This window comes from Pseudomonas sp. NFACC51 (assembly GCF_900103575.1).
Lineage (GTDB): Bacteria > Pseudomonadota > Gammaproteobacteria > Pseudomonadales > Pseudomonadaceae > Aquipseudomonas > Aquipseudomonas fluorescens_Q.
The window spans coordinates 57,511-115,181 of the sequence record NZ_FMXH01000009.1 but is presented as its reverse complement, the minus strand read 5'-3'; the positions used below and the strand labels follow the sequence as shown (position 1 = coordinate 115,181).

General features: G+C 59.9%; 51 protein-coding genes (1 of these 51 running past the window's edge). 41 read left to right on the top strand and 10 right to left on the bottom strand.

Going from position 1 to position 57,671, the window contains the following annotated elements; genetic code table 11:
- Positions 1–470: 470 nt before the first annotated feature.
- The 21 genes from rpmH (at position 471) to glmS (ending at position 20,761) form a co-directional block, all read left to right on the top strand.
- A complete protein-coding gene (gene rpmH / locus BLT00_RS18955) occupies positions 471–605 on the top strand; it encodes a 50S ribosomal protein L34 (protein ID WP_003213577.1) in 135 nt (44 codons plus the stop codon).
- A 16-nt stretch (positions 606–621) separates the two neighbouring features.
- Positions 622–1,023, top strand: a complete 402-nt coding sequence (rnpA, locus tag BLT00_RS18950; protein ID WP_003207107.1) for a ribonuclease P protein component — start codon at positions 622–624, stop codon at positions 1,021–1,023.
- Positions 1,016–1,261: a membrane protein insertion efficiency factor YidD gene (gene yidD, locus BLT00_RS18945; RefSeq protein ID WP_010465488.1), complete on the top strand. Its 246-nt coding sequence runs from the start codon at positions 1,016–1,018 to the stop codon at positions 1,259–1,261. The genes rnpA and yidD overlap by 8 nt, the downstream gene beginning before the upstream one ends.
- A gap of 2 nt (positions 1,262–1,263) precedes the next feature.
- A complete protein-coding gene (yidC, locus tag BLT00_RS18940) occupies positions 1,264–2,946 on the top strand; it encodes a membrane protein insertase YidC (protein WP_092147506.1) in 1,683 nt (560 codons plus the stop codon).
- A gap of 79 nt (positions 2,947–3,025) precedes the next feature.
- Positions 3,026–4,396 carry a tRNA uridine-5-carboxymethylaminomethyl(34) synthesis GTPase MnmE gene (gene mnmE / locus BLT00_RS18935; protein WP_092147509.1) on the top strand — a complete coding sequence of 457 codons (1,371 nt, stop codon included), beginning with the start codon at positions 3,026–3,028 and terminating at the stop codon, positions 4,394–4,396.
- 564 nt (positions 4,397–4,960) lie between these two features.
- Positions 4,961–6,859: a tRNA uridine-5-carboxymethylaminomethyl(34) synthesis enzyme MnmG gene (gene mnmG, locus BLT00_RS18925; RefSeq protein WP_092147512.1), complete on the top strand. Its 1,899-nt coding sequence runs from the start codon at positions 4,961–4,963 to the stop codon at positions 6,857–6,859.
- Positions 6,860–6,864: 5 nt separating this feature from the next.
- Complete coding sequence (gene rsmG / locus BLT00_RS18920) at positions 6,865–7,500, top strand: 16S rRNA (guanine(527)-N(7))-methyltransferase RsmG (RefSeq protein ID WP_170845928.1); 636 nt, start codon at positions 6,865–6,867, stop codon at positions 7,498–7,500.
- Positions 7,501–7,518: 18 nt separating this feature from the next.
- Positions 7,519–8,316 (top strand): ParA family protein, encoded by a 798-nt coding sequence (locus tag BLT00_RS18915; RefSeq protein WP_003207100.1) that lies wholly within the window; start codon positions 7,519–7,521, stop codon positions 8,314–8,316.
- A gap of 9 nt (positions 8,317–8,325) precedes the next feature.
- Complete coding sequence (locus tag BLT00_RS18910; protein ID WP_003207098.1) at positions 8,326–9,198, top strand: ParB/RepB/Spo0J family partition protein; 873 nt, start codon at positions 8,326–8,328, stop codon at positions 9,196–9,198.
- A 148-nt stretch (positions 9,199–9,346) separates the two neighbouring features.
- Complete coding sequence (locus tag BLT00_RS18905) at positions 9,347–9,754, top strand: F0F1 ATP synthase subunit I (protein WP_063323658.1); 408 nt, start codon at positions 9,347–9,349, stop codon at positions 9,752–9,754.
- A gap of 16 nt (positions 9,755–9,770) precedes the next feature.
- Positions 9,771–10,640 (top strand): F0F1 ATP synthase subunit A, encoded by an 870-nt coding sequence (gene atpB, locus BLT00_RS18900; protein ID WP_092147515.1) that lies wholly within the window; start codon positions 9,771–9,773, stop codon positions 10,638–10,640.
- Positions 10,641–10,771: 131 nt separating this feature from the next.
- On the top strand, positions 10,772–11,029 hold the full coding sequence (gene atpE, locus BLT00_RS18895) for a F0F1 ATP synthase subunit C (RefSeq protein ID WP_003097235.1): 258 nt from the start codon (positions 10,772–10,774) through the stop codon (positions 11,027–11,029).
- Positions 11,030–11,087: 58 nt separating this feature from the next.
- Complete coding sequence (locus BLT00_RS18890; RefSeq protein WP_003187193.1) at positions 11,088–11,558, top strand: F0F1 ATP synthase subunit B; 471 nt, start codon at positions 11,088–11,090, stop codon at positions 11,556–11,558.
- A gap of 12 nt (positions 11,559–11,570) precedes the next feature.
- Positions 11,571–12,107, top strand: a complete 537-nt coding sequence (locus BLT00_RS18885) for a F0F1 ATP synthase subunit delta (protein ID WP_003207094.1) — start codon at positions 11,571–11,573, stop codon at positions 12,105–12,107.
- A 21-nt stretch (positions 12,108–12,128) separates the two neighbouring features.
- Positions 12,129–13,673 carry a F0F1 ATP synthase subunit alpha gene (atpA, locus tag BLT00_RS18880; RefSeq protein WP_017129296.1) on the top strand — a complete coding sequence of 515 codons (1,545 nt, stop codon included), beginning with the start codon at positions 12,129–12,131 and terminating at the stop codon, positions 13,671–13,673.
- A 50-nt stretch (positions 13,674–13,723) separates the two neighbouring features.
- Positions 13,724–14,584 (top strand): F0F1 ATP synthase subunit gamma, encoded by an 861-nt coding sequence (gene atpG / locus BLT00_RS18875; RefSeq protein ID WP_063323660.1) that lies wholly within the window; start codon positions 13,724–13,726, stop codon positions 14,582–14,584.
- Positions 14,585–14,611: 27 nt separating this feature from the next.
- On the top strand, positions 14,612–15,988 hold the full coding sequence (atpD, locus tag BLT00_RS18870; RefSeq protein WP_014340987.1) for a F0F1 ATP synthase subunit beta: 1,377 nt from the start codon (positions 14,612–14,614) through the stop codon (positions 15,986–15,988).
- 45 nt (positions 15,989–16,033) lie between these two features.
- Complete coding sequence (locus tag BLT00_RS18865; protein WP_003207087.1) at positions 16,034–16,459, top strand: F0F1 ATP synthase subunit epsilon; 426 nt, start codon at positions 16,034–16,036, stop codon at positions 16,457–16,459.
- A gap of 115 nt (positions 16,460–16,574) precedes the next feature.
- Positions 16,575–17,942, top strand: a complete 1,368-nt coding sequence (gene glmU / locus BLT00_RS18860) for a bifunctional UDP-N-acetylglucosamine diphosphorylase/glucosamine-1-phosphate N-acetyltransferase GlmU (RefSeq protein WP_092147518.1) — start codon at positions 16,575–16,577, stop codon at positions 17,940–17,942.
- Between the two features lie 208 nt (positions 17,943–18,150).
- On the top strand, positions 18,151–18,927 hold the full coding sequence (locus tag BLT00_RS18855) for a DeoR/GlpR family DNA-binding transcription regulator (protein WP_060739917.1): 777 nt from the start codon (positions 18,151–18,153) through the stop codon (positions 18,925–18,927).
- 1 nt (position 18,928) lies between these two features.
- Complete coding sequence (gene glmS, locus BLT00_RS18850) at positions 18,929–20,761, top strand: glutamine--fructose-6-phosphate transaminase (isomerizing) (protein WP_063323662.1); 1,833 nt, start codon at positions 18,929–18,931, stop codon at positions 20,759–20,761.
- A gap of 386 nt (positions 20,762–21,147) precedes the next feature.
- On the opposite strand, the gene BLT00_RS18845 is transcribed toward glmS, so the two are convergent.
- The 4 genes from BLT00_RS18845 to BLT00_RS18830 form a co-directional block, all read right to left on the bottom strand.
- Positions 21,148–22,467: an outer membrane protein transport protein gene (locus tag BLT00_RS18845; protein WP_092147521.1), complete on the bottom strand. Its 1,320-nt coding sequence runs from the start codon at positions 22,465–22,467 to the stop codon at positions 21,148–21,150.
- Between the two features lie 299 nt (positions 22,468–22,766).
- Complete coding sequence (locus BLT00_RS18840; protein ID WP_057396519.1) at positions 22,767–23,603, bottom strand: SDR family NAD(P)-dependent oxidoreductase; 837 nt, start codon at positions 23,601–23,603, stop codon at positions 22,767–22,769.
- Between the two features lie 28 nt (positions 23,604–23,631).
- The gene (locus BLT00_RS18835) at positions 23,632–24,495 is read right to left on the bottom strand and encodes an SDR family NAD(P)-dependent oxidoreductase (protein WP_092147524.1); all 864 of its coding nucleotides are present in this window, start codon (positions 24,493–24,495) and stop codon (positions 23,632–23,634) included.
- Positions 24,496–24,499: 4 nt separating this feature from the next.
- Positions 24,500–25,420 (bottom strand): alpha/beta hydrolase, encoded by a 921-nt coding sequence (locus BLT00_RS18830; RefSeq protein ID WP_170862062.1) that lies wholly within the window; start codon positions 25,418–25,420, stop codon positions 24,500–24,502.
- Positions 25,421–25,553: 133 nt separating this feature from the next.
- Between BLT00_RS18830 and BLT00_RS18825 the strand changes: the two genes are divergently transcribed.
- From BLT00_RS18825 to BLT00_RS18800, 6 genes are all read left to right on the top strand, one after another.
- Positions 25,554–26,570 (top strand): AraC family transcriptional regulator, encoded by a 1,017-nt coding sequence (locus BLT00_RS18825; RefSeq protein ID WP_092147530.1) that lies wholly within the window; start codon positions 25,554–25,556, stop codon positions 26,568–26,570.
- Between the two features lie 945 nt (positions 26,571–27,515).
- Positions 27,516–28,487, top strand: a complete 972-nt coding sequence (locus tag BLT00_RS18820; RefSeq protein ID WP_092147533.1) for a tripartite tricarboxylate transporter substrate binding protein — start codon at positions 27,516–27,518, stop codon at positions 28,485–28,487.
- 103 nt (positions 28,488–28,590) lie between these two features.
- Positions 28,591–29,037, top strand: coding sequence for a tripartite tricarboxylate transporter TctB family protein (locus BLT00_RS18815; protein WP_371856965.1), 447 nt, complete (start codon positions 28,591–28,593; stop codon positions 29,035–29,037).
- 9 nt (positions 29,038–29,046) lie between these two features.
- On the top strand, positions 29,047–30,567 hold the full coding sequence (locus tag BLT00_RS18810; protein ID WP_092147539.1) for a tripartite tricarboxylate transporter permease: 1,521 nt from the start codon (positions 29,047–29,049) through the stop codon (positions 30,565–30,567).
- An 80-nt stretch (positions 30,568–30,647) separates the two neighbouring features.
- Positions 30,648–31,805 (top strand): L-talarate/galactarate dehydratase, encoded by a 1,158-nt coding sequence (locus BLT00_RS18805; RefSeq protein ID WP_092147542.1) that lies wholly within the window; start codon positions 30,648–30,650, stop codon positions 31,803–31,805.
- A 17-nt stretch (positions 31,806–31,822) separates the two neighbouring features.
- The gene (locus BLT00_RS18800; protein ID WP_092147545.1) at positions 31,823–33,256 is read left to right on the top strand and encodes an FAD-binding oxidoreductase; all 1,434 of its coding nucleotides are present in this window, start codon (positions 31,823–31,825) and stop codon (positions 33,254–33,256) included.
- A 47-nt stretch (positions 33,257–33,303) separates the two neighbouring features.
- Here BLT00_RS18800 and BLT00_RS18795 read toward each other — a convergent pair whose 3' ends face one another.
- Together BLT00_RS18795 and BLT00_RS18790 are read right to left on the bottom strand one after the other, a co-directional pair.
- Entirely contained in the window at positions 33,304–34,011 is a 708-nt protein-coding gene (locus tag BLT00_RS18795; RefSeq protein WP_092147548.1) for an NUDIX hydrolase, read from the bottom strand.
- The gene (locus BLT00_RS18790) at positions 34,001–34,558 is read right to left on the bottom strand and encodes an adenylyltransferase/cytidyltransferase family protein (protein WP_092147551.1); all 558 of its coding nucleotides are present in this window, start codon (positions 34,556–34,558) and stop codon (positions 34,001–34,003) included. Before BLT00_RS18790 ends, BLT00_RS18795 begins: the two co-directional genes overlap by 11 nt.
- Positions 34,559–34,739: 181 nt before the next feature.
- Here BLT00_RS18790 and BLT00_RS18785 point away from each other — a divergent pair, with 181 nt between their 5' ends.
- From BLT00_RS18785 to nadE, 3 genes are read left to right on the top strand one after another with little or no spacing between them, the layout of a single operon-like run.
- Positions 34,740–35,387, top strand: coding sequence for a nicotinamidase (locus tag BLT00_RS18785; protein WP_092147554.1), 648 nt, complete (start codon positions 34,740–34,742; stop codon positions 35,385–35,387).
- A 9-nt stretch (positions 35,388–35,396) separates the two neighbouring features.
- Positions 35,397–36,626, top strand: a complete 1,230-nt coding sequence (gene pncB, locus BLT00_RS18780) for a nicotinate phosphoribosyltransferase (RefSeq protein ID WP_092147557.1) — start codon at positions 35,397–35,399, stop codon at positions 36,624–36,626.
- Position 36,627: 1 nt separating this feature from the next.
- On the top strand, positions 36,628–37,464 hold the full coding sequence (gene nadE, locus BLT00_RS18775; RefSeq protein WP_092147560.1) for an ammonia-dependent NAD(+) synthetase: 837 nt from the start codon (positions 36,628–36,630) through the stop codon (positions 37,462–37,464).
- 7 nt (positions 37,465–37,471) lie between these two features.
- Here nadE and BLT00_RS18770 read toward each other — a convergent pair whose 3' ends face one another.
- Positions 37,472–39,361, bottom strand: coding sequence for a methyl-accepting chemotaxis protein (locus BLT00_RS18770; RefSeq protein ID WP_092147563.1), 1,890 nt, complete (start codon positions 39,359–39,361; stop codon positions 37,472–37,474).
- Positions 39,362–39,553: 192 nt separating this feature from the next.
- Between BLT00_RS18770 and nudK the strand changes: the two genes are divergently transcribed.
- Positions 39,554–40,150: a GDP-mannose pyrophosphatase NudK gene (gene nudK, locus BLT00_RS18765; RefSeq protein WP_092147565.1), complete on the top strand. Its 597-nt coding sequence runs from the start codon at positions 39,554–39,556 to the stop codon at positions 40,148–40,150.
- On the opposite strand, the gene ftrA is transcribed toward nudK, so the two are convergent.
- Positions 40,107–41,135, bottom strand: coding sequence for a transcriptional regulator FtrA (gene ftrA, locus BLT00_RS18760; RefSeq protein ID WP_092147568.1), 1,029 nt, complete (start codon positions 41,133–41,135; stop codon positions 40,107–40,109). The genes nudK and ftrA overlap by 44 nt on opposite strands.
- Positions 41,136–41,400: 265 nt before the next feature.
- Here ftrA and rarD point away from each other — a divergent pair, with 265 nt between their 5' ends.
- A complete protein-coding gene (rarD, locus tag BLT00_RS18755) occupies positions 41,401–42,330 on the top strand; it encodes an EamA family transporter RarD (protein ID WP_092147571.1) in 930 nt (309 codons plus the stop codon).
- A 61-nt stretch (positions 42,331–42,391) separates the two neighbouring features.
- Positions 42,392–43,381 (top strand): aspartate-semialdehyde dehydrogenase, encoded by a 990-nt coding sequence (locus BLT00_RS18750; protein ID WP_092147574.1) that lies wholly within the window; start codon positions 42,392–42,394, stop codon positions 43,379–43,381.
- 52 nt (positions 43,382–43,433) lie between these two features.
- Here the strand turns inward: BLT00_RS18750 and BLT00_RS18745 are convergent, their stop codons facing one another.
- Positions 43,434–45,647, bottom strand: coding sequence for an LTA synthase family protein (locus BLT00_RS18745; RefSeq protein WP_092147577.1), 2,214 nt, complete (start codon positions 45,645–45,647; stop codon positions 43,434–43,436).
- Between the two features lie 321 nt (positions 45,648–45,968).
- Here BLT00_RS18745 and BLT00_RS18740 point away from each other — a divergent pair, with 321 nt between their 5' ends.
- The 4 genes from BLT00_RS18740 to BLT00_RS18720 all read left to right on the top strand — a co-directional run bounded on the left by BLT00_RS18740 (position 45,969) and on the right by BLT00_RS18720 (position 51,157).
- Positions 45,969–46,871 (top strand): LysR family transcriptional regulator, encoded by a 903-nt coding sequence (locus tag BLT00_RS18740; protein ID WP_092147579.1) that lies wholly within the window; start codon positions 45,969–45,971, stop codon positions 46,869–46,871.
- Positions 46,872–46,996: 125 nt separating this feature from the next.
- Positions 46,997–47,623 carry a glutathione S-transferase family protein gene (locus tag BLT00_RS18735; RefSeq protein WP_092147582.1) on the top strand — a complete coding sequence of 209 codons (627 nt, stop codon included), beginning with the start codon at positions 46,997–46,999 and terminating at the stop codon, positions 47,621–47,623.
- A 203-nt stretch (positions 47,624–47,826) separates the two neighbouring features.
- A complete protein-coding gene (locus BLT00_RS18725; protein WP_092147587.1) occupies positions 47,827–49,020 on the top strand; it encodes a DUF3142 domain-containing protein in 1,194 nt (397 codons plus the stop codon).
- Positions 49,007–51,157, top strand: a complete 2,151-nt coding sequence (locus BLT00_RS18720; RefSeq protein ID WP_092147590.1) for a hypothetical protein — start codon at positions 49,007–49,009, stop codon at positions 51,155–51,157. The genes BLT00_RS18725 and BLT00_RS18720 overlap by 14 nt, the downstream gene beginning before the upstream one ends.
- A 173-nt stretch (positions 51,158–51,330) precedes the next feature.
- Here BLT00_RS18720 and lpdA read toward each other — a convergent pair whose 3' ends face one another.
- Complete coding sequence (gene lpdA, locus BLT00_RS18715; protein WP_092147593.1) at positions 51,331–52,731, bottom strand: dihydrolipoyl dehydrogenase; 1,401 nt, start codon at positions 52,729–52,731, stop codon at positions 51,331–51,333.
- 221 nt (positions 52,732–52,952) lie between these two features.
- Between lpdA and BLT00_RS18710 the strand changes: the two genes are divergently transcribed.
- The 4 genes in view from BLT00_RS18710 to BLT00_RS18695 are tightly spaced (each overlapping or abutting the next) and all read left to right on the top strand, a layout consistent with a single transcriptional unit that may run on beyond the window.
- Positions 52,953–54,914 (top strand): protease modulator HflK, encoded by a 1,962-nt coding sequence (locus BLT00_RS18710; protein WP_092147596.1) that lies wholly within the window; start codon positions 52,953–52,955, stop codon positions 54,912–54,914.
- Positions 54,911–55,951 (top strand): protease modulator HflC, encoded by a 1,041-nt coding sequence (gene hflC / locus BLT00_RS18705; RefSeq protein WP_092147599.1) that lies wholly within the window; start codon positions 54,911–54,913, stop codon positions 55,949–55,951. Before BLT00_RS18710 ends, hflC begins: the two co-directional genes overlap by 4 nt.
- On the top strand, positions 55,948–57,000 hold the full coding sequence (hflK, locus tag BLT00_RS18700; protein WP_092147602.1) for a protease modulator HflK: 1,053 nt from the start codon (positions 55,948–55,950) through the stop codon (positions 56,998–57,000). Before hflC ends, hflK begins: the two co-directional genes overlap by 4 nt.
- Positions 56,997–57,671 carry the 5' portion of a heavy metal translocating P-type ATPase gene (locus tag BLT00_RS18695; RefSeq protein ID WP_092147605.1) on the top strand. The gene runs 1,245 nt beyond the window's last position, so only the first 675 of its 1,920 coding nucleotides appear in the window; it begins with the start codon at positions 56,997–56,999; its stop codon lies beyond the right edge, outside the window. The genes hflK and BLT00_RS18695 overlap by 4 nt, the downstream gene beginning before the upstream one ends.

Below are 57,671 nucleotides of genomic sequence, written 5' to 3'. Positions count from 1 at the left end.
TGATTTATCAATGCGTTAACCGCGAGAAAGACGACGGGCGGTCAGTGGATAAGCTCTGTGGATAACCCGGCCTGAGGTCGTTGCACAAGTGGGGGCGAAAGTCGGTGGATAACCGGCCTGTGGATAACATGGCTTTCCACACACAGCTTATCCGACAGCGCAGCACAGGCTGGCCACTGCTTTCCCCTGTAGTTGTCATTCTCTGTACATGGCGTGCTACAAGGCCTGAGCATGGTTATCCACAGACAGGTGGCGGCCTTGCTTTTATAAGCTTTACAGAAAAGCTTTAAATAATTCCCTTCTTTATTTCTATATCTAGCGTCGTGTGATGAATCCGCCCAAGCGTCCGGATATCTATTTAAAGGAAACGCTGGTTGGAAATTGACCTAGAGGCTTGCTTTCTCTAGAATCCCCGGTCTCTTAAAACGGGGGCCATTCCGGCCCGTTGTGGACGAACCAGGTAACACGACATGAAACGTACTTTCCAACCAAGCACTATCAAACGCGCTCGTACCCACGGTTTCCGTGCTCGCATGGCTACCAAGAACGGTCGTGCCGTCCTGTCGCGTCGTCGCGCCAAAGGTCGTGCGCGTCTGGCAGTTTGATAATCCGGCACTGGAGGTGAGTCAGGACTTCAGTCGGGAAAAGCGTCTGCTTACACCCCGGCATTTCAAGGCAGTCTTTGACTCCCCTACCGGCAAGGTTCCGGGGAAAAATCTCCTGCTCCTTGCGCGCAGTAACGATCTCGATCACCCCCGACTAGGGCTGGTTATCGGGAAAAAGAGCGTCAAGCTCTCTGTTCAGCGCAATCGCCTCAAACGTCTGATGCGCGAATCGTTTCGCCTGAACCAGGATTCACTGGTTGGATGGGACATTGTTATCGTCGCGCGCAAAGGTTTGGGTGACGTAGAAAACCCCGAATTGATTCAGCATTTCGGCAAGCTCTGGAAACGTCTGGCCCGCAACAAGCCAGTACCAGCAGTCAACACCGAAACTGTAGGGGTAGACAGTCCCGATGCGTAAACTGGCACTCGTTCCGATCCAGTTTTACCGCTATGCCATTAGTCCTTTGATGGCCAGTCACTGTCGTTTCTACCCCAGTTGTTCCTGCTACGCGTACGAAGCCATAGAAAATCATGGCCTACTGCGCGGTGGCTGGCTGACCTTTCGTCGTTTAGGTCGCTGTCATCCGTGGAATCCCGGCGGTTATGACCCGGTTCCGCCTATCCCTACCTCCCGTTCTTCTTCGATGGCCGAGTAATCATGGATATCAAACGCACGATCCTGATCGTCGCCCTGGCAATCGTGTCCTACGTCATGGTCCTTAAATGGAACCAGGACTATGGCCAGGCTGCCCTGCCGACTCAGAATGTTGCAGCCAGCAATACCGCACCGAGCCTGCCGGATGTCCCAGTTGGCAACAATGCTGCCAGCAATGACGACATCCCGCGCGCGGCAAGCGATACCAGCGCTCCCGCCGAAGCCCCGGTGGCCGTAAGCAAAGATCTCATCCAGATCAAGACGGACGTGCTCGAGCTGGCAATCGATCCACAAGGTGGTGACGTCGCCCAGCTGAAGCTGCCGCTGTATCCACGTCGCCAGGATCATCCGGAAATCCCGTTCCAGTTGTTCGACAACGGTAACGAGCGCACCTATCTGGCCCAAAGTGGCCTGATCGGTACCAACGGCCCGGATTCGAGCCCGGCCGGTCGCCCGGTCTACTCCGCCGAGAAGAAGACTTATCAACTGGCTGACGGTCAGGACCAACTGGTTGTCGACCTGAAGTTCAGCAAGGATGGCGTCAACTACATCAAGCGTTTCACCTTGAAACGTGGCCTGTATGACGTAACCGTCTCTTACCTGATCGACAACCAGAGCGCCCAGCCTTGGTCCGGCGCGATGTTTGCGCAACTCAAGCGTGACGCCAGCGACGATCCTTCCTCCAGCACGGCCACCGGCACCGCGACTTACCTGGGCGCCGCCCTGTGGACAAGTTCGGAGCCTTACAAGAAAGTGTCCATGAAGGACATGGACAAGGGCCAGATCAAGGAAACCGTTCAAGGTGGCTGGGTTGCCTGGCTGCAGCACTATTTTGTAACTGCCTGGATCCCGCAGAAGGGCGAAAACAACGTCGTCCAGACGCGTAAAGACGGCAAAGGCAACTACATCGTCGGCTACACCGGCCCGGCATTGACCGCCGCGCCAGGTGCAAAAGTCGAAACCAGTGCCATTCTGTACGCCGGTCCTAAAAGCCAGGCGGTACTGAAAGAGTTGTCCCCAGGCCTGGAATTGACCGTGGACTACGGTTTCCTGTGGTTCATTGCCCAGCCGATCTTCTGGCTGCTGCAACATATCCACAGCATCGTCGGTAACTGGGGTTGGTCGATCATTTTCCTGACCATGCTGATCAAGGGGATTTTCTTCCCGTTGTCGGCCGCCAGCTACAAATCCATGGCTCGCATGCGCGCAGTGGCCCCGAAACTGGCGGCCCTGAAAGAACAACATGGCGATGACCGGCAGAAAATGTCCCAGGCCATGATGGAGCTGTACAAGAAAGAGAAGATCAACCCGTTGGGTGGTTGCTTGCCGATTCTTGTACAAATGCCTGTGTTCCTGGCGCTGTACTGGGTGCTGCTGGAAAGCGTGGAGATGCGCCAGGCACCGTTCATGCTGTGGATTACCGACCTGTCGATCAAGGATCCGTTCTTCATCCTGCCGATCATCATGGGCGCGACCATGTTCATCCAGCAGCAGTTGAACCCGACGCCTCCGGACCCGATGCAGGCGAAGGTGATGAAAATGATGCCAATCATCTTCACCTTCTTCTTCCTGTGGTTCCCGGCGGGTCTGGTGCTGTACTGGGTTGTGAACAACGTGTTGTCCATTACCCAGCAGTGGTACATCACGCGTAAGATCGAAGCGGCTGCGAAAAAAGCCGAGGCGTAACTTGCTCTGTGGATAACCACACAAAACGCCCCCTAGTGGGGCGTTTTGCTATCTGCCACTTTTGTCTGGATACCGGTTTATGAGCGCACCGCGTGAAACCATTGCCGCCGTTGCCACCGCCCAAGGTCGCGGCGGTGTCGGCATCGTCCGTATTTCGGGGCCCTTGGCCAGTGTCGCGGCCAGGGCAATCAGCGGTCGTGAACTCAAACCGCGGTTTGCTCATTACGGTCCGTTTTTCAGTGATGACCAGCAGGTCCTCGACGAGGGGCTGGCCTTGTATTTCCCGGGGCCGAATTCGTTCACCGGCGAAGACGTACTGGAACTGCAAGGGCACGGCGGCCCCATCGTGCTGGACATGCTGCTCAAGCGTTGCCTGGAGCTGGGCTGTCGCCTGGCCCGGCCGGGCGAGTTCAGTGAACGGGCATTCCTCAACGACAAGCTCGACCTGGCCCAGGCCGAGGCGATCGCCGATTTGATCGAAGCCAGTTCTGCACAGGCGGCCCGCAACGCATTGCGATCCTTGCAGGGTGCGTTTTCCCAGCGTGTGCATAACCTCACCGAACAATTGATCGGCCTGCGGATTTACGTCGAGGCCGCGATTGATTTCCCGGAAGAGGAAATCGACTTCTTAGCCGATGGCCACGTGCTGAGCATGCTGGATAAAGTGCGCGATGAGTTATCCACCGTACTGCGCGAAGCCGGGCAGGGTGCCTTGTTGCGCGATGGGATGACCGTGGTGATCGCTGGGCGGCCGAATGCCGGCAAGTCCAGCCTGTTGAATGCCCTGGCCGGGCGCGAGGCGGCGATTGTCACCGAGATCGCCGGCACCACTCGGGACATCCTGCGTGAACATATCCACATCGATGGCATGCCACTGCACGTCGTGGATACCGCAGGTTTGCGCGACACTGATGACCGGGTGGAAAAAATCGGCGTTGAGCGGGCGCTCAAGGCCATCGGTGAAGCCGACCGGGTCCTGCTGGTGGTGGATGCAACCGCACCGGAAGCGGACGATCCATTTGCCTTGTGGCCTGAATTCCTCGAAGTCCGCCCGGATCCCGCGAAAGTCACCTTGATCCGTAACAAGGCCGACCTGACCGGGGAAGCGATTGTCCTTGAGGTCAGCAACGACGGCCATGTGACGATCAGCCTGAGCGCAAAGGCGGCGGGTGAAGGCCTGGAACTGCTGCGTGAACACCTCAAGGCCTGCATGGGCTATGAGCAGACCTCGGAAAGCAGCTTCAGCGCCCGCCGGCGGCATCTTGAAGCCTTGCGCCATGCCAGCGCCGCCCTGGAACACGGTCGCGCGCAGTTGACCTTGGCGGGGGCGGGTGAGTTGTTGGCCGAAGACCTTCGCCAGGCCCAACATTCCCTTGGGGAAATTACCGGCGCCTTCAGCTCCGATGACCTGTTGGGGCGGATCTTTTCCAGCTTCTGCATCGGTAAATAACCCCGCTTTTCAAACCGGGTTTGTCCTCGAAGCCTCTCGAGTCCAACGCAAACCCGGTTCCTCCTCTCTATTTTTGAAACGATTGCCATTGATGGCGGCTTGCCTGTGGACGCTGCGGTGATCCATCGCGGCGGTTTTCTGTGGATTAAGCCCTGTGAATAACTGCCACTGGGGTCGGTTGATAAACCCCCCTCAAATCTGAAGATAACCGCCTCTGTGGATAAAAGGCCCATTCATCCACAGGCTTACACCGGTTATCCAACCCCCTCATTGCCACCTGACCACAGGGTTTTGAATCTCTGTACACATTGAAAATAAAGGCCTGTGTAATGTTATCCACAAATAGGAGGCTCAGTAAGAATAAACATAAAAACAAAGGTTTTATAAATTTCTTTCTTTTTAATTTCTTTAACCGCGAGTTTTCCACAGCTGGTTAAATTTTGTGCAAAGGGTTCTTTAGGAAAGGGGAAGTCCCTATACTTGCCGACCTGGCTCGAAAAACGCTCTGGCCAGGCTCAAGACCTATTTCCGAATTACCTGAATTAAGCAGGCACGAGGTGCGTGGTGGATTTCCCTTCCCGTTTTGAAGTGATCGTCATCGGCGGCGGTCATGCCGGTACCGAGGCAGCACTTGCATCAGCACGCATGGGGGCAAGAACCCTGTTGCTGACGCATAACGTGGAAACCCTCGGTGCCATGAGTTGCAACCCTGCCATTGGTGGGATTGGCAAGAGCCACCTGGTCAAGGAAATCGATGCCCTAGGCGGCGCGATGGCCATGGCCACCGATAAAGGTGGTATTCAGTTTCGCGTATTGAACAGCCGCAAAGGCCCAGCCGTGCGCGCTACTCGCGCCCAGGCCGACCGAATCCTGTACAAGGCCGCTGTCCGCGAAATCCTGGAAAACCAGCCGAACCTGTGGATATTTCAACAAGCAGCGGATGACCTGATTGTCGAGCAGGACCAGGTACGCGGTGTCGTCACGCAAATGGGCCTGCGTTTCCTCGCCGATTCCGTAGTGCTGACCACCGGGACATTCCTCGGTGGACTTATCCACATTGGTTTGCAGAACTTTTCCGGTGGTCGCGCGGGTGATCCGCCGTCGATCGCTCTGGCTCATCGTTTGCGTGAGCTGCCGTTGCGTGTCGGGCGCTTGAAAACCGGTACGCCACCGCGTATCGACGGTCGGTCTGTGGATTTCTCGGTGATGACCGAGCAGCCTGGCGATACGCCGGTCCCGGTCATGTCGTTCATGGGCAACAAGGAACAGCATCCACGGCAAGTCAGTTGCTGGATCACCCACACCAATGCCCGCACCCATGAAATTATTGCGGCGAACCTCGACCGTTCGCCGATGTATTCCGCTGCCGGTGAAATCGAAGGCATCGGCCCGCGTTATTGCCCGTCGATCGAAGACAAGATCCATCGCTTCGCCGACAAGGAAAGCCACCAGGTCTTCATCGAGCCGGAAGGCCTGACGACCCACGAGCTGTACCCGAACGGGATCTCAACCTCCCTGCCGTTCGATGTGCAATTGCAGATCGTGCAGTCGATTCGCGGTATGGAAAACGCCCACATCGTTCGCCCGGGCTACGCCATCGAGTACGACTACTTCGATCCGCGTGACCTGAAGTACAGCCTGGAAACCAAGGTCATTGGCGGCCTGTTCTTCGCCGGGCAGATCAACGGCACCACCGGTTACGAAGAGGCCGGCGCCCAAGGGTTGTTGGCCGGTGCCAACGCGGCACTGCGCGCCCAGGGCAAGGACAGCTGGTGCCCACGCCGCGATGAGGCATACATCGGCGTACTGGTGGATGACCTGATTACCTTGGGCACCCAGGAACCGTATCGGATGTTCACGTCCCGCGCCGAATATCGCCTGATCCTTCGCGAAGACAACGCCGACCTGCGCCTGACCGAGAAAGGTCGTGAGCTGGGGCTGGTGGATGATGTGCGTTGGGCCGCGTTCTGCAAGAAACGTGAGAGCATCGAACTGGAAGAGCAGCGCCTGAAAAGCACCTGGGTTCGCCCTGGTACCGAGCAGGGCGATGCCATTGCCGCGAAATTTGGCACGCCGCTGACCCACGAATACAACCTGCTCAACCTCTTGAGCCGCCCGGAAATCGATTATGCCGGGTTGGTGGAAGTGACCGGCCAAGGGGCGGAAGATCCACAAGTGGCCGAGCAGGTCGAAATCAAGACCAAGTACGCCGGTTACATCGACCGTCAGCAAGACGAAATCGCCCGTCTGCGCGCCAGTGAGGACACCAAGCTGCCTGTGGATATCGATTACACCGGCATTTCCGGGTTATCGAAGGAAATCCAGAGCAAGCTCGGTGCGACCCGTCCAGAGACCCTGGGCCAGGCCTCGCGCATTCCCGGCGTCACGCCAGCGGCGATTTCCCTGTTGATGATTCATTTGAAAAAACGCGGCGCGGGCCGCCAGTTGGAGCAAAGCGCTTGAGTTCGATGGTCACCTCGCAACACGCTGAAGAGTTATCCACAGGTGCCCGTCAGCTTGGTGTCAACTTGACCGAAGCCCAGCACGCGCAATTGCTGGGTTATCTGGCGTTGTTGATCAAATGGAACAAGGCCTACAACCTGACCGCCGTGCGCGATCCGGATGAAATGGTCTCGCGCCATTTGCTCGACAGCCTCAGCGTCATGTCCTTCATCGAAAACGGTCGCTGGCTGGATGTTGGCAGTGGCGGTGGCATGCCGGGCATCCCGCTGGCGATCCTGTTTCCCGACTCGCAAGTGACCTGCCTGGACAGCAACGGCAAGAAAACTCGTTTCCTGACCCAGGTCAAACTCGAACTCAAACTGGATAACCTGCAAGTTATCCACAGCCGTGTCGAAGCGTTCCAGCCTGCACAGCCTTTCAACGGGATCATCTCCCGGGCGTTCAGCAGCATGGAGAACTTCAGCAACTGGACGCGCCACCTGGGCGACGCCGATACGCGCTGGCTGGCAATGAAGGGCGTTCATCCGGCCGATGAGCTGGTAGCATTGCCGGCAGACTTCCACCTTGATAGCGAACACGCCTTGGCCGTACCCGGTTGCCAAGGCCAACGCCATCTGCTGATACTGCGCCGCACGGCATGATTGGGAACACAAGCAAGAATGGCTAAGGTATTCGCGATAGCGAACCAGAAGGGTGGTGTGGGCAAGACCACCACCTGTATCAACCTCGCAGCATCCCTGGTCGCGACCAAGCGCCGGGTGCTGTTGATCGATCTCGATCCACAGGGCAACGCCACCATGGGTAGCGGTGTGGATAAGCATGGCTTGGAAAACTCCATCTACGACGTCCTGATCGGCGAATGCGATCTGGGCCAGGCCATGCACTTCTCCGAACACGGCGGTTATCAACTGCTGCCGGCCAACCGTGACCTGACGGCGGCCGAAGTGGTGCTGCTGGAAATGCAGATGAAGGAAAGCCGCCTGCGCAGCGCCTTGGCGCCGATCCGGGAAAACTACGATTACATCCTGATCGACTGCCCGCCGTCGCTGTCGATGCTGACCCTCAACGCCCTGGTGGCGGCCGATGGGGTGATTATCCCCATGCAGTGCGAATATTTCGCATTGGAAGGCTTGAGCGACCTTGTGGATAACATCAAGCGCATCGCCGAACTGCTGAACCCGGACCTGAAGGTCGAAGGCCTGCTGCGGACCATGTACGACCCGCGCCTGAGCCTGATGAACGATGTGTCGGCCCAGCTCAAGGAACACTTCGGCGAGCAGCTCTACGACACGGTCATCCCGCGGAACATCCGCCTGGCCGAAGCGCCCAGCTACGGCATGCCGGCCCTGGCCTACGACAAACAATCCCGTGGTGCGCTGGCCTACCTGGCCCTGGCGGGCGAGATGGTTCGCCGTCAGCGCCGTAATCCACGCACCGCTGCAGCCCAGCCAACTTAAGGAAACCCCATGGCCGTCAAGAAACGAGGTCTCGGACGTGGACTGGATGCACTGCTCAGTGGTCCCACTGTCAGTTCGCTGGAAGAGCAGGCCGTACAGGTCGATCAACGCGAGTTGCAGCACTTGCCGCTGGACCTGATCCAGCGCGGCAAATACCAGCCGCGCCGGGACATGGATCCCCAGGCGCTGGAAGAACTGGCCCAGTCGATCAAGAGCCAGGGCGTGATGCAGCCGATCGTGGTCCGGCCGATCGCCAACGGGCGCTTCGAGATCATTGCCGGCGAACGTCGCTGGCGCGCCAGCCAGCAGGCCGGCCAGGAAACCATTCCGGCGATGGTCCGCGATGTGCCGGATGAAACCGCCATCGCCATGGCGCTGATCGAGAACATCCAGCGCGAAGACCTCAATCCGATTGAAGAAGCCGTGGCCCTGCAACGTTTGCAGCAGGAGTTCCAGCTGACCCAGCAACAAGTTGCCGAGGCGGTGGGCAAGTCCCGCGTGACCGTGGCCAATTTGTTGCGCCTGATTGCGTTGCCGGAAGTCATCAAGACCATGCTGTCCCATGGCGACCTGGAAATGGGTCATGCCCGTGCATTGCTCGGTTTGCCGGAAAATCAACAGGTTGAAGGGGCGCGACATGTTGTCGCACGCGGTCTGACTGTGCGCCAAACTGAAGCACTGGTTCGTCAGTGGCTGAGTGGCAAACCGGCCCCTGTCGAGGCACCCAAAACCGATCCTGATATCGCTCGCCTGGAACAGCGCCTGGCCGAGCGCCTGGGCTCTGCGGTGCAGATCCGCCACGGCAAGAAGGGCAAAGGGCAACTGGTGATTGGCTACAACTCCCTCGATGAGCTGCAAGGCGTCCTTGCACACATTCGCTGAAACAATTGCTCTTGTAGCGCGCAGTCGGAAATCACTACCTGGCAGTTGAATAGGGGCAGAACCGCCCCTATACTCTGCGCGCATTTTGTCGGCACAAATTATGCCAAGTTATTGAATTATGGCGGCCGACTATTGGAGAGCAAAAGCGATGGAAACCCGCACGCCAAACCGCTTGCCGTTCCATCGTCTGGCAGTTTTCCCGGTTTTGATGGCCCAATTCGCCGTTGTATTGATCGCCGCACTGGCGCTCTGGCAATGGAAAGGAGTCGTCGCCGGATACTCAGGGCTTTGCGGAGGCCTGATAGCCTTGCTTCCCAATATTTACTTCGCTCACAGGGCCTTTCGGTTTTCCGGCGCCCGAGCAGCCCAGGCTATCGTCCGGTCTTTTTATGCCGGCGAGGCGGGGAAACTGATTTTGACGGCAGTGCTGTTTGCATTGACGTTCGCAGGTGTGAAGCCACTGGCGCCGCTGGCTGTATTCAGCGTCTTCGTGCTGACCCAACTGGTTAGCTGGTTCGCTCCCCTGCTAATGAGAACAAGACTTTCGAGACCTTAGGGCGTTTGAGGCAACCATGGCAGAGACAACCGCTTCGGGCTATATCCAGCACCACTTGCAGAACCTGACCTTCGGTCAGCTACCCAACGGCGGCTGGGGCTTTGCCCACACCGCAGCAGAAGCCAAGGAAATGGGTTTCTGGGCTTTCCACGTCGATACCCTCGGCTGGTCGGTCGCATTGGGTCTGATCTTCGTTTTTCTTTTCCGCATGGCGGCAAAGAAGGCGACTTCCGGTCAGCCTGGTGCACTGCAGAACTTCGTTGAAGTACTGGTCGAATTCGTCGATGGCAGCGTGAAGGACAGCTTCCATGGCCGTAGCCCGGTGATCGCACCGTTGGCACTGACCATCTTCGTCTGGGTGTTCCTGATGAACGCCGTCGACCTGGTACCGGTCGACTGGATTCCTCAGTTGGCCATCCTGATCTCCGGTGACCACCACATCCCATTCCGCGCTGTGTCGACCACCGACCCGAACGCGACCCTGGGCATGGCCTTCTCGGTCTTCGCACTGATCATTTTCTATAGCATCAAGGTCAAGGGCATCGGCGGCTTCATCGGCGAACTGACCCTGCACCCGTTCGGCAGCAAGAACATCCTGGTCCAAGCCCTGCTGATCCCGGTGAACTTCCTGCTCGAATTCGTGACCCTGATCGCCAAACCGATTTCTCTGGCACTGCGTCTGTTCGGCAACATGTATGCCGGCGAACTGGTGTTCATCCTGATCGCTGTGATGTTCGGCAGCGGCCTGCTGTGGCTCAGCGGCCTGGGTGTGGTCCTGCAATGGGCGTGGGCTGTGTTCCACATCCTGATCATCACCCTGCAGGCGTTCATCTTCATGATGTTGACCATCGTCTACCTGTCGATGGCGCACGAAGAAAACCATTAAGGCCAGTCTCGACTAGTCTGATGTCCTTCCCGGTCAAACGGGAAGGAGCCCGAACCGGGCTGAGAAACGATTTGTTTTACCGCTTTAATCTAAAAAACCTAAACCATACGACGTAAAAGTCGGGAGGAAAGATGGAAACTGTAGTTGGTCTAACCGCTATCGCTGTTGCACTGTTGATCGGCCTGGGCGCACTGGGTACCGCAATTGGTTTCGGCCTGTTGGGCGGCAAGTTCCTGGAAGGCGCAGCGCGTCAGCCAGAAATGGTTCCAATGCTGCAAGTCAAAATGTTCATCGTGGCCGGTCTGCTCGACGCCGTGACCATGATCGGTGTTGGTATCGCTCTGTTCTTCACCTTTGCGAACCCGTTCGTTGGTCAAATCGCTGGCTAATTACTCGGATGTCTCGAGTAGATTGGTGTGATGGACAACGTAACTGCGAGGTGTTGGCGTGAACATTAATGCGACCCTGATTGGCCAGTCCGTTGCGTTCCTGATTTTTGTACTGTTCTGCATGAAGTTCGTATGGCCTCCGGTCATTGCGGCATTGCACGAACGTCAAAAGAAGATCGCTGATGGTCTGGACGCTGCCAGCCGTGCAGCTCGCGACCTGGAGTTGGCCCATGAGAAAGTGGGTCAGCAACTGCGCGAAGCGAAAGCTCAGGCAGCTGAAATCATCGAGCAAGCCAAGAAACGCGGTACCCAGATTGTCGACGAAGCCCGTGAACAGGCTCGCGTCGAAGCTGACCGTGTGAAGGCTCAGGCTCAAGCCGAGATCGAACAGGAACTCAACAGTGTCAAAGACGCGCTGCGTGCCCAAGTGGGTGCTCTGGCCGTTGGCGGTGCTTCGAAGATCCTGGGTGCCACAATCGATCAAAACGCGCACGCAGAGCTGGTTAACCAACTGGCTGCTGAAATCTAAGCGAGGGCGATCATGGCAGAACTGACCACGTTGGCCCGACCTTACGCTAAGGCGGCCTTCGAGCACGCTCAGGCCCACCAGCAACTGGCCAATTGGTCAGCCATGCTCGGCCTGGCTGCAGCGGTGTCGCAAGACGACACCATGCAGCGCGTGCTCAAGGCCCCGCGACTGACGAGCGCAGAAAAGGCCGCCACGTTCATTGACGTGTGCGGCGACAAGTTCGATGCCAAGGCACAGAATTTCATTCACGTCGTTGCCGAAAACGACCGTCTCCTGCTTCTGCCGGAGATCGCCACTCTTTTTGACCTGTACAAGGCCGAGCAAGAGAAGTCGGTAGACGTGGAAGTGACCAGTGCTTTCGCATTGAACCAAGAACAGCAAGACAAACTCGCCAAGGTTCTCAGTGCACGACTCAACCGGGAAGTGCGCCTGCAAGTCGAGGAAGACAAGTCCCTGATAGGGGGCGTTGTAATCCGCGCCGGCGACCTGGTTATCGATGGCTCGATTCGCGGCAAAATCGCGAAACTTGCCGAAGCATTGAAATCTTGAGTTTGAAGGGGCAGCAGAGCAATGCAGCAACTCAATCCTTCCGAAATAAGTGAAATTATCAAGGGCCGCATCGACAAGCTCGATGTGACCTCCCAAGCCCGTAACGAAGGCACTGTCGTCAGCGTATCTGACGGCATCGTGCGGATTCACGGTCTGGCCGACGTCATGTACGGCGAGATGATCGAGTTTCCGGGCGGCGTCTACGGTATGGCCCTCAACCTGGAGCAAGACTCTGTAGGTGCCGTGGTATTGGGCGCGTACACCTCTCTGGCTGAAGGCATGAGCGCCAAGTGCACCGGCCGCATCCTCGAAGTTCCGGTTGGTAAGGAACTGCTGGGTCGTGTTGTCGACGCACTGGGTAACCCTGTTGACGGCAAAGGTCCGCTGAACAACACCGAGACCGACGCGGTCGAGAAAGTTGCTCCTGGCGTGATCTGGCGTAAGTCGGTAGACCAGCCTGTACAGACTGGCTACAAGGCTGTCGATGCCATGATCCCTGTCGGCCGTGGCCAGCGTGAGCTGATCATCGGTGACCGTCAGATCGGTAAGACCGCTCTGGCGATCGACGCGATCATCAACCAGAAGAACAGCGGCATTTTCTGCGTCTACGTAGCCATCGGTCAGAAGCAATCGACCATCGCCAACGTGGTTCGCAAGCTGGAAGAAAACGGCGCCCTGGCCAACACGATCATCGTGGCTGCCAGTGCTTCGGAATCTCCTGCGCTGCAGTTCCTGGCACCGTACTCCGGTTGCACCATGGGTGAATTCTTCCGCGACCGCGGTGAAGACGCGCTGATCGTTTATGACGATCTGTCCAAGCAGGCAGTGGCTTATCGCCAGATCTCCCTGCTGCTGCGCCGTCCACCAGGCCGTGAAGCCTACCCAGGCGACGTGTTCTATCTCCACTCCCGTCTGCTGGAGCGCGCATCCCGCGTTTCGGAAGAGTACGTAGAGAAGTTCACCAACGGCGCAGTGACTGGCAAGACCGGTTCCCTGACCGCGCTGCCGATCATCGAAACCCAGGCTGGCGACGTTTCCGCGTTCGTTCCGACCAACGTGATTTCCATCACCGACGGTCAGATCTTCCTGGAATCGGCCATGTTCAACTCGGGCATCCGTCCTGCTGTGAACGCCGGTGTTTCGGTATCCCGTGTGGGTGGTGCCGCTCAGACCAAGATCATCAAGAAGCTGTCCGGTGGTATTCGTACCGCCCTGGCCCAGTACCGTGAACTGGCGGCATTCGCCCAGTTCGCTTCTGACCTGGACGAAGCGACCCGTAAGCAACTTGAGCATGGTCAGCGCGTTACCGAGCTGATGAAGCAGAAGCAATACGCACCGATGTCGATCGCTGACATGGCGCTGTCGCTGTATGCCGCTGAGCGTGGGTTCCTGACTGACGTTGAAATCGCCAAGGTCGGCAGCTTTGAACAAGCGCTGATTGCTTACTTCAACCGCGATCACGCCGACTTGTTGGCCAAGATCAACGTGAAGGGTGACTTCAATGACGAAATCGACGCGGGCATGAAAGCCGGTATCGAGAAGTTCAAGGCCACCCAAACCTGGTAAGCCGCAGCGGGAGTCGCAAGGCTCCCGCTTGCTAACCTGATAGGTGTTACATGGCAGGCGCAAAAGAGATTCGCAGTAAGATTGCGAGCATCAAAAGCACGCAAAAAATTACCAGCGCCATGGAAAAAGTGGCGGTCAGCAAAATGCGCAAGGCACAAATGCGCATGGCTGCTAGCCGCCCTTATGCGGAGCGCATCCGCCAGGTGATTGGTCATCTGGCCAACGCCAACCCGGAATATCGCCACCCGTTCATGATCGAACGCGCCATCAAGCGCGTCGGTTACGTCGTGGTGAGCAGTGACCGTGGTCTGTGCGGTGGCTTGAACACCAACCTGTTCAAGGCCCTGGTCAAGGACATGGCTGTAAACCGCGAACAAGGCGTCGAGATCGATCTGTGCGTGATTGGTAGCAAGGGTGCGGCTTTCTTCCGTAACTTCGGCGGCAACGTCGTCGCTGCTATCAGCCACCTGGGTGAAGAGCCGTCGATCAATGACCTGATCGGCAGTGTCAAGGTGATGCTGGATGCGTACCTGGAAGGCCGGATTGACCGTCTGTCCGTGGTATCCAACAAGTTCATCAACACCATGACGCAGCTGCCAACCGTGGAGCAATTGGTCCCACTGGTGGCGACCCCGGAACAGGAACTCAAGCACCACTGGGACTACCTCTACGAACCGGATGCCAAGGAGCTGCTCGACGGCTTGATGGTCCGCTACGTGGAGTCGCAGGTCTACCAGGCGGTGGTCGAGAACAACGCAGCTGAACAAGCAGCGCGGATGATCGCGATGAAGAACGCTACCGACAACGCCGGTGATTTGATCAGCGATTTGCAGCTGATCTACAACAAGGCGCGCCAGGCTGCGATCACCCAAGAGATCTCGGAAATCGTCGGCGGCGCTGCCGCGGTTTAACGGTTCAAATATTCAGAGGATCCAGCTATGAGTAGCGGACGTATCGTTCAAATCATCGGCGCCGTTATCGACGTGGAATTTCCACGCGACAGCGTACCGAGCATCTACAACGCGCTGAAAGTACAAGGCGCGGAAACTACCCTGGAAGTTCAGCAGCAGCTGGGCGACGGCATCGTTCGCACCATTGCGATGGGTTCTACCGAAGGCTTGAAGCGCGGTCTGGACGTTGTCGACTCTGGCGCTGCCATCTCCGTACCGGTCGGTAAAGCGACCCTGGGCCGGATCATGGACGTACTGGGCAACCCGATCGACGAAGCCGGTCCGATCGACACCGAAGAGCGCTGGGGCATTCACCGTCCTGCGCCATCCTTCGCTGAACAGGCAGGCGGCAACGACCTGCTGGAAACCGGCATCAAGGTTATCGACCTGGTTTGCCCGTTCGCCAAGGGCGGTAAAGTCGGTCTGTTCGGTGGTGCCGGTGTGGGCAAGACCGTAAACATGATGGAACTGATCCGTAACATCGCCATCGAGCACAGCGGTTATTCCGTGTTCGCCGGTGTGGGTGAGCGTACTCGTGAGGGTAACGACTTCTACCACGAGATGAAGGATTCCAACGTTCTGGACAAAGTGGCACTGGTCTACGGCCAGATGAACGAGCCGCCGGGAAACCGTCTGCGCGTAGCCCTGACCGGCCTGACCATGGCCGAGAAGTTCCGTGACGAAGGTAACGACGTTCTGCTGTTCGTCGACAACATCTACCGTTACACCCTCGCCGGTACCGAAGTATCCGCACTGCTGGGCCGTATGCCTTCGGCAGTAGGTTACCAGCCGACCCTGGCTGAAGAGATGGGCGTTCTGCAAGAACGTATCACTTCGACCAAGGAAGGTTCGATCACTTCGATCCAAGCGGTATACGTACCTGCGGATGACTTGACCGACCCGTCGCCAGCGACCACCTTCGCCCACTTGGACGCCACCGTCGTTCTGTCCCGTGATATCGCTTCCCTGGGTATCTACCCAGCGGTTGACCCACTGGACTCGACTTCGCGCCAGCTGGACCCGAACGTGATCGGCCAGGAGCACTACGACACCGCTCGCGGCGTCCAGTACGTGCTGCAGCGCTACAAAGAGCTGAAGGACATCATTGCGATCCTGGGTATGGACGAGCTGTCGGAAGCCGACAAGCAGTTGGTATCCCGCGCTCGTAAGATCCAGCGCTTCTTGTCGCAGCCGTTCTTCGTGGCTGAAGTCTTCACCGGTGCCTCGGGTAAATACGTTTCCCTGAAAGACACCATTGCTGGCTTCAAAGGCATCCTCAACGGTGACTACGACCACCTGCCAGAACAAGCGTTCTACATGGTCGGCGGCATCGAAGAAGCGATCGAGAAAGCCAAGAAACTGTAATCCCGGCGCCCGGCAACGGGCGCTAATTTAGGTTGAGGCAATCAGATGGCTATGACAGTCCATTGCGATATCGTCAGTGCGGAAGGGGAAATCTTCTCCGGTCTGGTCGAGATGGTGATTGCGCATGGTGAGCTGGGTGATCTTGGTATCGCTCTGGGTCACGCACCGCTGATCACTAATCTGAAACCGGGTCCGATCCGCTTGATCAAGCAGGGCGGGGAAGCCGAGGTGTATTACATCTCCGGTGGTTTCCTCGAGGTTCAGCCGAACATGGTCAAGGTCCTTGCCGACACTGTGCAACGTGCTGCCGACCTGGACGAAGCCTCCGCTCAGGAAGCCGTCAAGGCTGCCGAGAAGGCCCTGCACGAGCGAGGCGCGGAGTTCGATTACGGTTCTGCTGCTGCACGTCTGGCCGAGGCCGCAGCCCAGCTGCGCACCGTCCAGCAGATCCGCAAGAAGTTCGGCGGCTAAGCCGTCTGCTTTCTGTGCGATTGATTAAAAAGGGTAGCCTCGGCTACCCTTTTTTCTTTTCCCGACACTCATCATCTGGTCGCAGCCGCTGACCACCCAGGATTGGTAGCCAGTCATGTCTCTCGAAATCGTTATCCTCGCGGCCGGTCAAGGCACCCGCATGCGTTCGGCGCTGCCCAAGGTCTTGCACCCGGTAGCCGGCAATTCCATGCTCGGCCATGTTATCCACAGCGCCCGGCAACTTGATCCACAGCGCATTCACGTGGTGATCGGCCACGGTGCCGATGCTGTGCGCGAACGCCTGGCCGCCGATGACCTGAATTTCGTCTTGCAGGACAAACAACTGGGCACTGGCCATGCGGTGGCCCAGGCAGTGCCATTCATCACGGCGGATACGGTGCTGATTCTCTACGGCGATGTGCCGCTGATCGAAGTCGACACCTTGCAACGCCTGCTCAAGCATGTCGCGCCACAACAGTTGGGCCTGTTGACCGTCGAGCTGGACGACCCAACCGGTTATGGCCGCATCGTGCGTGACGTCGACGGCCAAGTGACCGCCATCGTCGAACAGAAGGACGCCAACGAAGCCCAGCGCGCGATCACTGAAGGCAACACTGGGATTCTGGCCGTGCCGGCTGAGCGCCTGGGTGACTGGATGAGTCGTCTGTCGAACAACAACGCCCAGGGTGAGTACTACCTGACAGACGTGATCGCCATGGCGGTCAGCGATGGACTGGTGGTCGCCACCGAGCAGCCGTTGGACGCCATGGAAGTGCAGGGCGCCAACGATCGCCGGCAATTGGCCGAACTGGAGCGCCACTATCAATTGCGCGCCGCCCGCCGCCTGATGGCCCAAGGCGTGACGCTGCGCGATCCGGCCCGTTTCGACGTGCGCGGTGAAGTCAGCGTGGGTCGCGATGTGGTCATCGATATCAACGTCATCCTCGAAGGCAAGGTTGTCATCGAAGACGATGTGGTCATTGGTCCGAACTGCGTGATCAAGGACAGCACCCTGCACAAAGGCGTGGTGATCAAGGCCAACAGCCATCTCGATGGTGCGGTCATGGGGGAGGGCAGCGATGCTGGCCCGTTTGCCCGCCTGCGCCCAGGCTCTGTGCTGGAAGCCCGTGCCCATGTGGGTAACTTTGTTGAACTGAAGAATGCTCACCTGGGCGAAGGCGCCAAGGCCGGGCACCTGACCTACCTCGGTGACGCTGAAGTCGGCGCCCGCACCAACATTGGCGCCGGGACTATCACCTGTAACTACGACGGTGCCAACAAGTGGAAAACCGTGTTGGGTGAGGACGTGTTCATCGGCTCCAACAATTCGCTGGTGGCGCCTGTGACCCTCGGTGATGGTTCAAGCACGGCCGCAGGTTCGACCATCAATCAGGATGTGGATAACGCTCAGCTCGCGGTGGCGCGCGCCCGGCAACGCAATATCGACGGCTGGAAGCGCCCGGTAAAAATCAAGAAGAGCTAAGTTATCCACAGCCCCCGTGTGGGAGCGGGCTTGCTCGCGAAAGCGTTGTTTCAGTTCACGTTGTACTGTCTGATTCGACCCCTTCGCGAGCAAGCCCGCTCCCACATTGATTTCATGATTTCTGAATTTTTCTTCTCCCGCCTTGACGATAGCCCTGCAATAGGTTTTGATTAGTTACGTTATCTTTCGAATCGAAACTTACCTCGCCATGTCAAAGCGCAACACACCACAACGCCGTCACAATATTCTTGCCTTGCTCCAGGAGCAGGGTGAGGTCAGTGTGGATGAGTTGGCCAAGCGCTTCGAAACCTCGGAAGTTACGATTCGCAAGGATCTCGCTGCCCTGGAAACCAATGGCCTGCTGCTGCGTCGCTACGGTGGCGCGGTGCCGATGCCGCAGGAGTTGGTGGCCGATAACGGGCAAACCGTCTCCAAGTACAAACTGGCCATTGCCCGGGCCGCCGTGAAGCGGATCCGTGAACATGCGCGCATCATCATCGACAGCGGCAGCACCACGGCGGCCATGATTCCGCAACTCGGCCAACAGCCGGGCCTGGTGGTGATGACCAATTCCCTGCACGTCGCCAACGCCTTGAGCGAACTGGAGCACGAGCCGGTGCTGTTGATGACCGGCGGTACCTGGGATCCTCACTCCGAGTCGTTCCAGGGCCAGGTGGCCGAGCAGGTCCTGCGTTCCTATGACTTCGACCAACTGTTCATCGGCGCCGACGGCATCGATCTGGTTCGAGGCACCACCACCTTCAACGAACTGCTGGGCTTGAGCCGCGTGATGGCTGAGGTTGCCCGGGAAGTGATCGTCATGGTGGAGGCCGACAAGATCGGCCGGAAAATCCCCAACCTGGAACTGCCGTGGAGCAGCGTCCATACCCTAATTACCGATGATCGCCTGCCCGTAGAGGCCCGCGATCAGATTCAGGCGCGCGGCATTACTGTGATCTGCGCGCCTGTCAGCCAGGAGAAATAGCATGTGTGGAATTGTCGGCGCCGTAGCTGAACGCAACATCACAGCAATCTTGCTCGAAGGCCTCAAGCGCCTGGAGTACCGCGGTTATGACAGCGCCGGTGTGGCGGTGTTTACCAACGACGAGAAGCTCGAACGCATGCGTCGTCCGGGCAAGGTCAGCGAGCTGGAACAGGCGCTGGAAGCCGAACCGCTGCTCGGTCGCCTGGGCATCGCCCACACGCGTTGGGCCACCCATGGCGCGCCGTGCGAGCGTAACGCTCACCCGCATTTTTCCGGCGAGCTGGCGGTGGTGCACAACGGCATCATCGAAAACCACGAAGCCCTGCGTGAACAGCTCAAGGCGCTCGGCTATGTGTTCACCTCGGACACCGACACCGAAGTCATCGCCCATCTGCTCAACCACAAGCTCAAGGACCTGGTGGACCTGACCGTCGCCCTCAAGGCCACCGTCAAGGAACTGCACGGTGCCTATGGCCTGGCGGTCATCAGCACAAAACAACCTGACCGCCTGGTGGCGGCCCGCAGCGGCAGCCCATTGGTTATCGGCCTGGGCCTGGGGGAAAACTTCCTGGCGTCCGATCAGTTGGCGCTGCGCCAGGTCACCGACCGCTTCATGTACCTGGAAGAAGGCGATATTGCCGAAATTCGCCGCGACAGCGTGCAGATCTGGGACCTCGACGGCAATGACGTGGTACGTGAAACCGTCCAGTACCGCGACGGTGCCGATGTCGCCGACAAGGGCGAGTTCCGCCACTTCATGCTCAAGGAAATCCACGAACAACCGGCCGTGGTCCAACGCACTCTGGAAGGCCGCATGAGCCAGAACCAGGTACTGGTCCAGGCGTTCGGTCCACAGGCGGCCGAGTTGTTCGCCAAGGTCCGCAACGTGCAGATCGTGGCCTGCGGCACCAGTTATCACGCCGGCATGGTCGCCCGTTACTGGCTGGAGGAACTGGCCGGTATTCCGTGCCAGGTCGAAGTGGCCAGCGAGTTCCGTTATCGCAAAGTGGTGGTGCAGCCCGATTCGCTGTTCGTCACCATCTCCCAGTCCGGCGAAACCGCCGACACCCTGGCCGCCCTGCGTAACGCCAAGGAACTGGGTTTTCTCGCCAGCCTGGCGATCTGCAACGTCGGCATCAGCTCGCTGGTACGCGAATCCGACCTGACCCTGCTGACCCAGGCCGGTCGCGAAATTGGTGTGGCGTCGACCAAGGCGTTCACCACGCAACTGGTGGGCCTGCTGTTACTGACCCTGTCCCTGGGCCAGGTGCGCGGTACTCTGGGCAAAGGGGTCGAGGCAACCTTGGTGGAGGAGCTGCGCCGCCTGCCAGCCCGCCTGGGCGAAGCCTTGGCGATGGACAGCACGGTGGAAAAAATCGCCGAACTGTTCGCCGAGAAGAACCACACCCTGTTCCTCGGGCGTGGCGCGCAATTCCCGGTGGCGATGGAAGGGGCCTTGAAGCTCAAGGAAATCTCCTACATCCACGCCGAGGCCTACCCGGCCGGTGAACTCAAGCACGGCCCGCTGGCGCTTGTGGATAACGACATGCCGGTGGTCACCGTGGCGCCGAACAACGAGCTGCTGGAAAAGCTCAAGTCCAACCTGCAGGAAGTGCGCGCCCGTGGCGGCCAGTTGATTGTCTTCGCTGACGAGAAGGCTGGCATGACCAATGGCGAAGGCACCCACGTGGTGCACATGCCGCATATCCACGACATCCTGTCGCCGATCCTCTACACGATTCCGTTGCAGTTGTTGTCGTACTACGTCGCCGTGCTCAAGGGGACTGATGTGGACCAGCCACGTAACTTGGCGAAGTCTGTGACGGTGGAGTGAGTTGTCCACCGAGAGCCCAGGCTCCTGTTTTGTCGCTAGACAATAAAAACTGTCGCAGAGGGAGGGAGCTGTCCCAGCTCCCTTCATCGACACAGGCTCCCTCCCTTCTGTTGCGATGGCTGCAACCCCGCTTTGACCCTCGCCCATGCCTTTGAAAATTCAGCTCGCGACACGTCACGTGTTGAAGAATATCGAGTTGAAAAGACTCTCAGCGGCGATGGGTTGGCAAGGATGCAACGGCTTCAATCGGCTGATTCAGCAACGCCAATTAGTTAAGCCGTAATGCGATCTGTAGCAACTGTCCAGTTCACGAGGCTGCTACAGCAAAGAGTGCGTCGCGGCTGAAATTGCTTAACTGACCTTCATCGGGCTTATGAGGGTGAGGATTAGTATCGATAGGTTGCCTGCACTGAAAATATATTCGCACTGTTTTCGTAATTAGCACTGTATTCAGGTTGAAGGCCGGAGTTGTTCGGTTGGTTTACCGAGGCTTTGGATTCCCAGAGATAACCATAAGCAAAGTCTATCGTCAGATCGGGATTCGGCAAATAAGCGCCACCCAGGGTCACGACTTGGCGGTTACCAACCGGAACGCGCACGCTACGATCGGCATTGCTGATCGGCGACGGATCGTAGGCGTAGCCTGCACGCAGCAGCCATTGTTGGTTCAATTGAAAGGATACGCCAACGGCGGTGGACCACGTGTCGTGCCAGTTCAATGGTTCGCCCACACGCTCCAGACCCGCACTCTGGCCAAGGGCGGAAACATCGCTGTTGATTGCCTCGATCTTTTTCAGTCGACTCCAACGTTTCCAGGTGGTCCCCAGGTATCCCGTCCAGCGACTATTGAAATGATGGGTGATAGAGGTGTTCACGGATTCGGGCATCGTGATGTCTATCTTGTTGTCATACTTTCCGTCCAGCGGGATAACGCTCGGGGAGCCGGAAAACTCGGTATGCCCTTTGAGGTGATAGCTCACCTTCGAGTGGTAGTTAATCCCCCAACTCGTTGCATCACTCAAGTCAACCAAGAGGCCGACGTTGTAGCCAATTGCCGTGTCATCGCCTTTGATGGTGACCCGTGTGTCCTGGCCGTTGTTCAGAGCGCCGGTGGCCAGGTAATTCTGAAGTTTTGCATCGAAATGATTTATGGTCGGTCCGCCACCAATGGACACGTAATCATTGATCCGATAGGCAATGGTGGGCTGCAGGGTTACCTCCTTGGTCGAGCTATAGGAACCCTGGTAGCGGCCCTGAAAAGTGCTCTCGTATTCGTTGATCAGACCACTCGGAGCATAGAGACCCAGACCAATCGAAAAACGATCATCAAGCGGCGTCGACAGATAGGCGAAGGGCACGACCGCCAAAGGTACCGAGTCCCCCTTATTCGTTCCTGCGACACTGCTCTGCGCATCACTAATGTCGTCGCTCCCCGAGATGATCGCGGCCCCGCCGGAAATCTCGGTACGTTTCAACTTGGTCAAGCCAGCAGGATTTCCGTAGATGGTGCTGGCGTCCAGTGCGGAAGACGACCTTCCCGCATAAGCAGTTCCCGCACTGCTGGCACTTTGTTCGTTAAGAGCAATGCCATTAGCGCCTGCAATTGTAGAGGCACTGAGCAGTGCCATGACACTGGTGTACTTAATCCACGCAGCACTCTTTCGCTGAGCGGAGAGACACGGGATCGCACGGCTATTGAGTTTCATTTTCCACCTCTCGTTTATTGTTTTTGTTGATTGCACGCAGGCAAGGCTTCGCCTTCCTGTGCACTTTTGAGTGCCGGTTGGAGTTGATCGAAGTTGTGTAAAAGAACCTGAAGGAACACCACCAGGGCACGACTGCTGGACTTACAAATGCGAGTCAGGGACTCAATTAAGCCATTCGACTTGGAAGCTATAGCGCCCCAAGAGCGGCGCCAGGATTTCCTGGTTAGTTCCGGCCCGGATGCGGGCGACATGCCCACGGCCAGAAGCGGTCATTTGTTCAGGCTGTGACCCTGACCTAATCAAGCCTTGTCTTCATCGCTGAGCCTTACCGCTTCGGCGACTTTTCCAGCGTCGAAACCGATCCACTCGATAAGCCGACGCAGCAAGCCTGGCGCTTTCGCCACCAGCACTTGGCTGCGTGGCACCGTCACCAAGTCATGCCGCTGCTCGATGCAGTCCACCAGGGCGGCCACCACCTGCTCCAACGCGACGAACTGCCAGACCCCCTGATGGTTATTCCAGACCAGGGTGGAGGACGGCCCATCAACGATCGCCTCCATCATCGGCGTTTGGAAGAAGGTCGGGTGGAATGAGCCGACACTCACGCCGTGCTGACGAAGCTCCAGGCGTAAGCTGTCACACAGGGCCCAGACTCCGGCCTTGCTGGCGGTGTAGGCCGTGTTCAACGGCGAATGAACGAAAGCCGCCATAGACGAGATGGCCAGTAGATAGCCCTGGCGTGCCTTCACATGGGGCAGTGAGGCGCGGAAGGTGCGCGCCACACCGTTGAGGTTGATATCGATGACCCGGTCAAACGTGGCGGGATCGATATACTCCAGGGCTACCACCGAGCTGACGCCAGCGCCGGCGACCACCACATCAATTCCGCCGAAATGCTGCGCGGCCTCTTTCAGCGCCGTTTCCAGACTCTCAATTGAGCGCACGTTGGCCACCCAACCGACAGCGACATTAGGCCCGCCCAGGGTGACAGCCATTGCATTCAGGCTATCCAGATCGAGATCCAGCAAGACCAGCTTCGCGCCTTTGTCGCGCAGGGCCTGCGCGGCGGCCCTGCCGAGACCACCCGTGGCACCAGTGATGGCGATGACGCGGTCGTTCAACGAGTAGCTTTTCATGGGTGAACCTTAAGCAAGTAGTGGGGCATCAACTAGGGCTCTGGGTGCGAACGGTTTCTTCTTCCAATTGGTGGAGCAACCGTTGCAGGCGGGCATCGCGTGTCAGATGCCAGTCCGTGAAAACGTTGAACAGGCCGCGCAACAGTGAGATGGGCGCCCAGCGAGCCGGTACAACGATGCGCGGCTGGCGCTTTTGTAGACCGCGCACCACGCCACGTGCCACCTGTTCCGGTGCAATCGCCTGATGCAGGAAGGCCGGCAATAGGGTCTCGTTCATCTGGGTGGCGATGGCGTTGCCACCGAAGGCGACCTTGGCGATGGCGGTCGCCGTCCAGCCGGGATAGAGCACGCTGGCGCTGGCCCCGGTTGCACTTAACTCGGCGCGCAGCGAGCGGGCCAGCGACTCCACCGCCGCCTTGCTCGCGGCATAGGGCGCGTTGGCCATGCCGTTCAAGTAGGCATAGGTCGACGACGTGACCAGCACTTGGCCCCGATTGCGCACGACCTCCGGCAGTGCGGCGCGCATCGCGTGCCACACCCCGAACAGATCCACCTCAATGATGCGACGGAACTCCGCTTCGTCGCAGGTGCGTAGGGTCGCCGGTACGCCTCGCCAGGAGATGCCGGCATTGGCGAAGGCCACATCGAGACGGCCGAAACGCTCGACTGCTTGGCATATCACTGCCTTTGCCGCCTCGGCGTCGGTGACGTCGAACGCCAGCGGCAACACACGTTGGCTGTTGAACTCCTGGGCCAGCTTGTCCACCGCCTCCTGCGAGGTATCGGTCAGCACTAGGCTGGCGCCCTGCACATACAGTTCGCGTGCACTGGCGGCGCCGATGCCGCCAGCCGCGCCGGTGATCAGAACCACTTTGCCTTGAAGGTCGTACATATTCTTATCTCTTCGTTGGCGTGCTTGGCACGTTGCGCTTGAGGAAGTCGAGTTGATCACCCACCACCTGCTCGAAGGCTTCGCCCACATAAATATCGAAATGCCCATGGGCATAGCGCTTGATCTCATGACGTGGCGCGCGCCGGGCGTGACGCAGCGTCCGCTTCGCCGGTGCCACGCTGTCGGGATCGCACACGCAAAACAGCACAGGGGCCTGGATACGAGGTGTACTGCGCCCGGGGTAGTAGCGAATGATGTCCAGGGCAAAACGCGCGGCGGCCTCTTTGCGGATACGCGCACCTGACGGGATCAGCCCGTTATAGCCACCCCAGGCATCCGGCGAAGTCATGAATGCCGTATCGCCAGGTTGACCGGCGAGCGGAACCAGAATGGGTTTGGCGCCGAACCACGAGCCGATACGGTCGGCCAGGGCCAGCAAGGTGAGGCGAAGTGACACCAGGAGTTCGGTGGCAAGACTGGAGCTCAGGCCGTCGGTGAAGGGACATTGGGAAATGACAGCGGCCACCCTGGCATCGTCGGCGGCGGTGGCCAGCACATGCCCGCCACCGAACGAGGTGCCCCAGATAACGATACGCTGCGGGTCCACATCCGCGAGGCGGCGGGCGTGATCTATCGCGGCTGTCCAGTCTTCGAGCTGGCGGTTGATATCCAGCAGTTGGCGCGGCTCGCCTTCGCTGTCGCCGAAGTGGCGATAGTCGAACACCAGGCACGCGTAGCCGGCGGCGGCGAAGCGGGCGGCAAAGGCCGGCAAGCGCATCTTGCGCGTCCCGCCAAGCCCATGCGCCATCACCACCACCGGGAAAGGTCCTGCACCCAGTGGGCGGTAAAAGTCGGCAACGCAACGCGAGCCGTTGGAGAAGAACTGGATTGTCGCTGGTGCCAGAAGATCGGTGATCGTGTTCATGAACGGCATCTGCTGGAATGGCTGGAGTGCCGTCATTCTCGGCCGCTGCCGTTAGGAAGGCTTGACGGTATCCGACGCCCCGCTTGACACTTTGCGCCAAACAACAAAAGGCCAACCAGCCTAAAGAGGCCCGATGAGCCAGCCTTTGTATCGGCGCGTGGTGCCAGAGACCTACGTGCAACTGCTCTATGAATACCTGGAGGTGCTCGGTCATGAGCCCGAGTCGGTACTTGGCCAGCCCTGGCCCACACCTGCCCAGGAGGGTGTCGGCGGCGTTGACGTGGAATGCTGGGATCGCCTGCTGGTGACGGCGGCGCAGGCACTGGACGACCCGCTGCTGGGCCTACACGTCGGCCAAACCATCAGCGCCCGGCATATCGGTGTGCTCGGCTCGGTGCTGCTGGCCTGTGGTAATCTCGGTACGGCTCTGCAACGCCTGGAGCGCTACATTCGCCTGGTGTACGACGTCATTCCCATGACTCGCCGCGACGGCGACGGCTGGTTCGAACTGGTCTGGGATGTCAGCCAGTACCAGCCCGGACCCTTGGTGAACGAAACCGGTATGGTTGCCATAATGCAGTTCTGCCGTGCCCTAGTGCGCGGCACGGTCAACCCGTTGCGAATCGATTTCAATCATCCCAGCCCTCTCGACACCAGCCCGTACGAAGCCTTCTTCGGCTGCCCGGTACGCTTCGGTCAGGCCGAGGCGGTCCTGCGTTTCTCCGCGCAACTGCTCGAACTGCCCTTTAAGAGCCCCGACCCGGCGCTGGTCTCCCTGTTGGAACAACATGCGGATCGCCTGCTGGCCCAGTTGCCACAGCAGGATGAATTCGTGGAACAGCTGCGCAAGACCATCACCCATGCCTTGCGCGAAGGTGAGCCGAGCATAGAGCGGATAAGCCCCCAACTGGGCACCTCGTCACGCACGCTACAGCGCCGTCTAAAAGAGGCCGGCACCAGCTTTCGCTATGAGCTGAACTTGGTTCGCCACGAACTAGCGTTGTCGTACCTGCGCGATCCACGCCTGCAAATCGTGGATATCGCCATGCTGCTGGGCTATTCGGAGCACAGCGCCTTCACTCGCGCCTTCAAGGAGTGGAGTGGAAGGTCGCCCCATGAGGCGAGACAACTCAACTCGGAGAGTTACTGAGCGGGGAGTCCATGGAATTAGGGAAGGCTTCGGGAGCAGGCTCAGTCTCTGTTCGGCCTCGGGATATCAGGCCCTTTTTGAGTGGTCCATTGAGTGGCCGCTGAGCGTTTCGTTATCAGGGCTTGAATCTGCGCTAGCGTGTTGCGAAGACACGTTGGCGGCCCCCGAAGACTCGATGCAACCATCAGAGATATAAGGTCCAGTAGAGGTCGATTTCTTCGACAGTGAGAGCCCGGGCTGCTGGGTTCATCCCGAATAGCGGGTAGGACATCCACTCTTGGAATCTCAGAAGTGGCTGTAAGGCCCGCCGTTCCTGGGCTAGACAGTTTTTATTCTCAAGCGTATTTGTCCGAGTCACGGTTTTTGGGGCTCGCGACAGTTTTGCATTTCCTCCGAATCGGGCTGAAGGCCACGGAAACTGGGCGTCTTTTGCGACAGTTTTAATTCTCTTAATCCACAGCTCAGCCCCGAAACGCTGATAGAAACCAACCCCCTGATTCAGGGGGTTTTTTTTTAGGGGCGACTAGACTTCGTGCTGGTTCAGGCTGGGAACCGAGCTCAATCGCGCTCTGGTCGGCCAGCCCTGTTCGTCGTATTCAAGGCAAGCTGCCGAACGACTGCATTGACAACACGGGACTTAGATGATGATATCAAGTCATACGACAACGTATGACATAGAAAAATAATAAAAACGAAAGGCGCAGTCATGTCTTCCACATCTACCGCCCTGCGATTTTGCAAGTCACCGGTCCCACGCGTTATCGCAGGGCGCCAGCGACCTTCCTCTCTTTGCGAGAAGCCCCCTGCGGGCTCGCAACGGCTATCCAATTCCTCGATCCCAACGTTAAGGCCTGTGCGCTTGCCTCGTCAGGCGTTAGCGCTGGGCGTGCTCGCTTCGTGCGTAACTTCAAACCCACAATCAATGGCAGCACCTGGAGAACAATAATGAAGAAAACACTCTGCGCCTCTTTGATCGCCTCTTTCCTGAGCCTGACTGCCGGCACGGCAATGGCCGCCGATGCCAGCGACTGGCCAAGTCGTCCGGTGCAGGTGGTGGTGATTGCCAACGCCGGCGGTGACACTGATTTCAACGCACGAATGATGGCCAAGTACTTTACCAAGCTCACCGGCAAATCCATGGTGGTGACCAATATGGCCGGCGGGGGCGGGACGATTGCCGCCGATGCGGTCAAGAGTGCAGAGCCAGACGGCAATACCATCCTGTTCACCCACACCGGCCAGTTGATCGTTAACGAAGTGGCGGGACTCTCGGAGGATCGCTTTGATGCGTTTGATATCTCCTGCATCGCCGGCGTCGACAAAGGTGCGGTGTTCGTCTCGGCGAAAAGCTCGGGCATCGACAGCCTCGACCAACTGATTGAAAAAGCCAAGGCCAAGCCCGGCACCATTACCTACGGTACCGAAATGGGCAACTTCTCTCACCTGCAAGGGCTGATGTTCGAGAAGCTCGCCGGTGTGAAACTGAAAATGGTCGACAGCGGCACGGTGTCGGAAAAAATCGTCGCCTTGCTGGGCAAGCGCATTGACCTTGGCGCCATCAGTTATGGGTCGGTCCAGGATTACATCACCAGCGGCAAGATGACTGCCTTGGGCCAGCCCAACGCTGAGCGCAACGCATTGCTGGGCGACGTCAAGACCTTCAAGGAACAAGGCGTGGACCTGATCCTGGACAAGCCTTATGTCGTCGCTTTCCCGAAAGGCACTGACCCGGCCATCGTCAAGAAAATGGCCGACACCATGAAGAAGATTACCGAAGAGCCGGAATACGCCGAAGAGCTGAAGAAATCCTTCAAGCAGCCGGTCAGTTTCCAGGGCACCGAGGAAGCTGTTGCCACCTTGAACAAAACCCGCGACAGCTTCATGCAGTTCAAGGACGAGATGCGTAAAGCCAAGTAATTCTGCGTAGCGGCTCGGGTGTGCGCCGCGTTGGCAACCACCCGATCATCAGTCCTTTCCAGCAAGAGGAGCCTGTATGGATTCCTATAAAAGAAACGAGCTATTGGCCGGCCTGGCCATGCTCGGTGCCGGCGTGGCTTATCTGGTATTGACCTTGAACCTGCCGCGTCGCGGGTTGGTCGATGCCGCGTTTGTACCTTGGGTGCTTGCTGTCGCGTTGTGCCTGTTGGGTGCGTTGCAATTATGGGCGTGGCGAAAGCTGCCGGACAAAAGTGCCGAACCCACAGAAAAACCTGAGTCGATCGACTATCCAACAGTCTTCAAATCCCTGGCTTTGGTGCTGATTTTTACAGCGCTGCTGCAGACCGTAGGCTTTGTGATCATGACGGTGCTTTATCTCTATGCCCAGTTCATCGTGCTGACCCCTGCGGAACAAAAGGTCAAGCACCTCCAATACGCGCTGATAGCGGTCGTTTCGGCGGTGCTGATTTTCTTCATTTTTCGCCATGGCTTCGACTTGCTCCTGCCGGTCGGTTTATTGGATTTCTAGGGGACGGCCATGATCGAACTCATGCAAACAGGCTTCGCGGCCGTACTGACACCCTACGTTTTTCTCCTGATCACCCTCGGCGTTGCGGTGGGGATCGTTTTTGGTGCGGTGCCCGGGCTCTCGGCCACCATGGCCATCGCGCTGTGCTTGCCGCTGACTTACTCGATGGGGCCAGGCCCTGGCTTGGCGCTGCTGGTCGCGTTGTTCGTCGGTGCCACTTCGGGAGGGCTGATATCGGCGATATTGCTCAACATACCGGGAACGCCGGCCTCCATCGCCACGACATTCGATGGTTGGCCGCTGATGAAACAAGGCCATGGCGTCAAGGCCCTTGGGATTGGCGTGGTGTTCTCGTTTCTTGGCACGATTTTCAGTATCGCCGCGCTGATGTTCATCGCCCCGATCCTGGCGGAACTGGCCCTGAGCTTTGGCCCGCACGAATATTTTTCCATCGCTATTTTCTCGCTGACGTTGATCGCCACGCTGTCGACCGGTTCGCTGGTCAAAGGCTTGTTTGCCGGTGCCCTGGGTTTTGCCTTTTCCACCGTGGGGATTGCACCGGTCGAGGCCATTCGCCGCTTTACCTTTGACCTGCCGAGCCTCAATGGCGGCTTCGCCATGCTGACTGTCATGATCGGCATGTTTGCCGTCGCCGAGGTGCTGAAGTTTGCTGAGAGTGCGCGCCTGAGCCACCGGGCCAAACCACAGCACGTCAGTATGAAAGGCGTGAAAGGTTTCGGTTTTTCGATAAAGGAATTTGTCGGTCAACTGCCCAACGCCACTCGTTCATCCCTGATCGGCCTCGGTATCGGCATCCTGCCCGGTATCGGTGCCGGTACGTCGAATATCGTTTCTTATATCGTTGCAAAGAAACGCTCCAAGACGCCTGAGGAGTTCGGTAAAGGCAAGATTGACGGCGTAGTGGCCAGCGAGACGGCAAACAATGCCGGCATCGGTGGCGCGATGATTCCACTGCTGACGCTGGGCATTCCCGGCGATACCACCACGGCGGTCATGCTCGGCGGTTTCATGATCCACGGCATCCAGCCAGGGCCCCTGCTGTTCATCAGCCAGGCACCGTTGGTCTATACGATCTTCGCCGCGCTTATCCTCGCTTCCGTGCTGATGCTGGTGCTGGAGTTCTACGGCCTGCGCATGTTCATCAAGTTGCTGGCGGTGCCCAAGCACATCCTGCTGCCGATCATCCTGGTCTTGTGCGTGGTTGGGGCCTTCGGCTTGAACAGCCGGATCTTCGATGTCTGGGCGGTGCTGCTGTTTGGCTTGCTGGGGTACGGGTTCGTCAAAGCCGGTTTGCCGATTGCACCGTTCATCATCGGCTTCATCCTGGGCCCCATGGCGGAAACCAACTTACGCCGTGGCTTGATGCTGTCCGACGGCAACTTCGTCGGCTTCCTCACCAACCCCATCTCAGCGGGCTTTCTCATCCTGGCTGCCGCCTCCATCTCCTGGCACCTGGTGACGGTTATTCGCAACAGGAAAAGCGCGGCTATTGAATTGATGCGCAGCTAGCTCGCTGCATTTGTCCGCGTTCGCTGCTGCAACCCGAACAGGTGTTGCAGCAGCCAAACCCAAACGTTCGGAGCAAAGCCATGCAAGACACGCCTCAAATGCCTTCCGCCGACGACGACCGCATTGCCTGGGTGCGCGTGGCCTCGGTTTTCCTGCCATTGGCCAATCCCATCAGCGATGCCAAGGTGCTGACCGGCCGGCAAAAGCCAATGACAGAAATCGCCATTCTGTTCGTGGAAATCGAAACCAGGGACGGCCACCGTGGCCTGGGGTTCAGCTATTCCAAGCGCGCCGGTGGCCCCGGGCAATTTGCCCACGCCCAGGAAATCGCCCCCAGCCTGATCGGCGAGAATCCAAGCGACATTTCCAAACTATGGGACAAGCTCTGCTGGGCGGGTGCCTCGGTGGGGCGCAGCGGCTTGGCCACACAGGCCATTGGCGCGTTCGATGTCGCCCTGTGGGATCTGAAAGCCAAGCGAGCCAATCTTTCGTTGGCTCGCTTGCTCGGCGCCCATCGCGATTCGGTCCAGTGCTACAACACATCGGGTGGATTCCTGCATACGCCGCTTGATCAATTAATGATCAATACCGAGCTGTCTCGGGAAAAGGGCATTGGTGGTATCAAGCTCAAGGTGGGTCAGCCTGACCAGGCACTGGATCTGCACCGGGTCAGCACCATCCGCAAACATCTGGGCGATGACTTTCCATTGATGGTCGACGCGAACCAGCAATGGGATCGGCCCACTGCGCAGCGCATGTGCCGCCGTCTCGAGCAGTTCAACCTGATCTGGATCGAGGAACCGCTCGATTGCTACGACGCCGAAGGTCACGCCGCATTGGCTCGGGAATTCGATACGCCAATCGCCACCGGTGAAATGCTCACCAGCGTTGCCGAACACTGGGAGTTCATCAAACTGCGCGCGACCGATTACCTGATGCCTGATGCCCCTCGTGTCGGTGGCATCACCCCTTATCTCAAAGTCCAGGCGTTGGCCGAGCAAGCGGGGCTGATGATTGCGCCGCACTTTGCCATGGAGCTGCATATCCATCTGGCTGCCACGTACAGTCGCGAGCCTTGGGTGGAACATTTCGAATGGCTGGAGCCGCTGTTCAATGAGCGTATGCAAACCCGTGATGGGCGGATGTTGGTGCCCACCCGGCCTGGCCTTGGGCTGTCCTTGAGTGAGCGCGTGGCTGGCTGGACGGCGAATCAGGCAGCGTTCGGGCAGCGTCCGTAAGTGCTAAGGAGAGAGGGATGCCTTCGTTGAGCGATGAAGTGCTCCAACGCATCGAGCAGGTGGTAGGGCAGGCAGGGTTGGTACGTGACCCGGCGTTGATGCAGAGCTATCTGACGGACTGGCGTAACGCCTATCAAGGCCAGGCTGCGTTGGTGGTACGCCCGGCGACGACCGAGGAAGTGGCCGAGGTTGTACGCATCTGTCATGACGCCCAAGTGGCCTTGGTGCCCCAAGGCGGCAACACCGGCTTGAATGGCGGATCGATCCCCGATGCTTCTGGCAGCCAATTGGTGCTGTCCTTGAACCGGATGAAGCGCATCCGGGAAATCGACCTGGCCAACGAAACCATCACGGTAGAGGCCGGGGTGATTCTGCAACATTTACAGGATGCCGCCAGCCAGGTTGGGCGCCTGTTTCCGCTGTCACTGGGGGCGGAGGGCAGTTGCACGGTGGGTGGCAATCTTGCGACCAATGCCGGCGGAACGGCAGTGCTGCGTTACGGCAACATGCGTGAGCTGACCCTTGGCCTGGAAGTGGTGCTGCCTGACGGCCGCGTCTGGAACGGATTGCGGGGCTTGCGTAAGGACAACACCGGTTACGACCTCAAGCATTTATTTATTGGCTCGGAGGGCACGCTCGGGATCATCACGGCGGCGGTGCTCAAATTGTTCCCGGCGACCCATAGCACGGCGACAGCCTGGGTCGCGCTGCCTTCGCCGCAGGCGGCGGTGGAGTTGATTGGCCATGTGCGCAGCCTGTGCGCCGACCGCCTGACGGGCTTCGAGATGATGTCGCGCCAAAGTCTGGATTTTGTCCTGGACCATGTGGCCGGTTGCAGTGACCCGCTGGAAACGAAGCATCCTTGGTACGCCCTCATTGAGCTGCGCGACACGGTGCCCGACGCGCCATTGACGCTGTTGCTTGAAAACGGCCTGGCCCACGCCTTCGAGCGCGGTTGGGTCAGCGATGCGGTGTTGGCCAGCAACCAGACGCAAGCCGCGGCACTGTGGGCGCTGCGCGAAGGTATTTCCGAGGCGCAGAATCATGAAGGCCCGAGCCTCAAGCATGACATCAGCGTACCCGTGAGTCGCATACCGGAATTCATCGAGCGCACCGACAGTGTCTTACAACAGGACTTTGCGGGGGTGCGCATCGTTTCTTACGGCCACATGGGCGACGGCAACCTGCATTACAACATCAGCAAACCGCTCGGCGAGACGGACGCCTCGTTCAGGGCCCGGGAACACGCGATCATGGAGGTCATCTACCGGATGACAAGCGCCTTCAACGGCAGCATCAGCGCTGAGCACGGACTGGGACAAGCCAAGCCTGACGCGGCCGTTCGCTTCAAGGATCCGCTGGAGATCGAATTGATGCGTGCCATTAAACGCACGCTGGACCCGGCGGGGTTAATGAACCCTGGCAAGGTCTTCACTGCCGGGCTCGAATAATCAGATATAGCGCGGATGGCGCCAGCATTTGCGTTTGTCGCTAAGCGTTACTCCAGAAAACAACGATCAAAAAGATAAACGCTGGCCGGCTTGAGGTTTTCCACCGTGCGTTGCGGGCGGCCGCCGTCGCCGCTTTTCTTGCGGCCGGTTTCCTGCAAGTAGCCCGCCTCGGTCATCTTCAATAGACGCTGACGCATGCTGGTCTTGAGCACCGGGCGATCGAGCACCACGGAGAAAATGCCCACCGCTTCCGGCGCGCTGAACTCCGGGCCCAGGAACATCAGCGGCAGGCTGCTGTAGAGGGCTTTGGACAACAACCGCTCCTGGACCGCAGCCACCAGGCTGTTGTGGTCGAAAGGAAGTTTGATCGAGGCGTCAGCGACATCCTTGAGGGGGAAAAAACCCTGGTGTTCGGCGAGCTGGACCGCCTCGCTGACAATCGCGAGATAAAAAGTCGACGACGACCAGCAGCGCGGATCGCGGAACGCGTCGCCGACGGTGCCGACCTGTTCGATCCAGGCCAGCGGCATGCCCACTTTGCTTGAGCTGCGCAGACGCTCCACGGCGTCGTTCAGCGTGAGATCTTCGACGTCACCATTGACCACGATCCCGGGCAGCGCCCAGTGACCGGCGAACGGCTCGGCTTCCCGGCGGTTCAAGAGGATTTCCAGCGCCTGGGTCTCCCGGCACAAGCGCAGCACACAGAGGTCGATGGTGTGCAGGTAGTCGCGCGCGGGGGCTGTGCTAGTGGGCATGTCGATTTCCGTGGGTCGCATAAAGGTCATAGTTTAACGGGTTCATGCCGGGAGCCATCCAGTCGGAGGGAAGCGACTCGCCCAACGCCAGTCGTTCGCGAACCACCGTGCTGCGCACGTGGATCTTTTCCTCCACGCAAAGAATGGAAAAACGCTCCAGCAATTCCTGGCCGCGGTAGAAGGTCGGCAGCCGATCCGCGACATCCCGGCCCACCACCAATGCAATCCGCTTGCCGTCCAGGGCCAGGCTGTCGGCGAGGTGGGCGAGCAGGGTGTAGCTGTAGATTGCGCCCTCAACGCCACGGGCCACGACCTGTTCCACCCGGCTTGCACGCACTTCGGCGCAGCACAGTGGCTGCACCTTTTCGACGATCGATTCCAGCCAGTTCAGGCGAACGTCATAGTCGACCATTTGTTTGCCGTAAGGATGCCGGAAGCTGGGGACCACCAGCACGCGTCTGGCCAGGCGTGAGGCCTCGATCATCACCTGGGCGTGACCGGCGTGCGGAGGATTGAAGGCGCCGCCATAAAGGGCAATCTCGAACATGGCATATCCTCTTTTGGTACACGACATGTACTCTATCAGCAAAATCTTTTTAGTGAAAACATGATTTGTGCTGAGCAATAGCCATTGTTAAGGAGAGTTCGTCAAAAATATTTTCTGTGAGTGGCTTGTCATGAAAGTACATCTTGTGTACTCTCATCGCCATGAAGAGGAGAAACCCAGCATGAACAGCCTGACCCGGAAAACCGCTTCCTTCGATGTCGATGCGCAAAAGAGCTTTACGCCGCTATGCCCCGATGAGCTTCCGGTGCCGGGCGGTGACCAGATTGCCGGTGAGCTGAATTTCGTCGCATCCCTGGCCAGCCTCCGCATCGGCAGCAAGGACGCCCATTCGCCCCTGGCTCCGTGGGTGGTCGCCGATCACGCACAGATGTTCGTGCCGACCGGGCTCGAACACGCCGACATCACCTGGGTCAGCCACTGCGTTCCTGGTACCGAAGGTTTCGCCCTGCTGGATCAATTGCCGACCCCCTATGACTACGACTATTTCGTCTGGAAGGGCGTCGAGCCGGATCTGCACCCCTACGGCGCGTGCTACCACGACCTGCACGGCAAGCTGTCCACCGGGGTGATCGAGTACCTGAACGGCCTGGGTGTGCGGCAGGTGATTGTTGGCGGGCTGGCGCTGGATTTCTGCGTCAAGACCACCGCTCTGCAACTGGCCGCCGCTGGCTTCGAGGTGATCATTCACCTCCCGGCCTGCCGGGCCATCAGTGAGGAGGGGGCCATCCAGGCCATCCAAGACATGCAGCAAGCGGGGATTTCGGTGGCCTTGACCCGCGAAGAAACCATCCGCCTGGCAAACGCATAAGGAAGAGCCATGGACAGCGCATTCGATTCAAGCAGCGGCACCATCCAGAGTCTTCTGGATACCGACTACTACACCTTCACCATGATGCAGGCGGTCTTGCACCAGCACCCGAATGTCGAGGTGGAATACCAATTCATCGTCCGCTCCAAGGAGCGCCTCGGTCACCTGATCCCGGACATTCGCGTGGAGTTGGAGAAGCTTGCCGGGCTGCAGCTGCGTGAGGGAGAGCAGCGGTTTCTGTTCAACAAGCGTTTTCGTGAGTACCTGACACCGGACTTCGAACAGTTTCTCGGCCTGTTTCGCTTCAATCTGCGCTACATACACGTTTCGGAAGTCGACGGCCAACTGCACATCCGCGTCCGTGGCCCGATGTTGCACTGCATCATGTTCGAGCAACCGGTATTGGCGATGGTCAGCGAACTGCGCAACCGCGAGAAATACCCCGAGGTCGAGTTGGCCGACGTCACCCGCAAGCTGTATCAGAAGTTCGAATGGCTGGAGAAAAACGCCAGCCGTGAAGAACTCGCCGAGTTTCGCGTTTCAGACTTCTCCACCCGGCGGCGGCTGTCGTTCAGGGCCCAGCGTGAAGTGGTGAATATTATGCGCAGCGATTTTCCTGGGGTCTTTGTCGGCACCAGTAACGCTCACTTGGCCTACGAGTTCGATCTCCCGCTGATTGGCACAATGGCTCACCAATGGCTGATGGTGCACCAGCAACTCGGGCGCTTGCGCGAGAGCCAGAACGCGGCGTTGGAAAACTGGGTGCGCGAGTATCGCGGCCGCCTCGGTATCGCCCTGACGGACTGCATCAGCACCGACTTCTTCCTCAAGGATTTCGACCTGTACTTCGCCAAGCTCTATGACGGCCTGCGCCAGGATTCCGGTGACCCCATCGTCTGGGCGGACAAGGTGCTCAAGCGTTACCAGGAACTGGGCGTCGATCCGCGCACCAAGGACCTGATGTTTTCCGACGGCCTCAATTTCGAAAAATGCCTGCCGATCCTGCGGCATGTTCGTGGCAAGGCCAGATTCGGTTTTGGCATGGGCACCAGCCTGGCCTGCGATGTCGATGGCGTCGAACCGCTGAGCATCGTCATGAAGCTGGTGCGGGTCCACGGCGAGCCGGTCGTGAAGTTCTCCGACGACCCGATCAAGAACGTCTGCGAGGATGCCTCGTTTCTGCGGTACGCCGCCCAAGTGTTCAACGTCGCCCTGATCAATCCACAGCTGGGAGCCTGATATGACTACGCTTGTGCAAGAACGCATTGCCCGGGAACTGGGCATCGACCGTCAACTCACACGGGGTGGCGAAGCAACCGAGATTGCCCGCCGGATCGAATTCATCAAGCAGATCTTGCGCGAGTCCGGTTGCAGGTCCCTGGTCCTGGGGATCAGTGGCGGCGTCGACTCCCTCACCGCTGGCCGCCTCTGCCAGTTGGCGGTGGAGCAACTGCGTGGTGAGGACTACGCGGCGCGGTTTATCGCAGTCCGGCTGCCGTACAAGGCCCAGGCCGATGAGCAGGACGCCCAGGCTTCCTTGGATTTCATCCGGCCGGACGTGATCACCACCAGCAATATCGCCGCGTGTGTCGACGGTCTGATGGGCAGTATCGCCATCGATGGCTTGTATCCTAGCGCCGAGCTCACCGACTTTGCCAAAGGCAACGCCAAGGCCCGGGCACGGATGCTGGCGCAATACGCCATTGCCAATCTGAGCAATGGGTTGGTGGTTGGCACCGATCATGGAGCGGAGGCGGTGATGGGGTTTTTCACCAAGTTTGGCGACGGCGCGTGCGACCTGGCCCCGTTGTCCGGGTTGACGAAGACTCAGGTGAGATTGTTGGCCGATACGCTGGGCGCCCCCGCCAACCTGGTGCGCAAGGCACCGACCGCCGATTTGGAAGACCTGGCACCCGGTAAGCTCGATGAAGTGGCGTATGGCTGCAGCTACGAGGAAATCGATGGGTACCTGATGGGCGAAGAGGTGTCGCCCCAGGCGCGACAGATCATTGAATGCGCCTACTTCAAGACGGCTCACAAACGCGCATTGCCCCGCGTCCCGCCTACCCGGTTGTGAATGAGCCTCAGATCTTGAAGGTGTTGACCATTTGTTGCAGGCGGCGTGACTGGTTTTCCAGTTCTGTGCAGGCCTGCAAGGTGGATTGCAAATTGCCGACCATTTCCTGGTTCAGGTCATTGATGTGGCTGATGTCGCGATCCAGATTGTCCACCACCGAGGTTTGTTCTTCGGTGGCGGTGGCCACCGACAGGTTGATCTCGTCGATTTCGCCGATGCCCATCAGCACGCGATTGAGTCGCTCGCCTGCGAGCCTGGCGGTAGTGACGTTGTCGTCGCTGTGACGCTGGCTTTCGAGCATGGCGCTTACGGCGCTGCCGGCACCTGCTTGCAGTTCCTCGATCATGCTGTGGATTTCCTGAGCGGACTGTTGGGTGCGATGGGCGAGCGTACGGACTTCGTCCGAGACCACTGCAAAACCGCGCCCGGCATCTCCGGCGCGGGCGGCCTCGATGGCAGCGTTAAGGGCCAGCAAGTTGGTCTGGTCGGAAATGCCTTTGATGACGTCGAGAATACGTCCGATCTTCAGCGTTTTCTCATTCAGGCTTTCGATGTCCTGGCGGGTATTGACCACCTGCGACGAGAGTTGCGACATGGCGCTGATACTGCGCTGCACCACCGACTGGCCTTCCTGGGTCTGATCCCTGGTATCAGAGGCGCGGCTTGAAGCATGAGCGGCGCTGCGAGCGATTTCCTGGGCTGCGGCCCCAAGCTCATTGATAGCCGTGGCGACGTTATGGGTCAGCGCCGCTTGGGTGTCAGAGCTTTTCAGGGATGCGTTTGACGCCTGGCTGACCTGTGCCGCCAATTGGGTGAGCTGGACACTGGACGCCAGGACTTCCCGGATCGACTGCTGGATACGTTCGACGAAGCGGTTGAACCCCCCGGCCATCATGCCGAACTCGTCCCGGGAGAGGCTGTGCAGGCGCTGGGTCAGGTCGCCTTCGCCATCGGCTATGGATTGCATGGCCGAGCCCATGCTGCGTAATGGTCGCATCAGGGCATTGATCAACAGGCCGAGCAAACCGACGGTCACCAGCATGGCGATTAATGTGGCGACCAACGCCGAAGTGCGAAACGCGTGGAGTACGGCGTAGGCTTTGTCTTTATCCACTGAAAGTCCGATGGACCAATGCAGCGAGGGTAGGCCGTTGATGGGTGTAAAAGTGACGATCCGCGTTCGGCCGTTTTCCTGCACTTCATTCAAGGCGCTGTTGATGCTCGGCGGGCCTTCGGGGAACGCTTGGGCGAGTGTCTTGGTCACTCGTGTGTTGTCCGGGTGCACCAGGATCTTGCCGTCGTCGCTGACCAGGAAGGCGTAGCCTATGCCGTTGAGGTCCACGGCATTGATGATTTTGGCGAGTTGCTCCAGGCTCAGGCTCGCCCCCAGCACACCCACGGCCTTGCCATCGACCTTGATCGGCGCCGCTTGGGTCATGATCAGGTAATCAATACCGGCACCGATGTAGGGTTCGGTCAGCACGGGTTCAAGGCTGCGAGCCGCGTCTTTGTACCAGGCGCGCTGGCGAACATCATACCCGTCGGGCATTACCCGCTCGGGATGGATAAAGAAACGACTGTCTTCAAGGCCGACGTAGCTGGCGATGAAGGTCTTTGTAATGATGTCCTGGGAGAGAATTGCGCCGATGGTCTGCGGGGTGGGATCGGCGGCGATGGTTTCGGCGGCACCTTCGATCAATAGGATGCGGCCGGCCAGCCAGCTGTCGAGGTTCGCGCCCAGCAACTGGCCGGTGGCCTGTAGGTTGCGGTGCAATGCTTCGCGGGTGCTGGCTTGCTGGCGATGGTCGTTGAACAACGAGAAAGACAGGAATACCGCCATCACGATGACGCAGGCACCCAGAAGAATCTTGTGGCCAAATTTCAGATTGATGCCCATGAGGAATTCTCGTCCGGTTTCTTTTTTATTGATGGAATCCCCGCAGGCTCAGGGCTGGTCGAAGATTTAATGAGCGGACAGATTTTGTCGAACTAGAAAAAACGATGGGCCATCGTGAGTTTTCTTGTGAGCCTGAAAGAGGTGCGAATGGAGTTTTCAAAGGGGACCTCGGGTCCCGAACGGAGTGGGTAAATGACACAGGCAATCGGCATCAAGGATCGCGTACGCATCAAGCACGTCGAAGTCCTCTCGGATGATTGGTACGTGCTGCGCAAGACCACCTACGACTACCTCGGCCGCAACGGCCAATGGCGCGAGCTGACGCGCGAGACCTACGACCGTGGCAACGGCGCCACCATCCTGCTGTACAGCAAGGCCAAGCAGACCGTGGTGTTGACCCGGCAATTCCGCTTCCCGGCCTTCGTCAACGGGCACGACGACTTGTTGATAGAAACTTGCGCCGGCCTGCTGGATAACGACGACCCGCACACCTGCATCCGCAAGGAAACCCAGGAAGAAACCGGCTATATCATCCAGGACGTGCGCAAAGTGTTCGACGCTTTCATGAGTCCGGGTTCGGTGACTGAGCGGGTGCATTTTTTCGTCGGCGAATATTTCGACGAAGACAAGCAGCACGAAGGCGGCGGCCTGGAAGCCGAGGGTGAAGAGATCGAAGTGCTGGAAATGTCGCTCGATCAGGCCCTGGACATGATCGAGCGCGGTGAGATTTGCGACGGCAAGACCATCATGCTGTTGCAGTACGCCAAGTTGCATCGGTTGCTGGATTAGCCTTCAGGGCTGCCTGGGGACTGGCTTCACGTCTGCCAAACCGTTCACGGTAGGCGGAGGGTGGCAAACCCACAGCGTTGCGGAAGGCTGCGCGGAAACTTTCCACCGAGCGATACCCACAAGCCTGGGCAATGCTGGCTGTGTGCTGGTCGGTGCTTTCCAGCAGTTCCCGTGCCCGGTTGAGGCGCTCCTGTTGCAGCCAGGCCTTGGGTGCAAGGCCTGTCGTCTCGATGAAGCGTCGCAGGAAGGTGCGCTCGCTCATGGCGACGCGGGCGGCCATGTCGCCCACGCTGGGGGATTGATCCAGGTTTTCGCGAATCCATTGCAAAACACCGCTTAGTTCATTGCGTGGCGACTTGCTCACGGGCGCGACGATGAATTGGGCCTGGCCGCCGGTGCGTTGTGGGGCCATGACCAGGCGCCGGGCCACCGAGTTGGCGACGTGGGTGCCGCAGTCGCGGGCAATCAGATGCAGGCAGGCGTCGATGCCCGCCGCGCTTCCGGCTGAAGTGATCAATTGCCCGGCGTCCACATACAACACGTTCGGGTCGACGTTGATCAGCGGGTAGTGTTCGGCAAGCTCTTGGGCAAATTGCCAATGGGTGGTTGCGGTTTCGCCGTCGAGCAGGCCGGTGGCTGCGAGGACGAATACTCCCGAACAGATCGATAGCAAGCGTGCGCCGCGGGCATGGGCTTTGCGCAAGGCCTGCAACAGGGCTTCGGGAGGCGGCTCCTGACGGCTGCGCCAACCGGGAACGATGATGGTGCGTGCGGTTTCGAGTGCCTCGAGCCCGGCGTCGACGCCAATCTGCAGGCCGCCGAACGCACGCATCGGCCCCTGATCGACGGCCACGACTTGATGGGTGTACCAGGGAATGTCCAGTTCCGGACGCGGCAGGCCGAATATCTCCAGGGCGATACCGAATTCGAATACGCAAAGGCCTTCGTAGGCGAGGATGGCCACTGTTCCTGGAGGTGTCAGCATTTGGCGTAAAGCTACCGTTTATTGTCGTCTGCCGCACTGTAGCGGACTGTCCCGCCCTCCTACAATCGCTGGCAACACCCAGGCTGGCTGCGCCTTGTGACGGTGACAGCAGCATGACCGATGTCGGCCCGGAACGGGTGGCTGCCAAGGCACGCCTTGTCAGTTTCCGTCGTTCCTCGGCTGCCGAACAACCGACAATCACGCGCATTCTTCTCCCCAATAGTTGTGGATAACGCTATGCGCGCTTTCAACACCGAGGTGGCCCATGACAGCCAGAAATGAATCCGGACAAGGCGTGGCTTTCGGGCTCGGCGCTACGCTGCTTTGGGGATCCTACCCGCTTTGGTACAAACCGCTGGCCGGGCTCGACGCGTACCATCTGCTGTCTTGGCGGGTGGTGTTTGCCGAGCTGTTTCTCGTTGCACTGGTCTTGCTGACCGCACGAGTCTCAACCTTGCGTTCCACGCTTAAGACGGTTCGCCCGGTCAACGTGCTGACGGTCTCTACGGTATTAGGGCTGTGGTGGCTGATGTACATCTACGCAATCATGACGGGGCGAGTGCTGGAGGTTGCCTTCGGCTATTTCCTCAGCCCGATCATGAGCATGTTGGTGTCACGCCTGGTCTTCAAGGAACGCCTCAGCGTCTTGCAGACCTGGGCCATTTTCCTGGCCGTGGCGGGCGTGACGCTGATGGCGTTCGAGTTGCTGAACCTGCACTCCTTCCCCTGGATCGCCCTGGTCATCGGTTTTTGCTATTCCTTCTACGGCCTCTTCAAGAAGAAGGTCCCGGGCGACCCGGTGGTTATCCAGACGCTCGAGATCGCAGTCCTGCTTCCGTTTGCAGCGGTATTCCTGCTGCTGGCACAGGCCCACGGCGTGGGCCATCAATTCCTGCAGTCAGGCACTCGCGACCTGTTGCTGGTCGCCACGGGGCTGATCACGGTACTGCCCCTGTGGTGGTACAGCCTGGCCGCCAAGCAGCTGTCGATGATCGCGCTGGGCTTCCTGCAATTTGTGCCGCCCATTTGCAACTTCCTGTTGGCTGCGTTCGTTTATGGCGAGCCGGTTTCAGCATTGAAACTGGCGGCATTTTCGTTCATCTGGCTGGCGCTTGCGTTGTTTACCTGGAACTCCATCCGGGCCCAGCGTGCAGCGGCAGCCGCCAACGTGTCCGCGCAGTTGCGTACGGCATGACATACCCGCAGCGCTGTCACTTTCCGGGAATGGCGCAGGTTTTTCAGGATAAGGAATCGAAATGAAGAAAGTCGCCGTGGTGGGCTGCACCGGTGCAGTGGGCATGACCATGCTGCAATTGCTTGAAAATACCGATTATGAAGTGGTGTGCATGGCCTCTGGCCGTTCGGCGGGCAAGCGCCTGAAGGTGGGTCAGGTCGAGCACCTGATCGAAGCCTTTTCGGTCGAGGGGTGCGCCTCGTGCGACATCGTCTTCCTGTGTGTCTCCGGGGCCTTCGCCCTGGAGTATGGCGAGCGTCTGGCTGAAAACGCCTACGTCATCGATAACTCCTCGGCCTTCCGTTATCACCCGGCGATTCCGCTCCTGGTGCCGCCCATCAACGGTCAGCGTTACAAGGGCGAAAAACTGATCGCCAACCCCAATTGCTCCTCGGCTATTGCGCTGATGGTGCTAGGGCCGCTGCATCAGGCCTTCGGGTTGGAGAGTGCGATCATTTCCACTTATCAGGCCGCCAGCGGTGCGGGGCAGCCGGCGATGCTGGAACTGCGAGAGAAGGCCAAGTCCTTCAGTGATTATGGCGACCGTGATGACAGCGAGCACTTCGCCCATAACCTGGCTTTCAACGTGATTCCCCAGGTCGATTCGTTCGAAGCCAATGGTTACACCCGTGAAGAAATGAAAGTGGTCTGGGAGCTGCGCAAGGTCCTGGACGAACCGGGGTTGGCTATCAGCACCACGGCTGTGCGGGTGCCGACCCTGCGTTCCCATGCCGAGAGCCTGAGCCTGCGCTTCAAAAAGCCCATCCAGTCATTGGCGCAGGTGCGTGATTTGTTGCGCGCGGCGCCGGGGGTTGAAGTGGTGGATGAGCCCGAGTTCGGCGCTTATCCGATGCCCATGACCTCCACCTACAAGCATGCGGTGGAAGTCGGGCGGATTCGCTACAACCTGATCTACGGCGAGCACGGGCTGGACCTGTTTATCAGTGGTGATCAGTTACTGCGGGGTGCTGCATTGAACGCATTCGAAATCATGCAATTGATCAAGTCTTGATCAAGCACGAGCCGAACATTAGAACGCGCAGCCATGGCTGCGCGTTTTTTGTTCAACTGGATTGGGCCTCGCGGTCTTCCTGCATATCGTCCAGGTATTGCGGCTGGTCGGTCTGGTCCGGCAGTTCGGTCACGACGCTGAAGTCGCTGATCTCGATGGCGCCGACGCCATGACCGAGCAGATGGAAGGAAAACGCCTTGCGCTGCTGCGGGTTGTCGAAACGGAGGTTCATCACCAGCGGCTGGTCGGGTGTCACCGCCACGTCTGTCGGCAGGTCCATCGACACATCCTGCTCGAACTCCTTGGCCTTGAGGGAGATGTAGGCGGCATGGTCAGCGTCCACGGCGCGGATGGTCAGGCTGACGCGGGTCTGCGAACCCTTGGGCATTTCCAGGTACTGGGCACCGATCAGGTTGTCGGTCCAGTCGTTGGTGACCTGGGCCGGCAGCGGGATTTTATTCGTACTGCCGAATTGATAGTGCTGGTTCAAGGGAGTGCGCAACAGCGTCTGGTCCAGGGCCGTCGCCCGGGCGCCGATCAGCCTGGCGCGCTGGCCGCTGTATTGCCCGCCATAGGTGGCACGGTCGGCGATGAAGCCTTCGCTGGTGTAGTAACGGCAATGCTGGAGGAAATCGCACTCGGTGAACGTACCCTTGCCGTCGTGGTAGCGCAGCTTGCCGTTGGTGAACGACATGATTTCCCGACCCGTTGGGTAGTCCCTGAACATCGAGCGACCGGATAACGATGTGGGCACCGTAAAGCCGAAGTAATCGAGGATCGAGGCGGTCAAGTCGACGTGGCCGTAGGTGCCTGACTTGATCCGGGGCAACGGCTCCGGCGCCAGCGTCAGGTTGAATCCCCAGGACGAGGCCAGCCGCACGTCGTCGATGCCATGGGATTCGTCCGAGGTGATGACCACCAGGGTGTTGTCCAGGATGCCCTGGCGCTCCAGGCCCGCGAGGAAGTTTTCCAGGGCATCGTCCAGGTAACCTACCGCTGCCTGCTTGGCGGTGTCGTAGCGTTGCAGGTAGTCATCCGGCGCCGAGTAGGGCTGGTGCGTGCCCACGGTCAGCAGGGTCAGCATCCAGGGTTTGTCCGCTTGTTGCAGTTGCCCGACGTAGTCCAGCGCGCCTTCAAAGAAGGTCTTGTCGTCCATGCCCCAAGGGAATTCCAGGTAGGCGGGGCGAGTGAACCACTCCATGCCCAAGGTCGTGTCGAAGCCGATGTGCGGCATGATCCGGTCCTTGGCCATGAACCGCAGGCCCGCGCCCTGGAGGAAATGCGTGGAAAAGCCGTTCTGGCGCAACTGGGCCGGCAGGCAGGCCTGGTTGCGCTGGGTCTGGTTGAGCATTTCGACGCCTTTGGGCGTGCCGTTATCGAGCTTGTCGTAGTCGCCACACAGCATCGCGTAGAGGCCGCGAATGGTCTGGTGGCTGTGCAGGACGTAATCGGGTGTGTTCATGCCGCGCTCGGCCCAGGCACTGAGGTGCGGCATCAGGTTCTCCTGATAGCTGCTTTTCAAGGCCTGGCGGTTGGCCCCAACGTAGGCACCGGGAATGCCCTCCAGGGCGATGACCAGGACGTTGCGCGCACGGCCCGGTTCGGCCAACAGTCTGTTGCCATCGAGGTCCAGGCGGGTCAGCCCCTCCATCGGTGGGGCCGGGTCCACCGCATCGCCGTCGAGCCATTGCCGGGCCTGGTCCTGCCCGGCGGCGATACCTGCGGTGATGAGTTGGTGAGGCAGGTTGAACACGCTCCATTGGTCCGCCTCGCTGGGGCGCCAGGCTTGCAGCGCGCCGTGGCCCAACAGGAGCAACACGGGCACGGCCCAGGCGTGGCGAGGCAAGCGTGGCGCCTGGCGTGGGCGGCTGGTCCATTGAGTAACCAGCCAGGACACCAGCGCGGACAGCTGGAGCGCGGCCAGCCAGGGATGGGCGAAGCCACCGCTGCTGGAGTTCTCAACGAACTGGGGGTCGATCAGGTAATGAATGTCCGAAGGATTGGGCATCCGCCCGACCGCGCTGACCAGCTCGATGCTGGCCAGGGTCAACGCGCTCCAAGCCAGCAATACCGGGAACGCCAGCCACCCAGGACGGCGATGGAGCAGCACGATCAGCAACCCGCCGATACCCAGGTCCGAGAGATAACCTAGCGGGTCGGACCAGCCCAGGGCGAGACGCAGGCCCATGGGGACGAGTAGTACGCAGCCAATCAGGGCGATGAGGGCGGCGCGGGGGTGGTTTAAAGCGCGGTAGAGAATATTCACAAGAAACAGGCCTTTCGTTGAAGCCAATCCATTGAGCAACACACTCACCCTGTGGGAGCGAGCTTGCTCGCGATAGCGGTGTGCCAGTGTGTGACTGACGCCATCGCGAGCAAGCCCGCTCTCACAGGAGGTTCCTTCCTTCGGTCATGAAATTGTCATGGAAAGGGATGGTACCAAGGGCAATTGCCCCTGGCCGAGCCAATGTCCCGGTGTCTGGCTGCGCTACGCTGTGGTTCACTGGCCCAGGCCTCTACAATGGCCGCGTAGCGCTGCTTTGAGACGCGCAGAAAACTTGTATCAGGATTTCTCATCGGGGGATGGATGGACAGGTTCCAGGAAATGCAGGTTTTCCTCGCCGTGGCCCAGGAGTCGGGATTTTCGGCGGCAGCGCGGCGCTTGGGGCTGTCGGCGGCCAGCGTCACACGGGCGGTGGCGGCGTTGGAGCAACGCATCGGCACGCCATTGCTGGTGCGCACCACCCGCAACGTGTACTTGAGCGAAGCCGGCCAGCGCTTTCTCGAGGACAGTCGCCGGATCCTGAGCGACTTGCAGGAAGCCGAGGATTCAGCGGCCGGCAGCCACGTCCAACCCCGTGGGCAGTTGACGATTACCGCGCCGGTGCTGTTCGGTCAGTTGTTCGTCACGCCGCTGCTGGTGGATTACTTGCACCGGTTCCCCGAGGTCTGCATCAACGCCTTGCTGTTGGACCGCACGGTCAGCCTGGTGGAGGAGGGCATCGACGTTGCCCTGCGCATTGGCGAACTGCCGGACAGCAACCTGCACGCCGTGCGGGTCGGTGAAGTACGGCGAGTGGTGTGCGGCGCCCCGGATTTCTTCGCACGCCACGGGCGGCCCCGGCATCCGGAGGATTTGGAGCGAATGCCCGTGGTGGCATCATCGGCCATTGGCCAGGTCAAAAGCTGGACCTTCATCGATTCAGGCCAACCGTTGGCCGTCCGGCCCGTGCCTCGGCTGGTGGTGACGGCCAACCAGGCCGCGATCACCGCCGCCTGCCAGGGGTTGGGGATGACGCGGGTCCTGTCTTACCAAGTGGCAGGCAACGTGGCGGCCGGGGAACTGGAAATCGTCCTGGCCGATTTTGAATTGCCGCCTCTGCCGATCCATGTGGTGTACCAGGGCGGGCGAAATGCGCCGGCGCGGGTCCGCAGTTTTGTCGATTTCGTCGTCGGTGCACTGCGCGAACATCCGGCCTTAAGCGGTTGAAGCATTGTTTCGCTGGCTGAAACAATGGATTGCATTTCTGGGTGATTCTCTTGGTTTTGCCTGGAGCGGAAGATGACCCCATCGACGCCGTTGTGCTGATGGCGTCACTTCCTGCGGAGTCGACCATGAACCCTATCAAGCACTATCACTTCCCGCTGTCCGGCCATTCCCATCGCGTTCAATTGATGCTTTCGTTGCTCGGGCTACCGGTCGAAGAGGTCTTCGTCGACTTGGCCAAGGGCGCGCACAAACAGGCGGACTTCCTGGCGCTCAATGCGTTTGGCCAGGTGCCGGTCATTGACGATGACGGCGTGGTGCTGGCGGACTCCAACGCGATCCTGGTGTACCTGGCGCACAAATATGGCAAGGGCCGCTGGCTGCCGACCGATCCTGTTGGCGCCGCCCGGGTGCAGCGCTGGTTGTCGGCGGCGGCTGGGCCGATCCACGCGGGCCCGGCCACGGCGCGACTGATCACGGTGTTTGGCGCGGCCTACAACGCTGAGGACGTGATTGCCCGTTCCCACAACGTGCTGAAAGTCATTGATCAAGAATTGAGCAACCGTGCTTATCTGGCGGGTGACGCTGCGACCGTCGCGGACATCGCCGGCTACAGCTACATCGCCCACGCACCCGAAGGCAATGTGTCGTTGGAGGACTATGCCCATGTGCGGGCCTGGTTGGCGCGGATCGAAGCCTTGCCCGGGTTCGTGGGCATGCCGCGTACGGTTGTCGGGTTGCAAAAGCACGCCTGAAACGGAACCCGGTGGCGAGGGGATTTATTTTCACTGTGGGAGCAAGGCTTGCCCGCGATGAAGGCACTGCGGTCTTTCAGAGATCGAGGCGTCTGTTTCGCGAGCAAGCTTTGCTCCCACAGTAGGATCAAATCTCCTCTGCACCATTTCCGCTTCGACCCGAGTGGCGGTAATCTGCTGGGCTTTGATGGGGGTGAGGCTCCATGACTTTTCTTTTCCGGCTCTCCCTGGCCCTTGCCGTGTTGCTTTTGGGGGGCTGCGAACAACCTCCGGTCCCGGCCCTCGATCAACAGCTCTACATCTGGCAACGCCAATGGATCCCGGCCCACGCGCTGGCGCTGCGCCAAAGCCGGGGAGATTTTTCCACGCTGCGGGTGCTGGCGTTGCAGGCTTTTCCCGGGGCGGGCTGGAGCCGTGCGCGGATCGATCCGGCCTTGCTCAAGGTTGATGGCCGTCCGCTGATCGCTGTGATTCGTCTGGACGGTCAGCTCAAGGCTTTGGACCAGGACGAGGTGATCGCGCAGATCCAGCAGGTGCTGGGCGATTGGCAAGCCCAAGGCCTGACTCCGATAGGGGTAGAAATCGACCACGATGCGGGCAACGCACGGTTGCCGGCTTATGGAAAGTTCCTCGGCCAACTGCGGCATGTCCTGCCGGCCAACGTGCGGTTGAGTATTACCGCGCTACCGGCCTGGCTCGACAGCCCGGCATTGCCTGGGTTGTTGGAAACGGTGGACAGCAGCGTGCTGCAGGTCCACGCGGTGAGCGACCCGAGGCAGGGATTGTTCGATCCGAAACAGGCTCGGCACTGGGCGCAACGCTGGAGCGACATCACCACACGGCCGTTTTATCTGGCCCTGCCGGCATACGGCGTGGCGCTGCTGACCCAGGAGAGTGGCGCGCCGATGGTGGAAAGCGAAGTGCCGATCGATCGCGGTGGCGAGCGGCGGGAGTTGCTGGCCGATCCGCAACAAGTGGCCGGGCTTGCGGCAGATTTGCGTGCCGATCCACCGAAACATCTCGCTGGATTGATCTGGTTTCGCCTGCCGCTGGCCGGCGACCGACGTGCGTGGAGCCTGATCACGCTCGGCGCCGTCGCCCGGGGAGATAACCTGGACAGTCGCTTGGCGTTGCAGTGGGGGGAGCAGGGTGGTTTGTACGATATCCGCCTGGTTAACCAGGGCAATCTCGACAGTCCCTGGCCCCAGCGCCTGACGCTGGCTGTCGGCGCGTGTGACGGCGTCGATGCCTTGGCCGGCTATACGTTGCAACAAACCCCCGGACTGCTTACCTTCACCCGCGTTCAGGAAGGCCGCTTGGCGGCTGGCAGCCAACGGGCAATCGGTTGGGCGCGCTGTACGAAAATTGACCAAGGAGGTTTCAATGTTTACCCGTAAGTGGCCTCGTCACCTGCTGTGCCTGAGCCTTTGCCTGCCGCTGGGCCCGGTGCTGGCTTGCGGGCCGGATTTCCCGATGCGCCTGCTGGATAACCGCGCCCAGTCGCTGGCCGAATTACCCGAAGGCAGCTTTCGCTTCGAGGTCAGCCGTCTCGGCCAGGCGATTGCCGGGCTCAAGCCGGCCACCGAGGCGACACGCAACCCGGACTACAGCTATGACGACCCGCCTTCCTACGTTGAACAACGCAACCAGGCCGAGCAGATCGGCCTGACCCCGCCGCAGCAAGCGGTGGTGGAGCGCCTGCGAGCCCTGACCGATGTTGACCAGGTGGCAGCCGAAGCGGCCAACCTGCCTGATGAGCTGCGCTTGTATGCGATTGGCGCGGCGGCTTTCAACATCGGTGAGCATCAGCGCGCTGTGGAGGCGTTCCAGCAATTGCTGGCGTTACCGGCTGACCAACGTCGGTTGCGCAGCACCTGGGCCGCATACTCCCTTGGCCGGGCGTTGTTCGCCGTGAGCACCGAGGCCGGCAGCGGCGACCCTGTGGTCTTGCAGGACCAGGCGCGAGCGGCGTTTCGCCTGGCCCGCGAGTTGAGCATTGCCGGCTTCAGCGATCCGCTGGAACTGGGCGTCGCCAGCCTTGGCGAAGAAGCCCGGGTGGCCTACACCGCTGACGATTGGGACAGTGCCATCGGCCTGTATGCGATCCAGAACCTGCAAGGGTCTCCGGTCGGCTACAGCTCGTTGCTGCAATTGGCCGGTGATTTGAGCGTCCAGCCGGATGAGCGCTTGAGCGAACTGCTCAAGACCCCGTTGGTGCAGCGGTTGGTCACCGCCTACCTGCTCAGCCGCGTCGGCTGGTGGGACGGTGAAGAACCCTCGGGCGAGAAAAGGCTGTTCGAACTGTTGCAAGCCAACGCCCGGGACAATCTGGGCGATGCCGACCGTTTGGCGGCGGTGAGTTACCAGCACGGCGATTACGCCAGTGCCCAGGCTTTTGCGCAAAAGGCTGCCGACACCGGCCTGGCCTGGTGGGTGCGTGCCAAGCTGGCCTTGCGCGACGGCGACAAAGTGGCCGCGGCGGCGGCTTATGCCAAGGCTGCCCAGGCTTTCCCGAACGATGAATCCTGGGGCAGCCGGCGGACACCGGATTGGAACTTCGAGTCGGTGCAGCCCAAGTGCCGGGTCGAAGGTGAAAGCGCGATCCTGGCCTTGCAGCGCGGCGATTACCTGCAAGCCTTCGATCAGCTCTATCGCGGCCAGAGCAACTATTGGTACGACGCTGCCGCAGTTGCCGAGCGTGTGCTGACGGTGGATGAGCTCAAGCAGTACGTCGACGCCCAAGTTCCGGCGCCACCGGTGTTGAGTCAGGAGGATCGGGACAACTACGTGCCGCTGCCGGTGGCTGCGAGCCTGCGCAATCTGCTGGGTCGTCGCTTGCTGAGGGAGGGGCGCTTTGATGAGGCACCGGCTTATTTCGATAACGCAGACTTGCAGAACAAGGCCCGCGCCTATGGGCAATTGCGCCAGGACGCGGAGTCCAAATGGTGGCCAACCCGACGGGCCGAGGCCTATTTCAATGCGTCCTGGATGGCGCGCAAATGGGGCATGGAGTTGCTTGGCTATGAGATGGCGCCGGATTACGCCAGCCTGGGAGGCAATTACAGCCTGGAACCGGTTGAGCTGAAGGTCGGGCCGCTGGTGGCCGAAGGCGAAGTGCAACGCCAGCAGGCCAGCGCCGCGCAGCCGGATGTGCGTTATCACTACCGGTTCGTCGCCACGGCGCTGGCGAGCCAGGCGGCGGATCATTTGCCGCATACCAGCCAGGCGTTTGCGGCGGTGCTGTGCAAAGCGGTGGGGTACAACTCCAGCCTTGAGGAGCAAAGCGCGCTGTATCAACGCTATGTGAAGGAAGGTCCGTATGTGGATTGGGCCGGGGATTTCGGTCATCAATGCCAGGAACCGGACTTCAGCAAGGCGAACAAACGCTACGTGACCCAGGCCTTGGACCCGATGCGTTCGGCGCTGCGACCTTACAAGGCCTGGTTGGAAGTGGGCGGGGCCGTGCTGGTGGTGGCAGTGGCGTTGGGATTGATCAGTCGGCGCCGGCGCAAGGCGCGGATGTCGGCTAGCTAACGGGCGAACACCGATTGTGGTGAGGGAGCTTGCTCCCGCTCGGCGGCGAAGCCGTCGTAGAATCGGCTGATGCGATTTGCCCGAAAATCGCGTCAGCCGATTTGGGGCGGCTGCGCCACCCAGCGGGAGCAAGCTCCCTCGCCACAGGTGTTCATTCCCGCTTTGCGTTGTTCCTACATCTGTGTCGCCATCCCCTCCACATCCATGGCCGCCTGGCGCAAAGCCTCCGAGCGGGTAGGGTGTGGGTGGCAGGTCAGGGCGATGTCCTCGGCTGAGGCGCTGAATTCCATGGCCACGCAGTATTCACCGATCATCTCACTGACGCTCGGGCCTACCAGGTGCACGCCAAGGATCTCATCGGTGCGTTCATCGGCCAGGACCTTGGCGAACCCTTCGGTCTCATGGTTGATCTTGGCTCGGCTGTTGGCGGTGAAGGGGAACTTGCCGACCTTGTAGGCACGGCCTTCGGCCTTGAGTTGTTCCTCGGTCTTGCCGACGCTGGCCAGTTCCGGACGGGTGTAGATGACGCTGGGAATCAGCGCATAGTTGACCTCGGCGGCCTTGCCGGCGATCTGTTCGATGCAGGCCATGGCTTCGTCTTCGGCCTTGTGGGCCAGCATCGGTCCGGACGTCACATCACCGATGACCCAGACGCCGGGCGCTTCGGTCCGGTGATTCTGGTTGGCGAGCATGCCGCGCTGGTCAGGGCTCAGCCCGACGTTCTCCAGCCCCAGTCCTTGCGTGTAAGGCCGACGACCGATGGCGACCAGCACGTAATCGGCATCCAGGGACTGTGCTTCGCCGCCCGCTGCCGGTTCGATCTGCAATTGCACGCCGCTGGCCGAGGTCGTGGCGCCGGTGACCTTCGAACTCAACTTGAACTGGATACCTTGTTTAGCCAAGGCCCGCTGCAAGGTCTTGCCGGCCTCGCCGTCCACGCCCGGGCAGATGCGATCGAGGTATTCCACCACGGTCACCTGGGCACCCAGGCGCCGCCAGACCGAGCCCAGCTCGAGGCCAATGACGCCAGCGCCGATCACCACCAGATGCCGGGGCACCTCACCCAGGGACAAGGCGCCGGTGGAGTCGAGGATGCGCTGGTTGTCGATTGGCACGCCTGGCAGCGGCATAGGTTCCGAGCCCGTGGCGATGACGATGTCCTTGGCGCTGAGTTCGGTCTTGGCGCCATCGTCGCCGGTAACGATCACCTTGCCGGGCCCGTCGATGTGGCCCCAGCCTTTGATCCAGTCGACCTTGTTCTTGCGAAACAGAAACTCGATGCCCTTGGTCAGGCCGGCCACGCTTTCGTCTTTCTGCTTCATCATCTGCGCAAGGTTGAGGGTGGGGCTGACTTCAATGCCCAGGTTGGCGAATTCCGCTCCCGTGGCGGCTTCGTACAGTTCCGAGGCATGCAGCAAGGCCTTGGAGGGCATGCAGCCGACATTCAGGCACGTGCCGCCCAGGGTGGCTCGGCCTTCGACACAGGCGGCTTTCAACCCCAACTGCCCGGCCCGAATCGCCGCGTTATACCCGCCGGGTCCGCCGCCCAGAATGATCACGTCGTAGTTGCTCATCGCTGCTCTCCTGCTTGGCCTGATAGAAAATTATGCTCGTAATATGAGCGTTTCCGCAGATTTCGGTCAAGGCTTAAGTCAAGAGGCCTGCGTTGGCCTTGTCATGAAGAATTCAAAACGGAAATTTCACAGGAATCGTTATAAGGTAACGGCATATAACGCAGCCTCAGTGGGCATTTGTCCACGGGCCGGATTTTGATCGCCACGAGTGTTGGGGTGGTATGCAAGTCGATCTTGATGTCGAAGGGGCACAGGTGGCCGAATGGCCGCGTTTTCAGCAGGCGTCGTTCCAAGGGCGCCGCTTGAAGCAGATCGCCTTCGCCCTGGGAAGCGTGGCGGGTTTGGGGCTGGTACTGGCATTTTTTATCGGGGTGTTTTCGCCGCAATCGCTGTGGCCGGTTCTGCTGGTCAGCCAAGGTGCGGGACTCTTGGTGTTGGTAGCGGGTTTGCAATCGGCCTGGTGGGTGACGCAATGGCGTAGCAGGGCGCTGCTGCCAGCTGTGGATAACCCGCCTGTGGAAAACGAGCCTGTTGATAACCTGGGTTGGTATGAGCGGCTGCTGGAGCGAATCGGCGCACGCGGGGTCGGTCTGCTGAAACTGATCGGTGCGCCTGCGTTGTGGCTGGCCGGTTGGTCATTGCTGGTATTGCTGGGCCTGGAGCAAGCCTGGAATTTGCAACTGCCGGCTGCCGCCCTTGGTGTCCCCGCCAGTGTGGGGGCGGTGTTGTCGTTGTTGTTGGCATTCGGGCTATTAGTGTTCGAGCGGCAATTGGCCCAGCAATCTCCCGGTGAGTGGCCGGAAGCGCCGCCGCTGGCGCAACTGACGCGGGTGGCGATCATCGTGCTGGTGCTCGGCGCTTTGTGTTTGTTGTTCGTCGCAGAAACGTCCATCTGGCCGCTGCGCCTGGCCGTGCTGATGGGGCTGTTGCCGGGCGTGGTGGCGGCCGAGTTTTTGCTGCGGGCTGTGCTGTCGTTATTCATTCCGCGCCGGGACGCCCTGGAACCGACGCTCTTGGGCCGCAGTGTGATCGCCGATCTGCTGCGCTGGCCGCCGCAACCGTTGCTGGCCTTGCAACATGAACTGCACAACCGTTTTGGCATCGACTTGCGCCAGATCTGGGCCTTCAGCTACATGCGCCGGGCTTTTTTGCCGGTGGTGGCGCTGGTGGTGCTGGTGGGCTGGTTGTTGACTGGCGTGCACGAAGTGCCGCTGCAGGGGCGTGGCATCTATGAGCGCTTTGGCAAACCGGTAGAGGTGTTCGGCCCGGGCTTGCATGTCGCGTTGCCTTGGCCGTGGGGCAGGGTGCTCAACGTCGAGAATGGCGTTGTGCATGAACTGGCGACCAGCGTCGCGGAGAATCGAGCAATGGTCGAGGCTGAACCGGCGGAGGGACCGGCGCCGGCAATCGCTAATCGGTTGTGGGACGCCAGCCATGTGAACGACAAGTCCCAGGTCATTGCCAGTCGTCGTGCCGACCAGCAGAGCTTCCAGATCGTCAACATGGACGTGCGCTTTGTCTACCGCATCGGCCTGACAGACGCCGCGGCCTTGGCGGCGACCTACAACAGCGCCGATGTGCCGACGCTGATCCGCAGCACCGCCAGCCGCATCCTGGTGCATGAGTTTGCATCGCGCACGCTGGATGGTTTGCTGGGTGCTGATCGTGTCAGCCTCGCCGATGAAATCGGTCGCGCCGTCCAGGCTGATTTGCAATCGCTCGATAGCGGTGTGGAAATCCTGGCGACGGTTGTGGAGGCGATTCATCCACCGGCTGGTGCGGCCAATGCCTACCACGGCGTGCAGGCGGCGCAGATCGGTGCGCAGGCATTGATCGCCCGAGAGCGCGGCGCGGCGGCCGAACAGACCAACCAGGCACAATTGCAAGCCAGCGTCGCCCATGACCAAGCCACGGCTACCGCCCGGGAAATCAACGCAACCGCCCAGGCTGCCGACCTGCGCTTCAGTGCCGACCGCAAAGCCTACGCGACGGCGGGGCACGCGTTTGTGCTGGAGCATTACCTGGGCCAACTCAGCCAAGGCCTCGCCAATGCCCGGTTGCTGATTCTCGATCATCGCCTGGGCGGCAGCGGCAACGCGCCGACCATCGACTTGCGTACCTTCACGCTGCCGGCAGACCCTGCGTCGCCGCGTAACCCTGTCCCGCCAGGAGCTGCCCATTGAGCCAGTCCTCTTCACACGATCACCACGACCACGCTGGTCACGATCACGGCCATGCCGGTCATCAACATGGTCATCATCACCACCATCATGGCGATCCGCAGCAGGCCGGTCCGTTCCCGTGGCGGCGCATGGGTTGGGCAGCGTTGCTGGTGGCGTTTGCCGTCGCGGCCGCAAGCCTGGTGCAAGTGCGCTCGGGGGAGGCCACGGTCATCACCCGTTTCGGCAATCCGGCGCGGGTGCTGCTGCAACCTGGCTTGGGTTGGCGCTGGCCGGCACCGTTCGAGGCGGCGATTCCGGTGGACCTGCGGTTGCGCACTACGTCCAGCGGTTTGCAGGATGTCGGCACTCGTGATGGGCTGCGGATCATCGTCCAGGCCTACGTGGCGTGGCAGGTGCAGGGTGACCCGGAAAACGTGCAGCGTTTCATGCGCGCGGTGCAGAACCAACCGGACGAAGCCGCACGGCAGATCCGCACCTTCGTCGGCTCGGCGCTGGAAACCACCGCCGCCAGTTTTGACCTGGCGAACTTGGTTAACACCGATGCCAGCCAGGTGCGCATCGCCGATTTCGAAGCTCAACTGCGTCAGCAGATTGATCAGCAGTTGCTCACCACTTATGGCGTGCGCGTATTGCAAGTCGGCGTTGAGCGCCTGACCTTGCCCTCGGTGACGCTGACGGCGACGGTGGATCGCATGCGCGCCGAGCGTGAAACCATCGCCACCGAACGCACCGCCGTCGGCAAGCGCGAAGCGGCGCAGATTCGCTCCGCCGCAGAACGTGATGCGCGAGTCTTGCAAGCCGATGCCACGGTGAAAGCCGCGGATATCGAAGCGCAGTCGCGAGTAGAAGCCGCTGAGATCTATGGTCGGGCATACGCCGGCTCCCCGCAGCTCTACAATCTGCTCCGTTCGTTGGACACCTTGGGCACCATTGTCAGCCCAGGGACGAAGCTGATTTTGCGCACCGATGCGGCACCATTCCGTGTCCTGGTGGACGGTCCGGTTTCCGTGGACGGCAAAGGTGGAACACAACCATGAGTTTGGTTCCACGTGGAACAAACGAGTTATCCAGCCCGTGGATCCAGGCCGGACGCCTGGCATTTCTTGCGCTTTACGCCGTCACGGTGTTGGCGGCGTTGGCCTGGCTCTTTTCCAACGTGCGGCAGATTGATCCGCAGAATCGCGCGGTGGTGCTGCACTTTGGCGCCTTGGATCGCATCCAGAATGCCGGTCTTTTGTTGGCGTGGCCTCGTCCTGTGGAACAAGTCGTCTTGCTTCCCGCTGCGGATCGGGTGCTTGAGCGGCGGGTGGAGAATCTGCTGCGCTCGGATGCGGCCCTGCAGGCTGATCGTGTGGCCAGTTTCGCCACGCCGGTTAGCGATGCTTTGGCCGGCTCTGGTTATTTATTGACCGGTGATGCCGGCGTGGTGCAACTCGATGTGCGGGTGTTCTACAAAGTCACCGACCCTTACGCCTTCGTCTTGCAAGGTGAACATGTCCTGCCGGCACTGGACCGATTGGCGACCCGCAGTGCCGTGGCCCTGACCGCAGCCCGGGACTTGGACACCATTCTGGTGGCTCGCCCCGAACTGATGGGCAGCGACAACCAGGCGGCCGAACGCCGCGAACGCTTGCGTGGCGATCTGGTGCAGGGGCTTAACCGGCGCCTGGCTGACCTGGCGGCGACGGGGCAGGGGTTGGGCATCGAAGTGGTGCGGGTCGATGTGCAATCGAGTTTGCCGGGGCCGGCGGTGAGTGCCTTCAACGCGGTGCTGACGGCCGGCCAGCAGGCCGATAAAGCCGTGGCCAACGCGCGCACAGAAGCCGAAAAGCTCTCCCAGTCCGCTCGCCAAGACGCCGACCGTGCCGTGCAAGTTGCCCATGCCCAGGCCAGCGAACGACTCGCCAAGGCTTCGGCCGACACGGCCACGGTGCTGGGCTTGGCGAAGACCCAAGGCAGCGATCCGCAAATGCTGCTGCGCCTGTATCGCGAACGCATGCCTGCCATCCTTCGCCAGGCCGGTTCAGTGACGACGATCGACCCGAAAGACGATGCCCGTCTGATCATCCAGGGAGCCGGACAATGACCGCCCAAACCAGCGCCGCACCAATGTTGTCCTCGACGGAACAACGCATCGCCGCCAGGCAACTGACCTTGGCGATGCTTGCCCTCGGCTTGCTCGCATTGGGGCTGGTATGGCGCGGCTGGTCGCCAGAGCAGAGCGGTGTCAGCCAACTGCTATTGGGGTTCGCCTCGCTATTGGTGGCGGTGCCGGTGATGCGTTCGGCCTGGTACAGCTTGCGTTACCCAAGCCTGCACGGGATTACCGACCAACTCATCGCCCTGGCGATGCTCGGTGCCTGGGCCACGGGCGACCTGCTGACGGCGGCGTTGTTGCCGATCATCATGATCTTCGGGCATGTGCTGGAAGAGCGCAGCGTCATTGGCTCTCAAGAGGCGATCCATGCCCTTGGCCAACTGACCCGCAGCCAAGGTCGCAAGGTGCAGGCCGACGGTTCGATCATCGACGTCGACAACGCGACACTCCAGCCCGGCGATGTCGTGGAGGTGCGCGCTGGCGATCGAGTGCCGGCCGATGGTCGGGTGTTATCCGGCCAGGCCAGCCTCGACACCGCACCCATCACGGGTGAGTCGGTGCCGTTGGAGGCTGTGGTCGGCACAGAAGTCTTTGGTGGCGCGATCAATCTGGATGGCCTGCTGCGCCTGGAAGTGACCCGGACCGGCGAAGAATCAACC

Excerpts from the sequence above, each read along its gene's own strand:
- BLT00_RS18785 (WP_092147554.1), top strand. The coding sequence starts at position 34,740 with ATGAACAGCCTGACCCGGAAAACCGCTTCCTTCGATGTCGATGCGCAA.
- mnmE (WP_092147509.1), top strand. The coding sequence starts at position 3,026 with ATGAGCGCACCGCGTGAAACCATTGCCGCCGTTGCCACCGCCCAAGGT.
- BLT00_RS18750 (WP_092147574.1), top strand. The coding sequence starts at position 42,392 with ATGAAGAAAGTCGCCGTGGTGGGCTGCACCGGTGCAGTGGGCATGACC.
- hflK (WP_092147602.1), top strand. The coding sequence starts at position 55,948 with ATGAGTTTGGTTCCACGTGGAACAAACGAGTTATCCAGCCCGTGGATC.
- atpG (WP_063323660.1), top strand. The coding sequence starts at position 13,724 with ATGGCAGGCGCAAAAGAGATTCGCAGTAAGATTGCGAGCATCAAAAGC.
- BLT00_RS18805 (WP_092147542.1), top strand. The coding sequence starts at position 30,648 with ATGCAAGACACGCCTCAAATGCCTTCCGCCGACGACGACCGCATTGCC.
- pncB (WP_092147557.1), top strand. The coding sequence starts at position 35,397 with ATGGACAGCGCATTCGATTCAAGCAGCGGCACCATCCAGAGTCTTCTG.
- nudK (WP_092147565.1), top strand. The coding sequence starts at position 39,554 with ATGACACAGGCAATCGGCATCAAGGATCGCGTACGCATCAAGCACGTC.
- BLT00_RS18795 (WP_092147548.1), bottom strand. The coding sequence starts at position 34,011 with ATGCCCACTAGCACAGCCCCCGCGCGCGACTACCTGCACACCATCGAC.
- yidD (WP_010465488.1), top strand. The coding sequence starts at position 1,016 with ATGCGTAAACTGGCACTCGTTCCGATCCAGTTTTACCGCTATGCCATT.
- glmU (WP_092147518.1), top strand. The coding sequence starts at position 16,575 with ATGTCTCTCGAAATCGTTATCCTCGCGGCCGGTCAAGGCACCCGCATG.
- BLT00_RS18845 (WP_092147521.1), bottom strand. The coding sequence starts at position 22,467 with ATGAAACTCAATAGCCGTGCGATCCCGTGTCTCTCCGCTCAGCGAAAG.
- BLT00_RS18810 (WP_092147539.1), top strand. The coding sequence starts at position 29,047 with ATGATCGAACTCATGCAAACAGGCTTCGCGGCCGTACTGACACCCTAC.
- BLT00_RS18840 (WP_057396519.1), bottom strand. The coding sequence starts at position 23,603 with ATGAAAAGCTACTCGTTGAACGACCGCGTCATCGCCATCACTGGTGCC.
- glmS (WP_063323662.1), top strand. The coding sequence starts at position 18,929 with ATGTGTGGAATTGTCGGCGCCGTAGCTGAACGCAACATCACAGCAATC.
- BLT00_RS18885 (WP_003207094.1), top strand. The coding sequence starts at position 11,571 with ATGGCAGAACTGACCACGTTGGCCCGACCTTACGCTAAGGCGGCCTTC.
- atpA (WP_017129296.1), top strand. The coding sequence starts at position 12,129 with ATGCAGCAACTCAATCCTTCCGAAATAAGTGAAATTATCAAGGGCCGC.
- BLT00_RS18855 (WP_060739917.1), top strand. The coding sequence starts at position 18,151 with ATGTCAAAGCGCAACACACCACAACGCCGTCACAATATTCTTGCCTTG.
- BLT00_RS18800 (WP_092147545.1), top strand. The coding sequence starts at position 31,823 with ATGCCTTCGTTGAGCGATGAAGTGCTCCAACGCATCGAGCAGGTGGTA.
- yidC (WP_092147506.1), top strand. The coding sequence starts at position 1,264 with ATGGATATCAAACGCACGATCCTGATCGTCGCCCTGGCAATCGTGTCC.
- rsmG (WP_170845928.1), top strand. The coding sequence starts at position 6,865 with ATGGTCACCTCGCAACACGCTGAAGAGTTATCCACAGGTGCCCGTCAG.
- atpB (WP_092147515.1), top strand. The coding sequence starts at position 9,771 with ATGGCAGAGACAACCGCTTCGGGCTATATCCAGCACCACTTGCAGAAC.
- BLT00_RS18790 (WP_092147551.1), bottom strand. The coding sequence starts at position 34,558 with ATGTTCGAGATTGCCCTTTATGGCGGCGCCTTCAATCCTCCGCACGCC.
- lpdA (WP_092147593.1), bottom strand. The coding sequence starts at position 52,731 with ATGAGCAACTACGACGTGATCATTCTGGGCGGCGGACCCGGCGGGTAT.
- rarD (WP_092147571.1), top strand. The coding sequence starts at position 41,401 with ATGACAGCCAGAAATGAATCCGGACAAGGCGTGGCTTTCGGGCTCGGC.
- BLT00_RS18835 (WP_092147524.1), bottom strand. The coding sequence starts at position 24,495 with ATGTACGACCTTCAAGGCAAAGTGGTTCTGATCACCGGCGCGGCTGGC.
- BLT00_RS18915 (WP_003207100.1), top strand. The coding sequence starts at position 7,519 with ATGGCTAAGGTATTCGCGATAGCGAACCAGAAGGGTGGTGTGGGCAAG.
- BLT00_RS18905 (WP_063323658.1), top strand. The coding sequence starts at position 9,347 with ATGGAAACCCGCACGCCAAACCGCTTGCCGTTCCATCGTCTGGCAGTT.
- BLT00_RS18910 (WP_003207098.1), top strand. The coding sequence starts at position 8,326 with ATGGCCGTCAAGAAACGAGGTCTCGGACGTGGACTGGATGCACTGCTC.
- nadE (WP_092147560.1), top strand. The coding sequence starts at position 36,628 with ATGACTACGCTTGTGCAAGAACGCATTGCCCGGGAACTGGGCATCGAC.
- rpmH (WP_003213577.1), top strand. The coding sequence starts at position 471 with ATGAAACGTACTTTCCAACCAAGCACTATCAAACGCGCTCGTACCCAC.
- atpD (WP_014340987.1), top strand. The coding sequence starts at position 14,612 with ATGAGTAGCGGACGTATCGTTCAAATCATCGGCGCCGTTATCGACGTG.
- BLT00_RS18830 (WP_170862062.1), bottom strand. The coding sequence starts at position 25,420 with ATGAACACGATCACCGATCTTCTGGCACCAGCGACAATCCAGTTCTTC.
- BLT00_RS18710 (WP_092147596.1), top strand. The coding sequence starts at position 52,953 with ATGCAAGTCGATCTTGATGTCGAAGGGGCACAGGTGGCCGAATGGCCG.
- BLT00_RS18825 (WP_092147530.1), top strand. The coding sequence starts at position 25,554 with ATGAGCCAGCCTTTGTATCGGCGCGTGGTGCCAGAGACCTACGTGCAA.
- BLT00_RS18770 (WP_092147563.1), bottom strand. The coding sequence starts at position 39,361 with ATGGGCATCAATCTGAAATTTGGCCACAAGATTCTTCTGGGTGCCTGC.
- BLT00_RS18740 (WP_092147579.1), top strand. The coding sequence starts at position 45,969 with ATGGACAGGTTCCAGGAAATGCAGGTTTTCCTCGCCGTGGCCCAGGAG.
- BLT00_RS18820 (WP_092147533.1), top strand. The coding sequence starts at position 27,516 with ATGAAGAAAACACTCTGCGCCTCTTTGATCGCCTCTTTCCTGAGCCTG.
- BLT00_RS18725 (WP_092147587.1), top strand. The coding sequence starts at position 47,827 with ATGACTTTTCTTTTCCGGCTCTCCCTGGCCCTTGCCGTGTTGCTTTTG.
- BLT00_RS18720 (WP_092147590.1), top strand. The coding sequence starts at position 49,007 with ATGTTTACCCGTAAGTGGCCTCGTCACCTGCTGTGCCTGAGCCTTTGC.
- atpE (WP_003097235.1), top strand. The coding sequence starts at position 10,772 with ATGGAAACTGTAGTTGGTCTAACCGCTATCGCTGTTGCACTGTTGATC.
- BLT00_RS18865 (WP_003207087.1), top strand. The coding sequence starts at position 16,034 with ATGGCTATGACAGTCCATTGCGATATCGTCAGTGCGGAAGGGGAAATC.
- ftrA (WP_092147568.1), bottom strand. The coding sequence starts at position 41,135 with ATGCTGACACCTCCAGGAACAGTGGCCATCCTCGCCTACGAAGGCCTT.
- BLT00_RS18735 (WP_092147582.1), top strand. The coding sequence starts at position 46,997 with ATGAACCCTATCAAGCACTATCACTTCCCGCTGTCCGGCCATTCCCAT.